This window comes from Pseudoponticoccus marisrubri, from assembly GCF_001482405.1.
GTDB classification, from domain to species: domain Bacteria; phylum Pseudomonadota; class Alphaproteobacteria; order Rhodobacterales; family Rhodobacteraceae; genus Pseudoponticoccus; species Pseudoponticoccus marisrubri.
Map to the genome: position 1 here is coordinate 335,951 of NZ_LPXO01000003.1, position 55,453 is coordinate 391,403.

52 protein-coding genes and 1 tRNA gene (2 of these 53 cut by a window edge) are annotated in these 55,453 nt (G+C 67.8%); 29 read left to right on the top strand and 24 right to left on the bottom strand.

All coding sequences use genetic code 11. From position 1 onward, the window contains the following. From AVJ23_RS07600 to fabI, 8 genes are all read right to left on the bottom strand, one after another. A protein-coding gene (locus AVJ23_RS07600; protein WP_058861640.1) for a putative DNA modification/repair radical SAM protein crosses the window boundary here: on the bottom strand, positions 1-508 show its beginning. The gene continues 725 nt to the left of window position 1, outside the view; 508 of the gene's 1,233 nt are visible here — the first part of the coding sequence; it begins with the start codon at positions 506-508; its stop codon lies off the left edge, out of view. Positions 509-580: 72 nt separating this feature from the next. Then, the gene (gene trpE / locus AVJ23_RS07605; protein WP_058861558.1) at positions 581-2,095 is read right to left on the bottom strand and encodes an anthranilate synthase component I; all 1,515 of its coding nucleotides are present in this window, start codon (positions 2,093-2,095) and stop codon (positions 581-583) included. Between the two features lie 12 nt (positions 2,096-2,107). Continuing rightward, positions 2,108-3,955, bottom strand: a complete 1,848-nt coding sequence (locus AVJ23_RS07610; protein WP_058861559.1) for a peptidyl-prolyl cis-trans isomerase — start codon at positions 3,953-3,955, stop codon at positions 2,108-2,110. Positions 3,956-3,989: 34 nt separating this feature from the next. After that, complete coding sequence (locus AVJ23_RS07615) at positions 3,990-5,186, bottom strand: aminotransferase (RefSeq protein ID WP_058861560.1); 1,197 nt, start codon at positions 5,184-5,186, stop codon at positions 3,990-3,992. 119 nt (positions 5,187-5,305) lie between these two features. Beyond that, positions 5,306-5,809 carry a xanthine phosphoribosyltransferase gene (gpt, locus tag AVJ23_RS07620; protein ID WP_058861561.1) on the bottom strand — a complete coding sequence of 168 codons (504 nt, stop codon included), beginning with the start codon at positions 5,807-5,809 and terminating at the stop codon, positions 5,306-5,308. Positions 5,810-5,836: 27 nt separating this feature from the next. Beyond that, positions 5,837-6,448 (bottom strand): LysE family translocator, encoded by a 612-nt coding sequence (locus tag AVJ23_RS07625; protein ID WP_058861562.1) that lies wholly within the window; start codon positions 6,446-6,448, stop codon positions 5,837-5,839. A gap of 1 nt (position 6,449) precedes the next feature. Next, positions 6,450-7,052, bottom strand: a complete 603-nt coding sequence (locus AVJ23_RS07630) for a LysE family translocator (RefSeq protein ID WP_058861563.1) — start codon at positions 7,050-7,052, stop codon at positions 6,450-6,452. A 6-nt stretch (positions 7,053-7,058) separates the two neighbouring features. Beyond that, positions 7,059-7,865: an enoyl-ACP reductase FabI gene (fabI, locus tag AVJ23_RS07635; protein ID WP_058861564.1), complete on the bottom strand. Its 807-nt coding sequence runs from the start codon at positions 7,863-7,865 to the stop codon at positions 7,059-7,061. Between the two features lie 135 nt (positions 7,866-8,000). Between fabI and pdxH the strand changes: the two genes are divergently transcribed. The 6 genes from pdxH to AVJ23_RS07665 all read left to right on the top strand — a co-directional run bounded on the left by pdxH (position 8,001) and on the right by AVJ23_RS07665 (position 14,858). Beyond that, on the top strand, positions 8,001-8,606 hold the full coding sequence (pdxH, locus tag AVJ23_RS07640) for a pyridoxamine 5'-phosphate oxidase (protein WP_058861565.1): 606 nt from the start codon (positions 8,001-8,003) through the stop codon (positions 8,604-8,606). A gap of 136 nt (positions 8,607-8,742) precedes the next feature. After that, on the top strand, positions 8,743-9,273 hold the full coding sequence (locus AVJ23_RS07645) for a cold-shock protein (protein WP_058861566.1): 531 nt from the start codon (positions 8,743-8,745) through the stop codon (positions 9,271-9,273). After that, entirely contained in the window at positions 9,249-9,956 is a 708-nt protein-coding gene (locus AVJ23_RS23565; RefSeq protein WP_367576924.1) for a DUF192 domain-containing protein, read from the top strand. Before AVJ23_RS07645 ends, AVJ23_RS23565 begins: the two co-directional genes overlap by 25 nt. Positions 9,957-10,015: 59 nt before the next feature. Next, a tRNA-Pro gene (locus AVJ23_RS07655) sits at positions 10,016-10,092 on the top strand. 511 nt (positions 10,093-10,603) lie between these two features. Further along, the gene (locus tag AVJ23_RS07660; protein WP_058861567.1) at positions 10,604-14,275 is read left to right on the top strand and encodes a vitamin B12-dependent ribonucleotide reductase; all 3,672 of its coding nucleotides are present in this window, start codon (positions 10,604-10,606) and stop codon (positions 14,273-14,275) included. 343 nt (positions 14,276-14,618) lie between these two features. Next, positions 14,619-14,858 carry a hypothetical protein gene (locus tag AVJ23_RS07665; RefSeq protein ID WP_058861568.1) on the top strand — a complete coding sequence of 80 codons (240 nt, stop codon included), beginning with the start codon at positions 14,619-14,621 and terminating at the stop codon, positions 14,856-14,858. 68 nt (positions 14,859-14,926) lie between these two features. Here AVJ23_RS07665 and AVJ23_RS07670 read toward each other — a convergent pair whose 3' ends face one another. Beyond that, a complete protein-coding gene (locus tag AVJ23_RS07670; protein ID WP_058861569.1) occupies positions 14,927-16,144 on the bottom strand; it encodes an NADP-dependent isocitrate dehydrogenase in 1,218 nt (405 codons plus the stop codon). 202 nt (positions 16,145-16,346) lie between these two features. On the opposite strand from AVJ23_RS07670, the gene AVJ23_RS07675 reads away from it, so the two are divergent. Both AVJ23_RS07675 and AVJ23_RS07680 read left to right on the top strand, forming a co-directional pair. Continuing rightward, complete coding sequence (locus AVJ23_RS07675; RefSeq protein WP_058861570.1) at positions 16,347-16,682, top strand: hypothetical protein; 336 nt, start codon at positions 16,347-16,349, stop codon at positions 16,680-16,682. After that, on the top strand, positions 16,675-18,231 hold the full coding sequence (locus tag AVJ23_RS07680) for a methyl-accepting chemotaxis protein (protein WP_157772640.1): 1,557 nt from the start codon (positions 16,675-16,677) through the stop codon (positions 18,229-18,231). The genes AVJ23_RS07675 and AVJ23_RS07680 overlap by 8 nt, the downstream gene beginning before the upstream one ends. A gap of 7 nt (positions 18,232-18,238) precedes the next feature. Here the strand turns inward: AVJ23_RS07680 and AVJ23_RS07685 are convergent, their stop codons facing one another. The 4 genes from AVJ23_RS07685 to AVJ23_RS07700 form a co-directional block, all read right to left on the bottom strand. After that, positions 18,239-19,447 (bottom strand): multidrug effflux MFS transporter, encoded by a 1,209-nt coding sequence (locus tag AVJ23_RS07685; protein ID WP_058861572.1) that lies wholly within the window; start codon positions 19,445-19,447, stop codon positions 18,239-18,241. A gap of 75 nt (positions 19,448-19,522) precedes the next feature. Beyond that, a complete protein-coding gene (locus tag AVJ23_RS07690) occupies positions 19,523-19,906 on the bottom strand; it encodes a potassium channel family protein (RefSeq protein ID WP_058861573.1) in 384 nt (127 codons plus the stop codon). After that, complete coding sequence (locus AVJ23_RS07695) at positions 19,903-20,550, bottom strand: DsbA family oxidoreductase (RefSeq protein ID WP_058861574.1); 648 nt, start codon at positions 20,548-20,550, stop codon at positions 19,903-19,905. Before AVJ23_RS07695 ends, AVJ23_RS07690 begins: the two co-directional genes overlap by 4 nt. Positions 20,551-20,597: 47 nt before the next feature. After that, positions 20,598-22,109 (bottom strand): class I adenylate-forming enzyme family protein, encoded by a 1,512-nt coding sequence (locus tag AVJ23_RS07700; protein WP_058861575.1) that lies wholly within the window; start codon positions 22,107-22,109, stop codon positions 20,598-20,600. Positions 22,110-22,175: 66 nt separating this feature from the next. On the opposite strand from AVJ23_RS07700, the gene AVJ23_RS07705 reads away from it, so the two are divergent. Continuing rightward, the gene (locus tag AVJ23_RS07705) at positions 22,176-22,796 is read left to right on the top strand and encodes a helix-turn-helix domain-containing protein (RefSeq protein ID WP_058861576.1); all 621 of its coding nucleotides are present in this window, start codon (positions 22,176-22,178) and stop codon (positions 22,794-22,796) included. Positions 22,797-22,978: 182 nt separating this feature from the next. Here the strand turns inward: AVJ23_RS07705 and AVJ23_RS07710 are convergent, their stop codons facing one another. The 5 genes from AVJ23_RS07710 to AVJ23_RS07730 all read right to left on the bottom strand — a co-directional run bounded on the left by AVJ23_RS07710 (position 22,979) and on the right by AVJ23_RS07730 (position 28,367). Further along, the gene (locus tag AVJ23_RS07710; protein WP_205626841.1) at positions 22,979-24,271 is read right to left on the bottom strand and encodes a branched-chain amino acid ABC transporter permease; all 1,293 of its coding nucleotides are present in this window, start codon (positions 24,269-24,271) and stop codon (positions 22,979-22,981) included. Next, complete coding sequence (locus AVJ23_RS07715) at positions 24,268-25,278, bottom strand: branched-chain amino acid ABC transporter permease (protein WP_058861577.1); 1,011 nt, start codon at positions 25,276-25,278, stop codon at positions 24,268-24,270. Before AVJ23_RS07715 ends, AVJ23_RS07710 begins: the two co-directional genes overlap by 4 nt. A gap of 126 nt (positions 25,279-25,404) precedes the next feature. Beyond that, complete coding sequence (locus tag AVJ23_RS07720; protein ID WP_084794367.1) at positions 25,405-26,238, bottom strand: ABC transporter ATP-binding protein; 834 nt, start codon at positions 26,236-26,238, stop codon at positions 25,405-25,407. A gap of 61 nt (positions 26,239-26,299) precedes the next feature. Then, positions 26,300-27,079: an ABC transporter ATP-binding protein gene (locus AVJ23_RS07725; RefSeq protein WP_058861578.1), complete on the bottom strand. Its 780-nt coding sequence runs from the start codon at positions 27,077-27,079 to the stop codon at positions 26,300-26,302. Positions 27,080-27,173: 94 nt separating this feature from the next. Further along, on the bottom strand, positions 27,174-28,367 hold the full coding sequence (locus AVJ23_RS07730) for an ABC transporter substrate-binding protein (protein ID WP_058861579.1): 1,194 nt from the start codon (positions 28,365-28,367) through the stop codon (positions 27,174-27,176). A gap of 167 nt (positions 28,368-28,534) precedes the next feature. On the opposite strand from AVJ23_RS07730, the gene AVJ23_RS07735 reads away from it, so the two are divergent. Then, the gene (locus AVJ23_RS07735; RefSeq protein WP_084794369.1) at positions 28,535-29,650 is read left to right on the top strand and encodes a PQQ-dependent sugar dehydrogenase; all 1,116 of its coding nucleotides are present in this window, start codon (positions 28,535-28,537) and stop codon (positions 29,648-29,650) included. Positions 29,651-29,752: 102 nt separating this feature from the next. On the opposite strand, the gene AVJ23_RS07740 is transcribed toward AVJ23_RS07735, so the two are convergent. Together AVJ23_RS07740 and AVJ23_RS07745 are read right to left on the bottom strand one after the other, a co-directional pair. Beyond that, on the bottom strand, positions 29,753-30,265 hold the full coding sequence (locus AVJ23_RS07740) for a GNAT family N-acetyltransferase (protein WP_058861580.1): 513 nt from the start codon (positions 30,263-30,265) through the stop codon (positions 29,753-29,755). Beyond that, the gene (locus AVJ23_RS07745; protein WP_058861581.1) at positions 30,262-31,272 is read right to left on the bottom strand and encodes a GlxA family transcriptional regulator; all 1,011 of its coding nucleotides are present in this window, start codon (positions 31,270-31,272) and stop codon (positions 30,262-30,264) included. Before AVJ23_RS07745 ends, AVJ23_RS07740 begins: the two co-directional genes overlap by 4 nt. A 189-nt stretch (positions 31,273-31,461) precedes the next feature. Here AVJ23_RS07745 and AVJ23_RS07750 point away from each other — a divergent pair, with 189 nt between their 5' ends. Further along, positions 31,462-32,832, top strand: coding sequence for a class II 3-deoxy-7-phosphoheptulonate synthase (locus AVJ23_RS07750; RefSeq protein ID WP_058861582.1), 1,371 nt, complete (start codon positions 31,462-31,464; stop codon positions 32,830-32,832). 48 nt (positions 32,833-32,880) lie between these two features. Here AVJ23_RS07750 and AVJ23_RS07755 read toward each other — a convergent pair whose 3' ends face one another. After that, positions 32,881-34,092, bottom strand: a complete 1,212-nt coding sequence (locus tag AVJ23_RS07755; protein ID WP_058861583.1) for a sensor histidine kinase — start codon at positions 34,090-34,092, stop codon at positions 32,881-32,883. 103 nt (positions 34,093-34,195) lie between these two features. Next, complete coding sequence (locus AVJ23_RS07760) at positions 34,196-34,888, bottom strand: PAS domain-containing protein (protein ID WP_058861584.1); 693 nt, start codon at positions 34,886-34,888, stop codon at positions 34,196-34,198. A gap of 210 nt (positions 34,889-35,098) precedes the next feature. Here AVJ23_RS07760 and AVJ23_RS07765 point away from each other — a divergent pair, with 210 nt between their 5' ends. From AVJ23_RS07765 to AVJ23_RS07840, 16 genes are all read left to right on the top strand, one after another. Next, on the top strand, positions 35,099-35,989 hold the full coding sequence (locus tag AVJ23_RS07765) for a YicC/YloC family endoribonuclease (RefSeq protein ID WP_058861585.1): 891 nt from the start codon (positions 35,099-35,101) through the stop codon (positions 35,987-35,989). 39 nt (positions 35,990-36,028) lie between these two features. Next, the gene (gmk, locus tag AVJ23_RS07770) at positions 36,029-36,667 is read left to right on the top strand and encodes a guanylate kinase (protein ID WP_099045484.1); all 639 of its coding nucleotides are present in this window, start codon (positions 36,029-36,031) and stop codon (positions 36,665-36,667) included. Next, entirely contained in the window at positions 36,664-37,185 is a 522-nt protein-coding gene (locus AVJ23_RS07775; RefSeq protein ID WP_058861587.1) for a gamma carbonic anhydrase family protein, read from the top strand. The genes gmk and AVJ23_RS07775 overlap by 4 nt, the downstream gene beginning before the upstream one ends. A gap of 159 nt (positions 37,186-37,344) precedes the next feature. Then, positions 37,345-38,523, top strand: coding sequence for a trans-sulfuration enzyme family protein (locus AVJ23_RS07780; protein ID WP_058861588.1), 1,179 nt, complete (start codon positions 37,345-37,347; stop codon positions 38,521-38,523). Position 38,524: 1 nt separating this feature from the next. Further along, entirely contained in the window at positions 38,525-39,562 is a 1,038-nt protein-coding gene (locus AVJ23_RS07785) for an ATP-binding protein (protein WP_058861589.1), read from the top strand. Positions 39,563-39,868: 306 nt separating this feature from the next. Next, entirely contained in the window at positions 39,869-40,906 is a 1,038-nt protein-coding gene (locus AVJ23_RS07790; RefSeq protein ID WP_058861590.1) for a substrate-binding domain-containing protein, read from the top strand. A 95-nt stretch (positions 40,907-41,001) separates the two neighbouring features. Continuing rightward, on the top strand, positions 41,002-42,474 hold the full coding sequence (gene pstC / locus AVJ23_RS07795; protein WP_058861591.1) for a phosphate ABC transporter permease subunit PstC: 1,473 nt from the start codon (positions 41,002-41,004) through the stop codon (positions 42,472-42,474). Further along, complete coding sequence (gene pstA, locus AVJ23_RS07800) at positions 42,471-43,805, top strand: phosphate ABC transporter permease PstA (protein ID WP_058861592.1); 1,335 nt, start codon at positions 42,471-42,473, stop codon at positions 43,803-43,805. The genes pstC and pstA overlap by 4 nt, the downstream gene beginning before the upstream one ends. A gap of 46 nt (positions 43,806-43,851) precedes the next feature. Then, positions 43,852-44,649 carry a phosphate ABC transporter ATP-binding protein PstB gene (gene pstB, locus AVJ23_RS07805; RefSeq protein ID WP_058861593.1) on the top strand — a complete coding sequence of 266 codons (798 nt, stop codon included), beginning with the start codon at positions 43,852-43,854 and terminating at the stop codon, positions 44,647-44,649. 1 nt (position 44,650) lies between these two features. Then, positions 44,651-45,394, top strand: a complete 744-nt coding sequence (gene phoU, locus AVJ23_RS07810) for a phosphate signaling complex protein PhoU (RefSeq protein WP_058861594.1) — start codon at positions 44,651-44,653, stop codon at positions 45,392-45,394. Positions 45,395-45,398: 4 nt separating this feature from the next. Beyond that, positions 45,399-46,088 carry a phosphate regulon transcriptional regulator PhoB gene (gene phoB / locus AVJ23_RS07815; protein WP_058861595.1) on the top strand — a complete coding sequence of 230 codons (690 nt, stop codon included), beginning with the start codon at positions 45,399-45,401 and terminating at the stop codon, positions 46,086-46,088. A gap of 318 nt (positions 46,089-46,406) precedes the next feature. Then, entirely contained in the window at positions 46,407-46,928 is a 522-nt protein-coding gene (locus tag AVJ23_RS07820; protein WP_058861596.1) for an SRPBCC family protein, read from the top strand. Between the two features lie 75 nt (positions 46,929-47,003). Then, positions 47,004-47,489 (top strand): (2Fe-2S)-binding protein, encoded by a 486-nt coding sequence (locus AVJ23_RS07825; RefSeq protein ID WP_058861645.1) that lies wholly within the window; start codon positions 47,004-47,006, stop codon positions 47,487-47,489. 140 nt (positions 47,490-47,629) lie between these two features. Next, a complete protein-coding gene (locus AVJ23_RS07830; RefSeq protein ID WP_058861597.1) occupies positions 47,630-49,993 on the top strand; it encodes a xanthine dehydrogenase family protein molybdopterin-binding subunit in 2,364 nt (787 codons plus the stop codon). Between the two features lie 92 nt (positions 49,994-50,085). Further along, positions 50,086-50,871 carry an FAD binding domain-containing protein gene (locus tag AVJ23_RS07835; RefSeq protein ID WP_058861598.1) on the top strand — a complete coding sequence of 262 codons (786 nt, stop codon included), beginning with the start codon at positions 50,086-50,088 and terminating at the stop codon, positions 50,869-50,871. Between the two features lie 132 nt (positions 50,872-51,003). After that, on the top strand, positions 51,004-52,290 hold the full coding sequence (locus AVJ23_RS07840) for a HupE/UreJ family protein (RefSeq protein WP_058861599.1): 1,287 nt from the start codon (positions 51,004-51,006) through the stop codon (positions 52,288-52,290). A gap of 4 nt (positions 52,291-52,294) precedes the next feature. Here AVJ23_RS07840 and AVJ23_RS23315 read toward each other — a convergent pair whose 3' ends face one another. Beyond that, on the bottom strand, positions 52,295-52,888 hold the full coding sequence (locus tag AVJ23_RS23315; RefSeq protein ID WP_084794371.1) for a helix-hairpin-helix domain-containing protein: 594 nt from the start codon (positions 52,886-52,888) through the stop codon (positions 52,295-52,297). 155 nt (positions 52,889-53,043) lie between these two features. Between AVJ23_RS23315 and rpsB the strand changes: the two genes are divergently transcribed. Continuing rightward, a complete protein-coding gene (gene rpsB, locus AVJ23_RS07850; RefSeq protein ID WP_058861601.1) occupies positions 53,044-53,817 on the top strand; it encodes a 30S ribosomal protein S2 in 774 nt (257 codons plus the stop codon). A gap of 94 nt (positions 53,818-53,911) precedes the next feature. Further along, a complete protein-coding gene (gene tsf, locus AVJ23_RS07855; RefSeq protein ID WP_058861646.1) occupies positions 53,912-54,787 on the top strand; it encodes a translation elongation factor Ts in 876 nt (291 codons plus the stop codon). Positions 54,788-55,318: 531 nt separating this feature from the next. On the opposite strand, the gene AVJ23_RS07860 is transcribed toward tsf, so the two are convergent. Beyond that, a protein-coding gene (locus AVJ23_RS07860; RefSeq protein WP_058861602.1) for a helix-turn-helix transcriptional regulator crosses the window boundary here: on the bottom strand, positions 55,319-55,453 show its 3' portion. Its footprint extends 627 nt past the window's final position; only the last 135 of its 762 coding nucleotides appear in the window; its start codon lies beyond the right edge, outside the window; it ends in the stop codon at positions 55,319-55,321.

The following is a 55,453-nucleotide window of genomic DNA, read 5'->3' on the forward strand; positions in this document are numbered from 1 at the left end:
TGATCGAGAGCCGGTCGGCGTAAAGCCCGGCCTGCTCGATCAGCTCGGGCGCGGCATCGGGGATGGTCTTGAGATGGATGTAGCCGCGGAAGCGGTGCTCCTCGCGCAGCAGGCGCGCGATGCGCACCATGTCGGCCATCGTGTCATCGGGCGACCGGATGATGCCCGAGGACAGGAACAGCCCCTCGATATAGTTGCGGCGGTAGAATTCCAGCGTCAGGTCGACCACTTCCTCGGGCGTGAACCGCGCGCGCTGCACGTTCGAGCTGACGCGATTCACGCAATAGGCGCAGTCATAGATGCAGAAATTCGTCATCAGGATCTTGAGCAGGCTGATGCAGCGCCCGTCCGGGGCATAGGCATGGCAGATGCCCGACCCGGTGGTGGAGCCGATGCCCGAGCCATCGCGCGAGTCGCGCCGCTGCCCCCCGCTCGAGGCGCAGGAGGCATCGTATTTGGCCGCATCCGACAGGATGGCAAGCTTTTCTGAAACCGAGAGTTTTGCCATGGCGTTCATGGTATGTTCATGACCCCGCCACGGCAACGGGGACACGAAAAAGTGAGGTCCGAAAGGGGTCTGTCAGCCGTTCCCGGTCTCGGTGAAGCGGGCGGCATCGGCGGCGGCGCGCCGGATCGCGTTCGACTTGTGCACCGTCTCCTGGTACTCGGCCTCGGGGTCGCTGTCATAGACCACGCCGCCACCGGCCTGGATGAACAGCTTGCGATCCTTGACGATGGCGGTGCGCAGCGCGATGCACATGTCCATGTCGCCGCCGGCGCTGAAATAGCCCACGCCGCCGCCATAGACGCCGCGCTTTTCCGGCTCCAGCTCGTCGATGATCTCCATCGCGCGCACCTTGGGCGCGCCCGAGACGGTGCCCGCGGGCAGCCCGGCCAGCAGGGCCGAGAGCGCATCCTGGTCCTCGGAGAGCTCGCCCACCACGTTCGAGACGATATGCATCACGTGGCTGTAGCGCTCGATGATGAATTCCTCGGTCGGGCGTACCGTGCCGATCTTCGAGACGCGCCCGGTATCGTTGCGTCCCAGATCCAGCAGCATCAGGTGCTCGGCCAGCTCCTTCTGGTCGGCCAGCAGGTCGGCCTCCAGCGCGCGGTCTTCCTCGGGCGTGGCGCCGCGTGGACGGGTGCCGGCGATGGGGCGGATCGTGACCTCGCGCCCGAAGACCCGCACGAGGATCTCGGGGCTGGCGCCGATCACCTGGAAGCCGCCGAAGTTGAAATAGAACATGAAGGGCGAGGGGTTGGTGCGCCGCAGCGAGCGGTAGAGCGCGAAGGGCGGCAGCGGAAACTCCTGCGTCCAGCGCTGCGACGGCACGACCTGGAAGATGTCACCGGCGCGGATATAGTCCTTGGCCGTCTCGACCGCCTGCTTGTAGCCCTCATGGGTGAAGTTCGACACCGGCTCGCCCAGATCGGCGGCTTCGCCCAGGTCGCGGCTGGACTGGGGCAGGGCGCGTTCGAGGTCGCGCACCGCGTCCATCACGCGCTCGGCCGCGCGGGCATAGGCGGCGCGGGCCGACTGCCCCTCCTGCACCCAGGCGGGCGAGACCACGGTGACCTCGCCCTTGACACCGTCCAGCACCGCAACGACCGAGGGGCGCATCAGCATCGCGTCCGGCAGGCCCAGCGGGTCGGGATTGACGTCCGGCAGGTGCTCGACCAGCCGGATCATGTCATAGCCCAGGTAGCCGAACAGCCCTGCCGCCGCCTGCGGCAGGTCATCGGGCAGGTCGATCCGGCTTTCGGCCAGAAGCGCGCGCAGCGCGGTCAGCGGGTCGGCCTCCTGCGTCTCGAACGCGTCGGCATCGAAGCGGGCCGAGCGATTGAGCCGGCTGGTCTGCCCGTGGCACTGCCAGACCAGGTCGGGCTTCATCCCGATGATCGAGTAGCGCCCCCGCACCTCGCCGCCGGTCACGGATTCCAGCATGAAGGCGTCCTTGGCGGCGCCGGTCAGCTTGAGCATCAGCGACACGGGCGTGTCGAGATCCGCGGCAAGGCGGGCATAGACCACCTGGTTGCGCCCGGCATCATAGGCGCGCGCGAAGGCGTCGAAATCCGGGGTCAGGGTCGACATGGCGGGCAGGTCCTACTGGAAGTTCGCGTGCACGGCGTTGATCGCCGCCTGGTCGATCACCACGCCGGCGCGCGACTGGATGTCCGAGGACAGCGCGCGGAACAGGTCCTGCGACACGTCGCTGGCCGCCTGGTCGCCGAAGATCCGGGTCAGCTGCTGCGAGGTTTCGCTGTCGCGGTCGACCGGCAGGATCTCGTCCAGCCGCAGCACGTAGGCCGTGGCGTCGCCGGGCAAGGCGGCGGTCTGGCCGGGCTCCAGCTCGAAGACGCGCTCCAGCAGCCCCTCGGGCAGGTCGGCGCCGAAAGCGGTGCGGGTCAGCCCGGCCTCGGTATTGGCCTCCAGCCCGACGCCCTCGAACGTGGCGCCCTCGGCAAGCCGCGCGGCCAGCTGTTCGGCCTGCTGCATCAGCGCCTCGGTCTTCTGGTCGTCCTGCCAGCCGGCCAGCACCTGCAGGTTCACCTCGTCCATCGGGATCGGCTGGGGCGGCAGCACCTCTTCGAAGCGCAGCGCGAAGACGCCACCATCGCCCAGCTGTTCGATCTGCGGGAAATCGCCCTCTTCCAGCGCGGCCGCGGCCTCGCGGAAGGCCTCGTAACCGGCGATGCCGCTGTCGTTCTGGCCCGTCCAGCCGATCTGGCCCAGCTGCAGGTCGGTCGTCTCGGCCAGCTCCTCCAGCGTGGCGCCGGCGGCCAGCTCGTCATCATAGCTTTGCGCCTGCGTCTCGATCACGCGGCGGGCCCGGTCGAGCGCCAGCGCGCCGCGCAGGTCGGGGATCGCATCCTCGAACGAGGTCGACTGCGCCGGCAGCACGGCGTTCACGCGGAAGAGCGCGGGGCCAAGCTCGGTCGGCGCCGGGCCGGTCACGGACCCGACCTCGGCCTCGAAGACCGTGTCGGCGGCGCCGCCAAGGTCCTCGCGCGCCACGTCGCCCATGTCGGTATCGGCGATGTCCAGCCCGCGCGCCTCGACCAGGTCCTCGAAGGCGGCCTCGCCTGATTGCACCCGCGCCAGCGCGTCGCGCGCGGCGGCCTCGTCGGCAAAGACCAGCCGCTCCACCAGCCGGCGTTCGGGCAGGTTGAACCGGTCGAACTGCTCGTCATACGCGGCGCGCAGCGTCTCCTCGTCCACCTCGACGCTGTCGACGATCATCTCGGGCGTAAGCCAGGCATAAGTGATCTGCGTGGTGCGCGGCCGGGTGAAGCGGTCGATATTCTCGTCGTACCACGCCTTCAGGTCGCCCTCCTCGGGGACCGGCACGCCGGTGTCGAACGCGTCCTGGCCCAGCTCGGCCCAGGTGAAGGCGCGGCGCTGGTTGGCGTAGTCCAGAAGTGTGTCGATATAGGTGTCGGGCAGGGTGGTCCCGGCCAGAACGGCGCCCTGCAGGAGCGTGCTGGCGCTCTCGGCGCGCAGCTGTTCCTCGAACTCGCGCTCGGAGAGCCCGGCATTCTGCAGCGCCAGGCGATAGGCGTCGCGGTTGAAGCTGCCATCGGGGCCCTGGAAGGCCTGGATGTTGCGCAGGTCCTGCGCCAGCTGTTCGTCACCGACCGACAGGCCCAGCTGCGCCGCCTCGTGTTCCAGCGCGGCGGTCACCACCATGCGGCTGAGCACATCCTGCGTCAGCCCCATGTTCTGCGCCTCCTGGAAGCTCAGCGCGCGGCCGCGCTGCGCCTCGACGGCGCGGATCTCGTTCTGGAGCGCGCGGGCATAGTCGGTCACGTCGATCTCGGCCTCACCCACGCGCCCGATCGAGCGCACCGAGCCGCCGAAATTCGTGGCGCCGAACCCGGCCAGGCCAAGGATCAGCAGGGCCATCAGGATCCAGACCAGGGTCTTGGACATCGAGCCGGATTTTGCAGCCATCAGGGCCCCCTCGCGCTTTGGATTGCGGCCTTGTCTACGCAGGGCTCCCGGGGCTTGCAAGGGGCCTGTCAAACGCGGCCAGACGTTCGCAGAAGACGCGCAGGCTGTCGCGATCGGCATTGGCGAAGGCGACGCGGAAATGCCGCTCGCCCGTGGGATCACCGGGGGGTACGAACATGGTGGCGGGCAGGACCAGCACACCGGCCTCGCGCACCAGCGCCGGCGCCAATGTCGAGGCGCCCTCGGCAAAGGGATGTTCGAGATAGGCGAAATAGGCGCCGAGGCCCCGCAGCCGCCAGCCGCGCGCGGCCAGCGGCGGAAAGAACTCCTGCATGGCGGCGCGGCGGTCGAGGATCTCGGCGCGCTGCTCGGCCTTCCATTGCGTGAGGTGTTCAAGCCCCCAGAGCGCGGCACGCTGGCCAAGCGTGGGGGCGCAGATCGCCACCGTGTCCTGGAACTTCTCGATCTCTAGCAGCAGGTCGGGATTGGCGATGATCGCGCCCACGCGGTGCCCGGTCAGCCGGTAGGCCTTGGAAAAACTGTAGAGCTGGATCAGCGTGCCCTCCCAGCCGGGCGTGCCCAGCAGGTCATGCGGCGCGGCGGGGCGGCTGTCGAAATCGCGATAGGTCTCGTCCACCACCAGCTGGATGCCGGTCTCGCGGGCGAGATCGAAGAAACCGCGCAGGGTCTCGGCCGGGTACTCGACCCCGGCGGGATTGTTCGGCGTGACCAGCGCGATGGCGCGGGTGCGCGGCGTGATCAGCGCGCGCGCCGCGTGCGGGTCGGGGATCAGGTCGGGCCCGGTGGGCAGCGGCACGGCGCGCAGCCCGCTCATGTCCAGCCACATCTTGTGGTTGAAATACCAGGGCAGGGGCAGGATGACCTCGTCGCCCTCGGTGGTCAGCGCGGCCAGCGTCGCGGCAAAGGCCTGGTTGCAGCCGGCGGTGATGCCCACATGGGCGGGGGTTACAGTGCCGCCGTAATGGCGCGCCCAGTCCGCGGCCAGCGCCGCGCGCAGCGCGGCCAGGCCCAGCACGGGGCCGTAGAGATGCGTCTCGGGATCCTCGAGCGCCTCGGCCATGGCGGCGCGCAGCGCGGGCGGCGGCGGGTCCACCGGCGCGGCCTGGCTGAGATTGATCAGCGGGCGGTCGGGCGCGAACTCCACCCCGTCGAGCCAGCGTTTCGCCTCGGGGATCGGCGGCGCGAAGGTCGCCTCGGTCCGGGTGATCATGGCATGTCTTCCTTGCCGGCGCGCCTGTCGGCGCCCATGTCGGTTTGCGCTCGGGCCGCGCGGGGCCCCGGGGGACGCCCCCCGGACCCCCGGCCCGGCGGTCTGTCCCTGGCCCGGGGTCAGTCCTGGCCGCGATAGGGTTTGACGTATTGCAGCGCCATGTCCCAGGGGAAGAAGATCCAGGTGTCCTGGCTGACCTCGGTGATGAAGGTGTCGACCTGCGGCCGGCCCATGGGCTTGGCATAGACCGTGGCGACATGGGCCTTGGGCATGTGGGCGCGCACCACTTCCAGCGTGCGGCCCGTGTCGACGAGGTCGTCGATGATCAGCACGCCGGTGCCGTCGCCCACCACCTCCATGTCCGGCGATTTGATCACGCGCGGCTCGGACTGGGTCTGGTGGTTGTAGCTTTTCACGCTGATCGTATCGACCATGCGGATGTCCAGCTCGCGCGCCACGATCATCGCCGGCGCCATGCCGCCGCGGGTGATGGCGACCACGGCGCGCCACGCGCCGGCATCCGGGCCCTGGCCCTGCAGGCGCCAGGCCAGCGCGCGCGCATCGCGGTGCAGCTGGTCCCAGCTGACATGGAAGCCTTTTTCATGCGGCAGAAGGTCACTCATGGGGCGGGTCTCCTTGGGGTCGGGCGATCAGGCGAGGGCGATCTTCAGGCCGAAACCGGCGATCAGCGTGCCGAAGGCGCGGTCGGTCCAGGCCTTGGCGCGGGCATAAAGCGCGCGCGCCCGCGGCAGCGAGAAGACGCGCGAGACGACGAGGTACCACAGCGCCTCGTTCACGCCGATGACCAGCACCAGCGCGGCGCGGGCCCAGAGCGGCGCGTCCACCGGCACCAGCCCGACGAAGACCGCGCCGAAGAAGATCGCGGGTTTGGGATTGGTGGCATAGGTGAGGAAGCCCAGCCGCATGGCGCGGCCCGGGCTTTTCGGCGGGCCGGCGCTGGCCTCGGGCAGCGGGTCGGGCGCGTGGCGCCACATGGCCACGGCGATGAAGATCAGGAAGGCGGCGCCCCCGATCTTGAGCACCAGGAACAGCGCCGGGACCAGCTGGAAGACCAGCGCCAGCCCCGCCATCGCGCCCGCCGCCCAGAGCGCCGCGCCCAGCCCGAAGCCCAGGCTCAGCGCCGCGGCGGTGCGGAACCCGTCGCTGGCGGCGGTCTTCAGGCAGACCACGAAGGAGGGGCCGGGGCTCATCGCCGCCAGAAGGTGGATCAGCACCACGGAAAGGAAGAGCGCGGGCGTCATCCTAGCGCCCCACCAGCAGGCGCAGGCCCAGCGCGGCCAGGATCAGGGCGGCGGCGCGGTCGATCACCGGCTTCAGCCGCAGATACCCCGCCCGGGCGCGTGCGGTGGAGAGCGCGGCGGCAAACAGCGCGTAGACGCAGAGCTCCACCAGCAGGTGATTGGCCACGATCAGCGCCTTGTCGGACAGCGCAAGGTCCGGCGGGAAGATCACGACCAGCACGGAAGCAGCGAAGAGCACGGATTTCGGATTGGCAAGGTTGACCAGCATACCGCCCAGAAAGGCGCGCGCCCCGGGATTGGCGGCCTGCGCCACGGGGGCGCGCGCGTCGCGCCAGAGCCCCCAGGCCACCCAGAGCAGGTAGAGCGCCCCGGCCAGTTTCAGCGCGAGATAGGCCCAAGGCACCAGCGCAAAGACCGCGTCCAGCCCCAGCAGCGCCGCGCCGGTCCAGCCCGCGGCCACGAGGCCCAGACCCGCACCGGTCGCCACGCCCGTGGCAAAGCCGCCCGCGATCGACTGGCGTAGCGCGAAGAGCAGGGCCGGACCCGGGGCCGCCATGGCCGCCAGCAGCGTCAGGTTGAACGCCAGCAGGTGGGTCCAGTTCATCGCGCGTCACCCCTTGGTGATGTCGGGTGCGTCCACCGCCTTCATGCCGACTACGTGATAGCCCGCATCGACGTGATGCGTCTCGCCGGTGACGCCGGAGCCGAGATCGGAGAGCAGGTACAGCGCGGATTTGCCCACATCTTCGGTGGTGACATTGCGCCGCAGCGGCGAGTTGTACTCGTTCCACTTCATGATGTAGCGGAAATCGCCGATGCCGCTGGCCGCCAGCGTCTTGATCGGGCCGGCGCTGATCGCGTTGACGCGGATGCCGTCCTTGCCCAGATCCTCAGCCAGGTAGCGCACCGAGGCCTCGAGCGCGGCCTTGGCCACGCCCATGACGTTGTAATGCGGCATGACGCGCTCGGCGCCGTAATAGGTCAGGGTCAGCGCGCTGCCGCCCGCGCTCATCATCTTCTCGGCGCGCTGCATGACGGCGGTGAAGGAATAGACCGAGATGTCCATCGACATGGTGAAATTGGCCCGTGTCGTGTCGACATAGCGGCCGCGCAGCTCGTTCTTGTCGGAAAAGCCGATGGCGTGCACGATGAAGTCGAGCCCGTCCCATTCCTCGGCCAGTGCGGTGAAGAGCATGTCGATCGAGCCCTCGTCGCCCACGTCGCAGGGCAGAACGATGTTCGATCCCAGCTGCTCGGCCAGCGGGCCGACCCGCTTCTTCAGCGCCTCGCCCTGGTAGGAAAAGGCCAGGTCGGCGCCGGCATCGGCACAGGCCTTCGCGATGCCCCAGGCGATCGACTTGTCATTGGCCAGCCCCATGATCAGGCCGCGTTTTCCTGCCATCAACCCGTTTGACATGCTTGCCTCTTCGCCCAGATCGTCATTAGAGCGTCGTTTAGGCGATCCCCCCCGGGCCATCAAGTGTGCAATCATCGCCCATGCAGCGCGGCCACACCCCCGCGCCGGGAGGGGATCGAAGAAGGAGAGACCGACATGACCGACCGAAGCGGCATCTTTGCCGGAGACGATCCCTTTGCCATCGCGCAGGCCTGGCTGACCGAGGCCGAGGCGTCCGAGCCCAACGACCCCAATGCCATCGCGTTGTCGACGGTGGATGCGGACGGGCTGCCCAATGCGCGCATGGTGCTGCTCAAGGAGATCGAGCCCGCCGCCTTCGTCTTCTACACCAATTACGGCTCGGCCAAGGCGGCCGAGATCGACAGCGCCGGCAAGGCGGCCTTCGTGATGCACTGGAAATCGCTGCGCCGGCAGATCCGGGTGCGCGGGCTGGTCGAGCGCGAAGAGGGGCCGCAGGCGGACGAGTATTTCAACACGCGCTCGCTCAAGAGCCGGCTGGGCGCCTGGGCCTCGCAGCAGAGCCAGCCGCTCTCGTCGCGCTCGGCGCTGATGGCCGAAGTCGCCAAGGTCACCGCGCAGCAGGGCACGGCGCCCAAGCGGCCGCCCTTCTGGGGCGGCTACCGGATCTCGCCGCTCGAGATCGAGTTCTGGGCCGACGGGGCGTTCCGCCTGCATGACCGGTTTCGCTGGCGTCGCAGGACATTGCAGGAAGCCTGGGAGGTGACGCGCCTCAACCCCTGATTTTCAGGGGATCGCGCGGTTCGTGCTGCACAAATCGGGGCCCGTTGACACAAAATAGGACATATTCAACGTCTTGATCCAAACCCGTTGACTGTTCCACAAAGATATCAAGCAATGTCAGTGGACGTCGGGTGAAATGTTGAGACAAGACGACAGCGACACGCAGGCCGTCTCGGGCAAGGTCAAGTGGTTCGACCCGGTCAAGGGGTTCGGCTTCGTGATCGCGGATGCCGGCGGGCCCGACATCCTGCTGCATGCCAATGTGCTGCGCAATTTCGGCCAGAGCTCGGTCGCCGACGGGGCCCGGGTCGAGATCGCGGTGCAGCAGACCGAGCGCGGCGTGCAGGCCACCGAGGTGCTGCGCATCGACCCGCCCGAGGGGACCGAGGGCGCGCCGCTGGCCGATTTCGAACAGATCGACCCCGAGCAGCTGAGCGCCGCCGCGCTCGAGCCCGCCCGGGTGAAATGGTTCGACAAGTCCAAGGGTTTCGGGTTTGCAAATGTGTTTGGAAAATCCGAAGATGTGTTCATTCATATCGAGGTCCTGCGCCGGTCGGGACTCTCGGATCTCCAGCCCGGCGAGGCGCTGGCGATCCGGGTGATCGACGGGCGCCGCGGACGAATGGCGATGGAAGTGAACGCATGGGAATCCGCATTGCTGCGCTAGGGATGTGTCTCGGGCTGGCCGCGATCGGCCCCGCCTGTGCGGAGGATCCCGCAACCGGGCAGGGCACTGCCCCGGTGACCCGCGCCGATGCGGCCACGGCCCCGCGGGCTGCGCCCGAGGATCCCGTCGGCGGCGCACCGCTCGAGGGTGATGGTGGCGCCGAGCGACCCGACAGCACCGGGGCAGAGAGTACCAGCACACCCATCGGAGAGGATGAGACGGTGCTCGCGCCGATCGGCGACGAGGCCGAAACGTCCCGGACCGCCAGTTCGGACGGCCCCGCGTGCCGCGCCGACACGGTCTGGCTGCGCGGCCCGTTCGGCACGGCACGGTTCAAGGTTGCGGTGGCCGATGATGCACAGGCGCGGGCGCAGGGGCTGATGAATGTCGAGTCGATGCCAAGTTCCACCGGCATGCTCTTCGTCTACGAATATCCGCGCCCCGTTTCCTTCTGGATGAAGAACACGCTGATCCCGCTCGACATGGTCTTTGCCGATGCCGAAGGCGTCGTCACCAGCGTGCACGAGAATGCCGTGCCGCTGGACGAGACCTCGATCCCCGGCGAGGGGATGGTGCAATACGTGCTGGAGATCAACGGCGGGCTGGCGCGCCAGATTGGCATCGGACCGGGCAGCGTGCTGCGTCATCCCGCGATCACCGACGGCGCCTGGCCCTGTCAGTAGGCCCGAGGCCCGATTTCGGTCTTTCCTTCGACGCGGCGCGGCGATAAACACCGCGCTGTCGGGGCGTAGCGCAGCCTGGTAGCGCGTCTGTTTTGGGTACAGAAGGTCGTGAGTTCGAATCTCGCCGCCCCGACCACCTCTCCATTCCTTCCGAACTTTCCGTTACGTCGCTACCGGCGGCACGTGTTTCACGGACTTGTGCGTGCCTCGATGGACACAACTGCGGGCCGCCTATTCGTATCGCCCGAGTTGTCCCGCCACAGGTAGGCCCAACTCTCAACAGTTGTGGATAACTTTGCAGTGTTCCTAGCTTTTTCAGGGCCTCGCATGGGATCGGAGGTGTTAACGTTTTGTGGGGGAATCGTGGACCGATACTTCCCCTAGTGGCCTCCTGTATCGTCAACACTAAATATATGGCGAACTCCCCGAAAAAGCCGTTGACGACTCTCGCGTGATCCGTTCATTTTGTGCGGGCCGGTCACAAGCCACACAAGATGTGGTGTCACCGCCGGGCAGGGACAGACATCCGCACCGCATATCGGACGACGCCGTATCGCCACGCCCCTCCGCGTGTCGGGGGCGCCGCTGTCACTGCCGCCGGGATCGGCATCGAGTTTGGGACACGCGGAAAGTGACAGGGCGCAGGCATGAAGATCGAGAGAAAGTACACCACCGCAGGCAAGGACGCGTATGAGGGCATCCCCTTCGTCACGACCGCATCGGAGATCCGCAATCCCGACGGCACGATCGTGTTCCGCCTCGACAACCTGGAAGTGCCCGCCAAGTGGAGCCAGGTTGCCAGCGACGTGATCGCGCAGAAATATTTCCGCAAGGCCGGCGTCCCGGTCGAGCTCAAGCGCATCCCCGAAGAGGGCGTGCCCGAGTTCCTGTGGCGCTCCGAGGCGGCCTCGAAGACGACCGAGCGCACCGGCGAGACCTCGGCGCGCCAGGTCTTCGACCGGCTGGCCGGCGCCTGGGCCTACTGGGGCTGGAAGGGCGGCTATTTCTCGACCGAGGAGGACGCCCGCGCCTATTACGACGAGATGCGCCACATGCTGGCGACCCAGACCGCTGCGCCCAACAGCCCGCAATGGTTCAACACCGGCCTGCACTGGGCCTATGGCATCGACGGGCCGGGGCAGGGCCACTACTACGTCGATTACAAGACCGGCAAGCTGGTCAAGTCGCGCTCGGCCTACGAGCATCCGCAGCCGCATGCCTGCTTCATCCAGTCCGTGCAGGACGACCTGGTGAACGAGGGCGGCATCATGGATCTCTGGGTGCGCGAGGCGCGCCTGTTCAAATACGGCTCGGGCACCGGCACCAACTTCTCGTCGCTGCGCGCCGAGGGCGAGTCGCTGTCGGGCGGCGGGCGCTCCTCGGGCCTGATGGGCTTCCTCAAGATCGGTGACCGGGCGGCCGGCGCCATCAAGTCGGGCGGCACCACGCGCCGCGCCGCCAAGATGGTGATCTGCGACGCCGATCACCCCGATATCGAGGAGTTCATCAACTGGAAGGTGCGCGAAGAGCAGAAGGTGGCCTCGATCGTCGCCGGCTCCAAGATGCACGAGAAGATGCTCAACGGCATCTTCGAGGCGATCCGCGTCTGGGACGGCGACGCCGCCGACGCCTATGACCCCAAGAAGAACGACACGCTCAAGGGCGCGGTCCGCGCGGCCAAGAACGCCCTGATCCCCGAGACCTACATCAAGCGCGTGCTGGACTACGCGCGCCAGGGCTATGGCTCCATCGAGTTCCCGACCTATGACACGGACTGGGATTCCGAGGCCTATGCCTCGGTCTCGGGCCAGAACTCGAACAACTCGATCCGCGTCACCGATGCCTTCCTGAAGGCCGTGCGCGAGGATGCCGACTGGGAGCTGATCCGCCGCACCGACGGGCAGGTCGCCAAGACCATCAAGGCCCGCGACCTGTGGGACCAGGTGGGCCACGCGGCCTGGGCCTGTGCCGATCCCGGCATCCAGTTCCACGACACGGTCAACGCCTGGCACACCTGCCCGGAAGATGGCGAGATCCGCGGCTCGAACCCGTGCTCGGAATACATGTTCCTCGACGACACGGCCTGCAACCTGGCTTCGATGAACCTGCTGACCTTCCTCAAGGACGGCAAGTTCGACGCCGAGACCTACATGCATGCCACGCGGCTGTGGACGCTGACGCTGGAGATCTCGGTCACCATGGCGCAGTTCCCGTCCAAGGAGATCGCGCAGCTGTCCTATGATTTCCGGACGCTTGGCCTGGGCTATGCCAATATCGGCGGCCTGCTGATGAACATGGGCTATGGCTATGACAGCGACGAGGGCCGCGCGCTCTGCGGCGCGCTGACCGCGATCATGACCGGCGTGGCCTATGCCACCTCGGCCGAGATCGCCGGCGAGCTGGGCGCCTTTGCCGGCTACGAGCGCAACCGCGCGCATATGCTGCGTGTTATCCGCAACCACCGCAACGCCGCGCATGGCGCCACCTCGGGCTACGAGAAGCTGGCCGTCAAGCCGGTCGCGCTGGACCATGACGGCTGCCCCGATCCGGTGCTGGTCGAGCTGGCCATGTCCTCCTGGGACGAGGCGCTGCGGCTGGGCGAAAAGCACGGCTATCGCAACGCCCAGACCACCGTCATCGCGCCGACCGGCACGATCGGCCTGGTCATGGATTGCGACACGACCGGGATCGAGCCCGATTTCGCGCTGGTGAAGTTCAAGAAGCTGGCCGGCGGCGGCTACTTCAAGATCATCAACAACTCGGTGCCGGCCGCGCTGGAAAAGCTGGGCTATGGCAGCGCGCAGATCGAGGAGATCGTCTCCTACGCGGTGGGTCACCAGACGCTGGGCAACGCGCCGGGCATCAACCACACCGCGCTGATCGGTCACGGCTTCGGCCCGGCGCAGATCGAGAAGATCGAGGCCGCGCTGGCCACCGCCTTCGACATCCGCTTCGTGTTCAACCAGTGGACGCTGGGCGAGGAGTTCTGCCGCGACGTGCTGGGCATCCCGGCCGCCAAGCTGGTCGACCCGACCTTCGACATGCTGCGCCATCTGGGCTTCTCGAAGGCCGATATCGACGCGGCCAACGACCATGTCTGCGGGACCATGACGCTGGAAGGCGCGCCGCACCTGCGCCCCGAGCATTACCACGTGTTCGACTGCGCCAATCCCTGCGGCAAGACCGGCACGCGCTACCTGTCGGTGGAAAGCCACATCACCATGATGGCGGCGGCCCAGAGCTTCATCTCGGGCGCCATCTCCAAGACCATCAACATGGCCAACACCGCGACGATCACCGACTGCCAGAAGGCCTACGAGCTGTCCTGGTCGCTGGGGGTCAAGGCCAACGCGCTCTACCGCGACGGCTCCAAGCTGAGCCAGCCGCTGGCCGCCGCGCTGGTCGAGGATGACGACGACGCCGCCGAGGTGCTCGAGACCGGCAGCACGCAGGAAAAGGCCGCCGTGCTGGCCGAGAAGATCGTCGAGAAGGTCGTGGTCAAGGAGGTCGTCCGCTCGCATCGCGAGAAGATGCCCGAGCGTCGCAAGGGCTATACCCAGAAGGCCATCGTGGGCGGCCACAAGGTCTACCTGCGCACCGGCGAATATGCCGACGGCAACCTGGGCGAGATCTTCATCGACATGCACAAGGAAGGGGCCGGCTTCCGCGCGATGATGAACAACTTCGCCATCGCCGTCTCGGTGGGTCTGCAATACGGTGTGCCGCTGGAGGAGTTCGTCGACGCCTTCACCTTCACCAAGTTCGAACCCGCGGGCATGGTGCAGGGCAATGACAGCATCAAGAACGCGACCTCGATCCTCGACTACATCTTCCGGGAACTGGCCGTGTCCTACCTGGACCGCACCGACCTGGCCCATGTGAAGCCCGAAGGCGCGACCTTCGACGACCTGGGCCGCGGCGAGGAAGAGGGCGTGTCCAACGTCAAGGAGCTGTCGGACAGCGCCGCCTCCAAGTCGCTGGAGGTGCTCAAGCAGATCAGCTCGACCGGCTACCTGCGCAAGCGCCTTCCGCAGGAACTGGTGGTGCTGCAGGGCGGGGCCTCGGCCTCGGTCGCCTTCGAAAGCGGCACCGATCCCGAGCAGGTGCTGACCTCGCTCGTCCCCGCCTCGGCCGCCGGGGCGCGGTCGGAAAGCCCGGTGCGGTCGGAAAGCTCGGCCCTGTCGATGAGCGCGGTCAACCGTGCGCGGATGCAGGGCTACGAGGGCGAGGCCTGCGGCGAATGCGGCAACTACACGCTGGTGCGCAACGGCACCTGCATGAAGTGCAACACCTGCGGCGCGACCTCGGGCTGCAGCTGACGACCTCGCGCCGCCCCGGCGGCGCAGGCGGGGCCCGGCCCGGGCCCCGACACGGACAGCCGACCGGGGTGCGGGGTGCGCCCCGGGCGGCGCCGGGCCTCAGCGCGGGGCCCGCGGCGGATGGGGCCGCAGGCAGAAAACACGGGCGGTGAACGACGAGCCCCATCGGTGAAACTGGACAGGGCCCTTGCGAGGGCCCTTTTTCTTTCCGCAGGGTCAACCGGACCCGAGAAAGTTCCTGAAAAACCAATGACATCCGCACAAGTTATGGTGATCGGAAAACTTGCAACTTCCGGCCGGGGGGTGGGGTTCTTCCACCAGCAACACAGCAAGGAGGTTTGTTATGAAAAAGCTGATGATCACCGCCACCGCCCTCACCGGTTTCGCGATGCCCGCCATCGCACAGGATGACGAAGCCGGCATCTCCTATGACCAGATGGTCATGATGGTGCCCGACTATGTCGAAACCGATTTCGATGCGCTGGACACCGACAATTCCGGCTTCCTCGATTCCGGCGAGATCGAGCAGGCACGCACCAACGGCCTGTTCCCGCTGAGCGACAATCGCGGCGCCGCCGACTGATTGGCGTCACCTTCGCCAAAGCGCCCCGCCATTCGGCGGGGCGTTTTTTTGTGCGCAGGTCCCGCCCGTCAGGCCGCGCCGAGCGCGCGGTTCAGGTTCTCGTCGATCTTCTCGAGGAAGCCCATCGTGGTCAGCCAGCCCTGCTGCGGGCCGACCAGCAGCGCGAGGTCCTTGGTCATGGATCCCGATTCCACCGTCTCGATGATCACCCGCTCCAGCGTTTCGGCAAAAGCGCGCAATGCCACGTTGCCGTCCAGCTTGGCGCGATGCTTGAGCCCGCCGGTCCAGGCGTAGATCGACGCGATCGAGTTGGTCGAGGTCGCCTCGCCCTTCTGGTGCTGGCGGTAATGCCGCGTCACCGTGCCATGCGCGGCCTCGGCCTCGACGATGCGGCCATCCGGCGTCATCAGCTGCGAGGTCATCAGCCCCAGCGAGCCAAAGCCCTGCGCCACGGTGTCGGACTGCACGTCGCCATCGTAGTTCTTGCAGGCCCAGACGAATTTCCCGTTCCATTTCAACGCACAGGCCACCATGTCGTCGATCAGCCGGTGTTCGTACCAGATGCCGGCCGCCTTGAACTTCTCGGCGAACTCTGCCTCGTAGACCTCCTGGAAGAGATCCTTGAAGCGCCCGTCATAGGCCTTGAGGATCGTGTTCTTGGTCGACAGGTAGACCGGCCAGCCAAGGTTCAGGCCGTAATTCAGCGAGGCCCGGGCAAAGTCGCGGATCGACTCGTCCTGGTTGTACATGCCCATGTAGACGCCGGCATCGGGCGCGTCATAGACCTCGCGCTCGATCACCTCGCCATCGGCGCCTTCCCATTTCATCGTCAGCTTGCCGGCGCCGGGAAAGTGGAAATCGGTCGCCTTGTACTGGTCGCCGAAAGCGTGACGCCCGACCACGATGGGCGAGGTCCAGCCCGGCACCAGCCGCGGCACGTTGCGGCAGATGATTGGCTGGCGAAAGACCACGCCGCCCAGGATGTTGCGGATCGTGCCATTGGGGCTGCGCCACATCTTCTTCAGGCCGAACTCCTCGACCCGCGCCTCGTCGGGCGTGATCGTGGCGCATTTCACCGCGACGCCGATCTCTTTCGTCTTCTCGGCAGCCGCGATGGTGACCTGGTCCTCGGTCCGGTCGCGTTCCTCGATCCCGAGGTCATAATACAGCAGGTCGATGTCGAGATAGGGCAGGATCAGCTTCTGCTTGATGAAATCCCAGATGATGCGGGTCATCTCGTCCCCGTCCATCTCGACGATGGGGTTGTCTACCTTGATCTTGGACATGCAATCGCCCTTTCGCTCGGCGGTTTCGGCTCTGCTGTCGGTCTAGCGGAAAGCGGCGCGCACGAGAAGGCGGCATGCCGGGGTATGCAGAACTGTCATCTCGGGCCGCGCGCCTCTGTCGGCCGGGATTTATAAAGCATTTTAGGAAGATAGCCCGTGGCGGTTAAGGGCCGGATCAGGCGGCACTGCTAGAGGTGCTGCCATGTCATTGTGCGTCAAGCATAGCGCGGCGGCAGCTCTGCTGCTGGTGGCGACCGGGCTGCCGATTATGGCGGCGGTCGTGCTGCCCTTGGCGGCCGCGCCCGTGCCGGGGCCGGGGGCGCCCGTGCTGGTGATCGCGCCGCCCTGGTCGATCGGCGCCGCGCAGATCGCGCGGAGCGCCGGGGGCCGCCCGATCGGGCCGACATGGGCGCCCATGGGGGCGCTGGCGGTCTTCGACGGCCCGGTGCCGACGCGCAGGATCCGGGACCTGGGGGGCTGGGGCGTGACCGATGGCGCGCGCCTCGCCCGGCTTTGCGGAGTGTGGGACGATGCCTGAGACGACGAACCCGAGACGCGACCACCGGGGCGATGCGCTGATCGCGCTTGTCTGCCTGTGCCTGCTGCCCGTGCCGCCGCTCAGCGCGTTCCTGGCCGGCACGCCGGTCTGGCCGGTGGCGCTGGGGGCGGCGCTGCTCTCGGGGCTGGCGCAGCTTGCGCGCCGGCTCGGCGGCCCGCTGCCGCGCTACGCGCTGGTCTCCTGCCTGATGGGGCAGGCCATGCTGCTGACCGCCGCCTTTTCCGGGCACCCTTGGCAGATCGACACGCATATGCTGTTCTTTGCCCTGCTCGCCATCGCCTCGGCCAGCGGTCACGTGGGGCTGGTGGCCTGGGCCTGTGCGCTGACCGCGCTGCACCACCTGGGCCTGACGCTGGCCCTGCCGGCGCTGGTCTACCCCTCGGCCGAGCTGATGCAGAATCTCGAACGGACCGCGCTGCACGGCATCATCGTGGTGATCGAGGGCGGGGTGCTGGCCGTGGCCATCGCGCAGCGCAACGCCATGACGGACGAGATCGCGCGCGCCCGCGACCGGATGGAGACCGAGCGCCAGATGGCCGCGGATGCGCAGTCCGAGGCCGAATCCTCGCGCGAACAGGCCCGCCGTGTCATCGCCGATTTCCGCAGCGCGCTGGCCCGGCTGGCGGCGCGCGACCTGACCTGCGCCATGCAGGACCCGCTGCCCGCGCAATACGAGATCCTGCGCACCGATTTCAACGAGGCCGTCGCCACCCTTCGCGCCGCCTTTGCAAAGGCTGATGACGTGGCCGACAGTTTCTCGGACGATGCGCAGGCGCTGGCCGGCTCAATGTCCGCGCTCTCGACCGAGGCCGGCGAACAGGTCGGCCGCCTGTCCAACATCAACGACACGACCGGCGCGCTGCTCGAGATGGTGCAGGACACCGCGCGCCAGGCCACCAGCGCGGCGCAAAGCGCGGGCGAGGCGCGCGACAGCGCGCTGGAGGGCGGCGAGGTCACCCAGCAGGCCATCCGCGCCATGCAGGCGATCGAGCATTCCTCGCGCGAGATATCCAAGATCGTCGACCTGATCGATGATGTCTCGTTCCAGACCAACCTGCTGGCGCTCAATGCCGGGGTCGAGGCGGCACGCGCCGGCTCCTCCGGCAAGGGCTTCGCCGTCGTCGCCTCCGAGGTGCGGGGCCTCGCGCAAAGCACCTCCGAGGCGGCGAACGGCATCAAGAAGCTGATCGCCGACAGCTCGGACCAGGTGGCCGCCGGGGCGGATCTGGTCAACGCGGTGGGCGGGCGGCTGGACAGCATCGTGGCCCAGATCTCGCGCACCAATGACATGAACGACCTGATCGCCGGGAAGAACCGCCAGCTTTCGGGCGATCTCGACCAGTTGCAGGGGCTCGTGACCGAGGCCGACCGGCACACCCGCAAGGTGGCCGGGCTGGCCGACACGCTGGCCGGCACCAGCCGCCGGATGACCATGGCCTCGACACAGCTGTCTTCGGAGATGGCGGCCTTCACCCTGGCTGACACGAATGCCGCCCCGGTACAGGCGGACCGTGCTGCTGATGGCTGAGCGGCGCTCAGGCGGGCAGGGCAGCCTCGATCCGGGTCATCAGTCGCATCAGCGCCACGCCGATCACGGTGAAGACGAAGACCGCAATGGCCAGCGGCACCGGCGTGCCGTCAAAGGCCAGCCCCACCGGCGCGGCCAGAAGCACCGCGATGATCGTCGCCACGCTGCCCGTGATCGAGGCCGCCATGCCGGCGATATGGCCCATCGGCTCCATCGCGATGGCGTTGAGATTGCCCAGGATCATGCCGGCCTGGAAGAACAGCGTCGTCTGCCAGGCCACGAAGACGAGGAACAGCGCCGTGCCCTCCAGCGGGGTCTGCAACACGACCAGCATCGCGCCACTCAGCACGACCTGCGCGCTCAGCATGGCCGAGACCAGCCGCCGCATGCCCAGCTGCATGACCAGCCGCGCGTTCAGGTAGCTGGCCGACATGGCCACGATGGCGATCGCCCCGAACCACAGCGGAAAGCTGTCCGCCCGCCCGAAGGTCACGTCATAGATCGGCTGGATGGTCGAGATCGTGGCAAAGAGCATGCCGAAGGCCAGCCCCTGCACCAGGATCGCGAGCCGCACGGTCGGGTGTCCGGCCATCTCGCGGATCGCCTCCCACAGCGTGCGCAGCTGCAGCGGGCGGCGATGGGCCGGGTCCAGCGTTTCGGGCACGCGCAGCATCAGCCAGAGCGCCGAGAGGGCGGAGAAGAGTGCGAAGGCCCAGAACACCGCCTGCCAGCCCGAGACATGGATCAGCACCGCGCCCAGCGACGGCGCGATGGCCGGGATCAGCGTGAAGACCATCATGACAAAGGACATGATCCGCGCCATCCCGCGCCCGGCATGGCGGTCGCGCACGATGGCCAGCGCCACGACCCGCGGCCCGGCGGCGCCCAGCCCCTGCAGGAAGCGCGCGCCCAGCAGCATGTCGAGATCGGCGGCCTGCGTCGCCGCCAGCGCCGCGGCGATATAGACGCCGGCCGCGACCAGCACCACGGGCTTGCGCCCGAACGCGTCGGACAGCGGCCCGGTGAAGAGCGTCCCGATCCCCATGCCCAGCACGAAACTGGTCACCACCAGCTGCGCGTCATTGGGCGCGTCGGGGCTCAGCTCGGCGGCCAGTTGCGGCAGCGCGGGCAGCATCGCGTCGATCGAGAAGGCGATCGTGGCAACAAGCATCGCGATCACGGCGATGAATTCGGGGGTCGACGGGTTACGGGACATGCACACTCCACGGCTCAGGCCTGCGACCTAGCACCGCGTTTCCGTGTTGGCCAGCAGGTTTCCGAACCGAACCGTTCAGTTCCTGCTGTCGCCGCGCGGGCCCGGCCGGGCCGGCGTGTCGGGCGCGTCATCCGCGTTGGCGGGCGGCGCCTCCTTGTGGCCCAGCCGCGCGATCAGCCACTCGGTATGCTCCTCGCGCTTGCGCATGGCAAACAGGCCGAACTGCTGCACGGCAACGGCGAAGATGCCCAGCCCGATCAGGATGAAGACGGTCGTGCCAATACGCCCCGCCGGGGTCATCGGCACCAGCTCGCCATAACCCACGGTGGACAGGGTCACCACCGTGAAGAAATAGGCGTCCAGCCAGGACCAGCCCTCGACATAGCGGAAGAACACGGTGCCCGAGGCGATCAGCACCGCCAGCGTGCCCAGCAGGGTCGCCAGTCGCAGCCGGTTCATGACCCGGCCGGATCGGCCCCGGCGCGCAGCTCCGCGATGACCTTCGCCCAGAGCTCGGGCGGCTGCGCGCCCGGCACCGCGTGCTGCCCGGCGACGATGAAGGTCGGCACCGAGGTGATGCCCATGCCGCGCGCCGCCGCGTCGCGCTCGACGATCTCGCGGCGGTCCTCCTCGGTGGCCAGAAGGCGCAGCACCATGCTGGCATCCATGCCGGCCGTATCGGCCACGTCGGCCAGAACCTCATGACTGCCGATATCGCGGCCATCGACGAAATAGGCGCGGAACAGGCCGGAGACGATCGCCGTCTGGCGCCCCTCAATCTCGCCCCAGTGGATCAGCCGATGCGCATCCACGGTGGAGGGCGTGCGCCGGATGCGGTCGAGGTTCAGCTCCAGCCCGGCCGCCTCGCCATGGTCGACCACGGGGCGATAGGCCTCGAGAGCGCCGGAAGTACCGCCGAACTTGTCCTCGAGATAGCGGCGCCGGTCCATGCCCTCGGCCGGCATGGCAGGGTTGAGCATGAAGGGCAGCCAGCGCACCCGGAACGGGTGGTCGGGATGGGCCTCGAGCGCCCGGTCAAGGTAGGACTTGCCGATATAGCACCAGGGGCAGATCGGGTCGGAAAAGATGTCAAGCTGGATCATGGCGGTCTCCTATCATCCGCGCGGGCGATTGCGACCGTGACGCAGGGTCACGCCGGAACGTGGTCGCGCAGCCCGGCACGCAGCAGCTTGCCGTTGGGATTGCGGGGCAGGGTGTCGACGCGGATATAGACGCGCGGGCACTTGTAGCGCGCGAGCCGTTGCGCGGCCTCGGCGCTCAGCGCCACGGTGTCCAGCTCCGCCGCGGCGGTGTAGAAGGCGGCGATGACACGCACGCCCTCCTTGATGGCGATGTCCGTGACGGCCAGCTCGGTCACGCCGGGCAGGTCGGCCAGCGCGGCCTCGACCTCGAGCGGCGAGACCCGGTAGCCGCCGGCATTCATCATGTCGTCATCGCGGCCCAGATAGGTGACCTGGCCATCGGGCTCCATCCGCGCGCGGTCGCCGGTCAGGAACCAGTCGCCGCGGTACTTCTGGGCCGTGGCCTCGGGCGCGCCGCGATAGCCCAGCATCAGGCCCGGATCGTCCCGGTGCACGGCAATCACGCCCTCGTCCCCGCGCGCCACCGGCCGGCCGCCGGTGTCGACCAGCGCAATCCGCCGCCCCGGCTGCGGCCGGCCCAACGTCTCGGGCCGGGCCGGCGCGTCGGGCGCGGCCGAGATGAAGGTCGAGCATTCCGACAGGCCATAGGCCTCGTGTACCGGCGTTCCGGTGGCGGCCTCCCATGCGGCGCGGATCGAAGGCGACAGTTTTTCGCCCGCGGCCAGACCGTGGCGCAGCCGCGGCATGGGCGGGACCGGGAATTTCAGCACCTGCCGGTAGACACCGGGCGCCGCGGCAAAGAGCGTGGCGTCATTGCGCTTCATCAGCAGCGGCAGCTGCGCCGGATCGGTCCCGGCCTCCGGTATCAGCGCCGTGGCGCCCCGCGTCCAGGGATCCATCAGCCCGGTGCCCAGCGTGAAGGTCCAGTTGAAGGCGCCGGCATGCAGCAGCCGGTCGTCCTCTGTCAGCCCGTACCAACCCTGCATCATCATCTGACGTGCCCAGATGGCGCGATGCGCATGCATCACCGCCCGTGGCGTGCCGGAGGTGCCCGAGGTGTAGACGATATAGGCCAGCCGGTCGGGATCCCCCATGGCAAACTCGGCCGGCGGCAGGTCGCGCCAGGAAGTGTAAGTATCGGGTCCGAAGACCGGCAGATCGGTCTCGGGACAGGCCACGCCGGGCGCCTGCAGGATGGCGCGCGGGGCCAGATCGTCGATCATCGCCGCCACTTCGCGCGCGGTCAGCTGCGAGGAGGTCGGCACCGGCACGATACCGGCCGCGATGGCACCCAGGTAGGCGATCGGGAAATCGACCGAGTTGCCCAGCCGCATCAGCAGGATATCCCCCGGCCCAAGCCCGGCCTGCAACAGCCCCGTCGCCGTGCCCCGGACCGCCGCGATCAACCGACCATAGGACCAGCGCTGCGCGCCGGTCGGCCGCAAGACGGCCAGCGCGATCTTGTCCGGCATCTGCGCCCCCGCCGCCAGCACATGGGCGGCCAGGTTGAACGGGGCGGGGCAGGGCGCGAAGGCGCCATCGTCATGGACCGAAAGCATGCCCCCGGATTAGGATGGCCGGGCGAAGCTTGCAAGCGGCGGGGGCCGGGCCTATAGCAGAACCCCATGACGCGCGACCCGAAATCCCTGATCCGCATTGCTCGCGAAAGCGGCGAAGACAGCGTGGCCGAGCCGCTCGATCTGGGCCAGCGGGTGCGCGAGCTGCGCAAGGAGCGCAACTGGACGCTGGAACAGGCCGCACGGCAGGCCGGGCTCGCACGCTCCACCCTGTCCAAGATCGAGAACGGCCAGATGTCGCCCACCTACGAGGCGCTGAAGAAGCTGGCCGTGGGGCTCGAGATCTCGGTGCCGCAGCTCTTCACGCCGCCCCGGGCGGAAAAGGTCAACGGCCGCATGGTGGTCACCCTCTCGGGCGAGGGGCAGAGCCACGCCACCGCCACCTACGAGCATGCGCTTCTGGCCGAGACGCTGACCCGCAAGAAGATGCTGCCCTACCGCGCCCGTGTCCGCGCCCGCGACATGGCGGAGTTCGACGGCTGGGTGCGCCATGACGGCGAGGAATTCCTCTATGTGCTGACCGGGGTGATCCGCCTCTACACCGAGTTCTATGAACCGGTCGAGATGAAGCGCGGCGACAGCGCCTATTACGATGCCACGATGGGGCATAACGTGGTCTCGGTCTCCCCCGAGGATGCCACCATCCTCTGGGTCACCTCGCTGGCCTGAACATCCCGTCCGTTCCTGCGTTCTAGGGGCTTCGCCCCCGGCGCTGCGCGCCTCCCCCGAGTATTTGTCGGAAAGATGAAAGACAACCGGCTTCCGCGTCTTTCATCTTTCCCGAAATACTCGGGGGTGAGCCGCGGATGCGGCGAGGGGGCAACGCCCCCTTCATCCTTTCCCCTTGGCCCTTAGCGTTCCGGCAGCAATCCGCGCGGGCTGAAGCGCAGCACGCAGAGCAGCACCACCCCCATGGTCAGCAGCCGCATGTGCTGCACGCTGTCCAGCAGGTGCGCCTTGACGGCCGAGCCCTCGGGCAGGGCGCTGGTCGCCCAGATCATGAATTGCGGCCCCACGGTTTCCACCTGCACCCAGAGGAACCAGATCAGGAAGCCGCCCAGCACCGCGCCCAGGTTGTTGCCCGAGCCGCCCACGATCACCATCACCCAGATCAGGAAGGTGTAGCGCAGCGGCTGGTAGCTGGTCGGCGTGATCAGCCCGTCCAGCGTGGTCATCATGGCCCCGGCTATCCCGCAGATGGCCGAGCCCAGCACGAAGACCTGCAGATGGCGATAGGTGACGTTCTTGCCCATGGCCCGGGCCGAGGTCTCGTTGTCGCGGATGGCGCGCATCATGCGGCCCCAGGGCGAGTTCAGCGCCAGCTGCGCCAGCACCAGCAGGATGACCAGCACCGCCGCGAAGAGCAGCGAGTAGCCCAGCTTGACATAAAGCGTCGAGGCGGTGGTGGGATCCAGCCCCCAGCTGGCCGCCCGCTCGATGAAGCCGGGATCCTGCTGCAGGTCGATCTCGTAAGGCACCGGGCGGGGCAGGCCGGTCACGTTCTTCACCCCGCGCGACATCCACTCCTCGTTCTTCAGGATGGCGATGATGATCTCGGAAATGCCCAGCGTCGCGATGGCGAGGTAGTCCGAGCGCAGACCCAGCGCCGTCTTGCCGATGATCCAGGCCGCGCCCGCGGCCAGCAGCCCGCCCACCGGCCAGGACAGGATCACCGGCAGGCCCAGCCCGCCGAGAAAGCCGGTGCCGGCCGGATTGACCGCCTCGATCGCATCCACGGCCGGGTCACGCACGAGGCGGTAGATCACAAAGCCCGCCACGAACCAGGCCGCGATGAGCCAGCGATTGACCCCGCGCGACCAGAGCTTGACCGTGGCCACGATCACCCCGGCGCCGATCACCAGCGCGCCGATGGCGCGGAAGCCGCCCGCGGCCCAGGCCTCGCCCACCGGCGCGACCGAGGTCAGCACCACGGCAAGGCCACCCAGCGCCACGAACCCCATGACACCGACATTGAACAGCCCCGCGATCCCCCATTGCAGGTTCACGCCCAGCGACATCACCGCGCTGACGAGCCCCATGTTCAGGATAACCAGCGCAAGGTCCCAGCTCTGCAGGAAGCCGGTCATCAGGATGAGCAACGCCACGAGGGCGAAGAGCGAAATCGTGCGCACAGGCTGGTTCATACCGATTTCCCCCGGAACAGGCCCGTCGGGCGGAACAGAAGCACCGCGACGAGGATGATGAAGCTGACCGCGAACTTGTACTCGGTCGCCAGCAGCTGGACGAGCCCCGAGGGCTCGAGGCTTTCGGGCAGCAGGTAGCCCAGCACCTTCTTCCAGGCATAGGTGATGCCCACCTCGGAGAAGGCGATGACGAAGCCGCCCGCGATCGCCCCCAGCGGCGAGCCGAGCCCGCCCACGATGGCCGAGGCGAAGATCGGCAGCAGCAGCTGGAAATAGGTGAAGGGCTTGTAGCTCTTGTCGAGGCCATACAGCGTGCCGGCCACGGTGATCAGCGCCGCCACGATCAGCCAGGTCACCATGACCACACGCTCGGGGTTGATGCCCGAGAGCAGCGCCAGGTCCTCGTTGTCGGAATAAGCGCGCATGGACTTGCCCGTGCGCGTGCTGTTGAGGAACCAGAACAGCACCGCCACCACGATCACCGCAGTGATCACCGTGATGCCCTGCGTGGTCTTGATGCCCAGCCCCTCGGACAGGCCCGTCAGCTCGCGGAACTCGCGCACGTTGATGATGAAGCGCTCGCCATCGGCAAAGCGCTGGTCATCCGCCCCCAGCACGAAGCGCGTCAGCCCGTTATAGATGAACATCACCCCGATCGAGACGATCACGAAGACCACCGGCTTGGCCTTCTGCGCCCGGTAGAACCGGTAGACCACGCGGTCGGTGGCCAGCACCAGCACCGCCGTGGCCGCGATGCCGAAGGGAATGGCCAGGAGCGCCGTGGGCAGCGGGCCCAGGCTGATGCCCCAGGACTGGAACAGCCAGGTGAACAGGATCACCGTCATCGTGCCGAAGGCCATCGTGTCGCCATGGGCGAAGTTGGAAAACCGCAGGATGCCGTAGATCAGCGTCACCCCCAGCGCGCCCAAGGCCAGCTGCGAGCCATAGGCCACCGCCGGGATCAGGACGAAATTGCTGAGCGCGACCAGCGCGTTGAGAAAGTCCATGCGAGTGTCACCTCACTGATGTCTGCGGACCGTTTGCCGGCCCTTGTCGGTGGTGCGGGCGCGTCCCTCCGCGGCCCGGCCCGGGTGGGGAAACGCGACGGGGCGGCCCGGGGGCCGCCCGCCCGCTCACCCGCCCAGAAAGCTCTTGCGCACTTCCGGATCGGCCAGAAGCTCCTTGCCCGTGCCGGTATAGGCGTTGCGCCCCTGGACCAGCACATAGCCCTTGTCGGCAATGGCCAGCGCCTGCCGCGCGTTCTGCTCGACCATCAGGATCGAGATGCCGGTGCGCGCCACCTCGATGATCCGGTCGAACAGCTCGTCCATGACGATGGGGCTCACGCCCGCGGTCGGCTCGTCCAGCATCAGCACCTTGGGCTGGGTCATCAGCGCGCGGCCCACGGCGACCTGCTGGCGTTGCCCGCCGGACAGCTCGCCCGCCGGCTGGCGCCGCTTCTCGCGCAGGATCGGGAACAGCTCGTAGACCTGCTCCATGGTGGACGAGAAATCGTCCGTCCGGATGAAGGCCCCCATCTCGAGGTTCTCCTCGACCGTCATCGAGGTGAAGATGTTCGAGGTCTGCGGCACGAAACCCATGCCCTGGGCCACCCGGTCCTGCGGGGTCAGCTCGGTGATGTCCTGCCCGTCCAGCTTCACGTGACCCTGGCGCAGCGTCAGCATGCCGAACACCGCCTTCATGCCGGTGGACTTGCCGGCGCCGTTGGGCCCGACAATGACCGCGATCTCGCCGCGGTCGACGGCAATGGTGCAGTCATGCAGGATGTCGGGCCCGTTGCGCCCGTAGCCGCCGGTCATGTTCTCGCCGATCAGGAAGGGCCCGCCCGGGTCGGGATGGATCGGCCCGCTGCGCCGGGTCGTGTCCACCGTGCCCTCGCCGCCGCGCCGCGTGATCGAGGCATCCTTGTTGCCGCGGTCGTCCCGGTAGGGGTTGCTGCCGCTCATGCCGCCCCCCGTCTTTCATCTTTCCGAAAATACTCCCGCCGGAGGCGTCCGGTCCTCGCCGTCATGCCAGCGCCTCCTTGTTCTTGAGCCCGGTGCCGAGATAGGCCTCGATCACCGCCTCGTTGGCCTTGATCTCGTCCAGCGTGCCCTCGGCCAGCTTCTTGCCCTCGGCCATGACGATGACCGGGTCGCAGATGCGGCCGATGAAATCCATGTCATGCTCGATCACGCAGAAGGTATAGCCGCGCTCGGCATTCAGCCGCACGATCGTGTCGGCGATGGTGTTCAGCAGCGTGCGGTTCACGCCGGCGCCAACCTCGTCGAGGAACACGATCTTGGCATCCACCATCATGGTGCGGCCAAGCTCCAGCAGCTTCTTCTGACCGCCCGAGATCGCGCCGGCCGGGTGATCGGCCAGGTGCGAGATGGTCAGGAACTCAAGCACCTCGTCGGCCTTGGCGGCCAGCGCGCGCTCTTCCTCGGCGATGCGCTTGCGCCCCACCCAGGTGTTCCAGAGCCGCTCGCCCGACTGCCCGCCTGGCACCATCATCAGGTTCTCGCGGCAGGTCATCGAACTGAATTCATGCGCGATCTGGAAGGTGCGCAGCAGCCCCTTGTGGAACAGCTCGTGCGGGGGCAGGCCGGTGATGTCCTCGCCATCCATGATGACCGTGCCGCTGGTCGGTTCCAGCGCGCCCGCGATCACGTTGAACAGCGTCGTCTTGCCCGCGCCGTTCGGTCCCACCAGGCCGGTGATCGAGCCCTTGGCGATCTCCAGACTGGCGCCGTCGACGGCCCGGAAGGCACCGAAATGCCGGTGCAGATTTTCCACCCTGATCAAGGATACGCTCCCTGTGGCGGCGGTCGAACTCCGCCGTCCAAGTTATTGAAACAGCCCGGAAACCGGGTTCCGGGCTGTTCGGTTTGACGGGGAATTACTTGAATTCCACGGTTTCCGCGGCGCCGTCCTTGATCATGTAGTGACGGTAGCTGCCGGCCGCTTCGCCCGGGCCGATCAGCTCGACACCCGAGGCGCCGACATAATCGATCTCGCCGCCATCGGCCAGAATCTCCAGCGCCTTGCCCAGCTCGCCCGGCAGGATCGGCTCGCCCGGTGCGTTGGCCACGCTCATCAGGTTGGCGGCCACGGCATCCGAGCTCGCCTCGCCACCGGCCATCATCGCCAGCGCGATCAGCGCCGCGGCGTCGTAGGATTCGCGCGTGTAGGAGCTCGACGCGTCGACGCCGGCCTCGGTGGCCACGGTGTCGAATGCCTCGGCGCCGTCGCCCTGCGCCCAGGGCGAGGTCCCGATGGAGCCTTCCAGCGCCTCGGCCTGTTCCTGGAACAGCGTGTCGCCATACATGCCGTCGCCCATGACATACATGTCGAAGGCGCCGGTGTCGTAGGAGGCCTGGATCATGCCCTTGCCGCCCTGGTCGGTATAGCCGAACACCATCAGCGCCTCGCCGCCGGCCGAGGCCAGCGCGCCGACTTCGGCCGAGTAATCCGCCTTGCCGTCGTCATGCGGCGCCGAGAGGGTGACGGTGCCGCCCATTTCCTCGAAGCTCTGCGCGAAGGCATCGGCCAGGCCCTTGCCGTAGTCGTTGTTGGTGTAGGTCACCGCGACCTCGGAGACGCCCTTCTCGTTCAGGATCTCGGCGATCACGGCGCCTTGGCGGGCATCCGACGGGGCGGTGCGGAAGAACAGGCCGTTGTCCTCGGCGGTCGAAAGCGCCGGCGAGGTGGCCGAGGGCGACACCATCGGGATACCGTTCGGCACGGCCACGTTGGACAGGACCGCGCCGGTCACGCCCGAGCAGTCGGCGCCCATGATGGCGACCACGCCTTCCGAAACCAGGCGTTCGGCGGCGGCGGTCGCGGCCGAGGCGTCGATGCAGGTGCTGTCGGCGCGTGCCGGGGCCAGCATCACGCCGTCCAGGAAGTTGCCGGACTCGTTGATCTCGCTGATCGCCAGCTCGGCACTGTCGGCCATGGCCGGGGTGATGGATTCGATCGGCCCGGTGAAGCCCAGGATGATGCCGATCTTGGCTTCGCTTGCGTGGCCGGCGGCAAAGGCGGCGCCCGCGGTCAGGGCGGTGGCGGCGCTGGCCAGTAGCAGTTTTTTCATTATCAATCTCCCTTGTTGGATCTTGCGTCCGGAGCGGAGGGTAGGCGGCAGATGCGGAAAAGAAAAGACCCATTCACCCGAGCGGGCAGAGGTGGCCGCCTTGCCTTACGCTACGTTGCCCCCACATGCACAGCAGGTGAGCAGGCTGTGTTGGACAGGAGAAGGCGATGACGAACCACCGTTTGGGGCTTTGCGCCGGGCTGGCGCTTCTGGCGATGCCGTTGCAGGTCGCAGCGCTCGAGACAGCGGCCGGCGAGATGCGCGCGACCGAGGTGGTGCGCGGGCTGGACACGCCCTGGGCGTTCGATTTCCTGCCCGACGGCACGATCCTCGTGACCGAGCGGGGCGGGCGGCTGCTGGCGCTCGGCGCGGGCGCCGCGCCGGTCGAGCTGTCGGGCCTGCCGCGGATCCGCGTGGACGGGCAGGGCGGTCTGCTGGACATCATGGTGCCGCGCGATTTCGACCAGTCGCGCGAGCTGTTCTTCACCTATGCCAAGCGGCAGGGCCTGCGCGGCTCCGGCACCGCGGTCTACCGGGCCGAGCTGTCCGAGGATGGCACACGGCTGCAGAACGGCAGGACGATCTTCGAGATCGCCCGCGGCACCGGGGGCGGTTTCCATTTCGGCGCCCGGCTGGTCGAGGCGCGGGACGGCACGCTGTTCGTGACGATCGGTGACCGGGGCGACGCGCCCAAGGCACAGGACCTGTCGATGCATAACGGCTCCGTCCTGCGGATCACGCGCGATGGCGACGCGCTGTCGGACAACCCCTTTGTCGGGCAGGACGGCGCCCGGCCCGAGATCTGGTCCTACGGGCATCGTAACGCGCAAGGCGCCGCACTGGACCCGCAAGGCAGGCTCTGGGTGGCCGAACATGGCGCGCGCGGCGGCGACGAGGTCAACCTGGTGGAGCGCGGCGTGAATTACGGCTGGCCGGTGATCTCCTACGGGGTGAATTACGACGGCTCCAAGATCGGCGAAGGCACCGCGCGGGACGGCATGGCCCAGCCGGTGCATTACTGGGATCCCTCCATCGCGCCCTCGGGCATGGCCTTCTATACCGGCGCGGTTGTGCCGGACTGGCAGGGGGATGCTTTCGTGGGGTCGTTGAAATTCGACTACATTTCACGGCTTTCGGGCGATCCCCTGCGCGAGGTCGAACGGATCGAGGGCCCCGAGACGCAGCGCGTGCGCGACGTGATGCAGGGTCCGGACGGGGCGCTGTGGTTCCTCAGCGTCGGGCAGGGGGCGCTCTACCGGCTGGCCCCCGCGACAGACGGCTGATCGGCGCGCAAGCCGTTTCGAAACGGCTTGTTTCAAGCGGCTTGCAAGCCGCTTCTCACGCGATTTGCAAATCGCGTCCGGAAAGGCCCTTCGAAGGGCCTTTCACCCCGCTGCACCCCCGGGCCGTGGCAGCGCGTAATAGGCCGTGTCGCAGATCTCGATCCCGCCATAGTCGAAATTCTGTTCGACCAGGGCGCGGCGGGTGAAGCCGAGCGACTCCAGCAGCCGCGCCGAGCCGATATTGCGCGGGTCGATCTCGGCGGTCAGTTCCGGCGCCTCGGGAAAGCGGGCAAAGGCGGCCTCGACCAGCGCCGCCACCGCCTCGCGGCCAAACCCCCGGCCCCAGAAATCGGGGCGCAGGATGTATCCGATCTCGTAGCGCTTCCACATCCCCGCCCGGCCGATCAGCACCCCCTCGTGCTCCACCGCGAATTCCAGGTGCGCCTCCGGAGCGTCGCAGCGATAGGCCGCCAGCAGCCGGCGCGTGGTGTCGAGATCGTCCCAGGCCGGGCGGTCCCAGTGCCGCATGGCCCTCGGGTCGGAAAAGATCGCGTGCAGCGCCTCGAGATCGCTGTCCCGGAACGGGCGCAGCCGCAGGCGGGCGGTCTCGATCATACCGACAGGCGCGTCGCGTGGGCGCCGCGCTCGCGATAGGGGGTCGTCTCGTAATGTGCGCGGTAGCACTTGGAGAAATGCGACGGGCTGGCAAAGCCGCAAGCCAGCGCGACGTTGATCACGCTCATGTCGGTCTGCATCAGCAGGTTGCGCGCCTTTTGCAGGCGCAGCTCCATGTAGTAGCGCTTGGGCGAGCGGTTGAGGTAGCGCCGGAACAGCCGCTCCAGCTGCCGCGTCGACATGCCCACCTCTGAGGCCAGGACCGAGGGGCTGATCGGCTCCTCGATATTGGCCTCCATCATCTGGATCACCTGGCTCAGCTTGGGGTGGCGCACGCCGATGCGGGTCGGCACCGACAGGCGCTGGGTATCCTGGTCGGTGCGGATGGACGAATAGATCTGCTGGTCGGCCACCGAGCTGGCCAGCTCCTCGCCGAAGGCATCGGCGATGACCTGCAGGAACAGGTCGATCGACGAGGTCCCGCCCGCCGTGGTCATCCGGTTGCCGTCCAGCGTGAAGACCGACTTGGTCAGCACCACGTCGGGGAATTCCTCGGAAAAGCTGTCCTGGTTCTCCCAGTGGATCGTGGCGCGCTTGCCGTCCAGCAGCCCGGCCTTGGCCATGGTATAGGCCGCCGTGCACAGCCCCGCGATGGTCACGCCCTTGCGAGCCTCGCGCCGCAGCCAGCTGAGCAGCCGCTTGTTCGAGGCCGCCTGCACCTCGGCCCCGCCGCACAGCACGACCGTGTCGTCGCGGTGCAGCTCATCCAGATCGCCATCCAGCACGAAGGTCGTGCCCGTGGAACAGGAGGTCTGCCCGCCACCCTCGCCGATCAGACGCCACTCGAACAGCGCCTTGCCCGACATGCGGTTGGCCAGCCGCAGGCAATCCACCGCCGCGGCAAAGGAGAGCAGCGTGAACTGGTCCAGCAGGACGAAGACGAAGCGGCGCGGCTTGGCCGGCGCGTTGTCGATCTCGACGGGTTGGCGTTTGGCGGCTGGGAGCATCTGGCGGCGTCCTTCTGGCGAGCAGGCGGGCCGGGCGGGTGCGGGTCTCGCGGCGGCCTGGTCGGAAACAGGGCAGATCCGCGCGAAAGCGTCAAGACATGCCGCGAAAAACGTGTCTGGTCTGCGGGCGCCCGCTTGGCTATACCGCGCAGGTGTTAACGCTCACCGATGCAAGACCGGAGTAGACAGATGACCGACTGGCAGAAATCGAACTGGCGCAACAAGCCGCGGGTTCAGATGCCGGATTATACGGACGCGGCGGCGCTGAACGCGGTCGAGGCGCAGCTGGCCAAGTATCCGCCGCTGGTCTTCGCCGGCGAGGCGCGGACGCTGAAATCCGAGCTGGGCGCCGCGGGCCGCGGCGAGGCCTTCCTGCTGCAGGGCGGCGACTGCGCCGAAAGCTTCGAGCAGTTCTCGGCCGACGGGATCCGCGACACCTTCAAGGTGATGCTGCAGATGGCCATGGTGCTGACCTATGGCGCCAAGGTCCCGGTGGTGAAGGTGGGTCGCATGGCCGGCCAGTTCGCCAAGCCGCGCAGCGCGCCGACCGAGGTCAAGGATGGCGTCGAGCTGCCCAGCTATCGCGGCGACATCATCAACGAGCTCGATTTCTCGCCCGAGGCGCGCATCCCCGACCCGCGCAAGATGCTGCAGGCCTACACGCAGGCGGCGGCCACGCTGAACCTGCTGCGCGCCTTCTCGACCGGGGGTTATGCCGACGTGCACCAGGTCCACGCCTGGACGCTGGGCTTCACCGAGGCTGACGAGGCCGCCAAGTATCGCGAGATGGCGGGCCGGATTTCGGACACGCTGGACTTCATCCGCGCCGCGGGCGTCTCAAACGACCAGGCCCATACGCTGCAGACGGTCGAGTTCTACACCAGCCACGAGGCGCTGCTGCTGGAATACGAAGAGGCGCTCTGCCGCCGCGATTCGACCTCGGGCAAGTGGCTGGCCGGCTCGGGCCACATGATCTGGATCGGCGACCGCACGCGGCAGCCTGACGGCGCGCATGTGGAGTTCGCCCGCGGCGTGCTGAACCCGGTCGGGCTGAAATGCGGCCCCACCACCACGGCCGAGGATCTCAAGGTCCTGATGTCCAAGCTGAACCCCGAGAACGAGGCCGGCAAGCTGACCCTGATCGCGCGCTTCGGGGCCGGCAAGGTGGCCGAGCATCTGCCGCGCCTGATCAAGGCAGTGCAGGAAGAGGGCGCCACCGTGACCTGGGTCTGCGACCCGATGCATGGCAACACGATCAAGTCGGCCTCGGGCTACAAGACCCGGCCCTTCGACAGCGTGCTGCGCGAGGTGCGCGAGTTCTTCGCCGTGCACGAGGCCGAGGGCACGATCCCCGGCGGCGTGCATTTCGAGATGACCGGGCTGGACGTGACCGAATGCACCGGCGGCGTGCGCGATGTCACCGACGAGAACCTGTCGGACCGCTACCACACCGCCTGCGACCCGCGCCTGAACGCGTCGCAATCGCTGGAGCTGGCCTTCCTCGTCGCCGAGGAGCTGACGGCGCGCCGCCAGAAGGCGGCCGAGGTCGCGACTGCGTGAACTTTTGCGCCCCGGCGGCCTGACGCTGCCGGGGCGTGCTTTCATGGCTCAGCCTTGGGCGTGGGCCGTGCTGCTCGGCCTGTCCGCCTTGGCCTGTCGCATGTTTGCGGGTTTCGGCCAGGTGACATGCACCGCCGTGCCGCGCCCCTCCGAATGCAGCCAGACCTGCCCGCCGGTCAGCCGCACCTGCCGCTCCACCATCGTCAGACCCAGCCCCGAGCCCGGCACCGCGTCCTGGCTGAACAACCGCGCAAACGGGTCGAAGACGCGTGTCTGATGGCGTGGGGCGATGCCCGGCCCGTCATCGCGCACGGTGATCTGCCAGGCCTCGCCCCTGTCGTCCAGCGCCAGCCCAACGGTTCCGACATCGCGGTCGTGAAAGGTCAGCGCGTTGTCCACTAGCCGGCGCAGCACCTCCGTCAAGGGCCCTGACGGCAGCGCGGCCGCCTTGAAGGCGGCATCGGCGTGCAGCGACAGGCCGGGTCGCGGGCCTGTCTGCGCACGCAGCGCGGCCAGCATTTCCTGCCCGGTGATCCGCCCTGGCGCCTCGGCCCCGGTATCGAGGCAGCAACAGGCCAGCAGGTCGTCGACAAGGCGGTGCAGGCGCGCCGTGCGGCTCAGCATCTGGTCGATATGCGCGCGGGTCTCGTCGCAGAGCACGGGCTCCAGATCCTCGGACAGCCAGACCGCCGCATTAGCGATGGCGCGCAGCGGGCTGCGCAGGTCATGTGCGGCGGCATGGGCAAAGCGGTGCAGCTCTGCCCGGGACCGCGCCTGCGCGGCGCGCAAATCGGCGCTGTCCTGCTCGGCCAGCATGCGGCGCAGGATCTCCGAGGCGCAGCGGGCCAGCGCCCTGATCAGGTCGCGCTCCGTCTCGGTCCACCGGCGCGGCGCATCATGCCAGACGCAGAAGCTGCCGATGGGCGTGCCATCGGGCAGCTCCACGGCCCCGCCGAGGCAGGTGACGGCGCCGAGAGCGGCCAGCCCATCGGCCGGCGAAACCTCCTCGACGATCGCCACCAGCCCGTCTTGTCGCGCCAGACGCGGCCAGAGCCGCGCATCTGTGTAGCTGGCAAGAGCCCCGGCGGCAGACCGTTCAGGCGCATACAGGCTCTTGATCACGTGCCGGGCGGTCGCGGCGTCGTGGAACGAGACCAGCGCGCCGGGCGCCGCGCATTGCGTCGCGGCCAGCCGTGTCAGGCTGTCGAAGGCCGCATCCGGGCGGCCATCCAGCAGCCCGAGGGCGTGCAAATCGTGCATCGGGGGATCCTCCGGTCGTCTCTGCCGGAGAAGGGTAGACGGATCAACGACCCGATGTGTTAACGCCGGGCCGGTTCCTCACCGCAAGATCCGTCGCATTGTCTCAATCGTCGTTCGACACGACCAGCCGCAGGTGCCGCCGGGTCGGCGTGTCGGGACGTGCGCGACGTCGGAACGGCGCCTGCCCCTCGGCAAAGCCCGTGGCGCGCGGCGCGGGGGCCGACACGGGCGGCGCGGCCAGCACGCCGGGGCGCAGCGCGGGCGTGATCTCGACATCGTGGATCACGAAGCGGCGCGGCGCGCGCCCGATGCGGCCATGGCTGACCAGCGCGCCGAGGCCCCGGGACAGGTCGCCGAAATCCGAGGCCAGCGGCATCAGCAGCATCGTCGCCTCCAGCCCCGGTTTGCCGAAGCCGCCCTCGGCGCGCAGCTCCAGCCGCAGGATCGCCGGGTCGGCAAAGAGATGCGTGACCGCCTGCCCGAAGCGCGTGCGCTCGGCCGGGACGATCAGGCTGGCCAGCGGCATGCCCGCCACGTTCATCCCCATCAGGTCCGACAGGTGGCTGCCCGCGACACGGATCTTGGCCATCGAGGGCGCGATCCGTTCCAGCAGGAAGGCGTTCTCCAGCGCATCCTCGATGCCGCGCGGGTCGACCGCGCTGCGGGCCGGCACCTGTCCCTCGGCGCAAAGCCCGTGCCAATAGGCCTCGACCTGTCTCAGCGGCGCCTCGCGCCGTGCCCGTTCGCGATCCATCATCGACACCACGTGGTCATCCCTGTCACCCTTGCCCGACATGTCCGTTCCTTCCGGTTGGCAGCTGATCGGGCCCCTTCCGAGACAGGCTGCTTAAACTTTATTGCTAAATTGTTACTAACAGAAATCATCCCGGTTATCGCCACAAATGTAACCGAAGGGTTAACGCCGGCGCGGCCCGGGCGCCGCCGGCATCGGCTTGCCATGGCCCCGGCAAGCCGGTACCTCCGGCCGGGAAACGGGAGTGTGTGCATGCGGCAATCTATGACGGGCTTCGCCAGCGGGCAGGGCGAGGGGGCAGGTCACGCCTGGACCTGGGAGCTGCGCGGCGTGAACGGCAAGGGGCTCGACCTGCGCCTGCGCCTGCCCGACTGGATCGAGGGGCTGGACCCGGCCGTGCGCGCCGCCGCGCAGAAGGTGCTGGGGCGCGGCAATATCCAGATCGCGCTGCGCATCGCGCCCGCGGGCGAGACGGGCGGGCTGCATCTCGACCGGGCGCAGATGGGCGCGATCCTGGCTGCCATGACCGAGATCGAGGCCGAGGCCATGGCGCTCGGCCTGTCGCTGGCGCCCTCGACCGCGGCCGAGATCGTCGGCCAGCGGGGCGTGCTGAGCGCCGAGCCGGCCGAGACCGACATGGCGGCGCTGCGCGCCGCGCTGCTGGCCGATTTCGACAGCGTGCTGGCCGCCTTCACCGAGATGCGCCGCAGCGAGGGCGCCGCTCTGACGGCCGTGCTGGCGCGCCAGCTGGACGAGATCGCGGCGATGGTCGACGCGGCCGAGGCCGCCGCGCGGGCCCGCGCCCCGCAGCAGGCCGAGCGGCTGCGCGCGCAGCTGGCCCGGGTGATGGAGGGCGCCGAGGGGGCCGATCCGACCCGCGTCGCGCAGGAACTGGCGCTGATCGCGGTCAAATCCGACGTCACCGAAGAGATCGACCGCCTGCGCGCCCATGTGGAGGCCGCGCGGACCCTGCTGCAAAGCGACGGGCCGGTGGGGCGCAAGCTCGATTTCCTGATGCAGGAATTCAACCGGGAGGCGAACACCCTCTGCTCGAAATCCGGCGATGCCGGGCTGACCCAGACCGGGCTGACGCTGAAGACGGTGATCGACCAGATGCGCGAGCAGGTCCAGAATGTGGAGTGAGCCCGGCATGCGCCGCAGAACGGAGACAGACCCATGGCAATGATCCGGCGCGGCCTGCTGATCATCCTCTCCTCGCCCTCGGGGGCCGGCAAGTCGACCCTGTCGCGGCGGCTGCTGGACTGGGACCCGACGCTCAGCTTCTCGGTCTCGGCCACGACGCGCGCGCCGCGCCCGGGCGAGGTGGACGGCACGCATTACCACTTTCTCAGCACCGAAACCTTCCGCCGCGAGGTGTCGCAGAGCGGCATGCTGGAGCACGCGCATGTCTTCGGCAATTTCTACGGCTCGCCGCGCGCGCCGGTCGAGGCGGCGATCTCGGAGGGGCGCGACGTGCTGTTCGACATCGACTGGCAGGGCGCGCAGCAGATCGTGAACTCGGCGCTGGGGCCGCACACGCTGTCGATCTTCATCCTGCCCCCCTCGATCGCCGAGCTGCGCCGCCGGCTGATCAGCCGCGGGCAGGACGCGCCCGAGGTGATCGCCAAGCGGATGCAGAAAAGCTGGGACGAGATCAGCCACTGGGGCAGCTACGATTACGTGCTGGTCAATGACGATCTGGACAAGACCTTCGCGGAGCTTCAGACAATCGTCTCGGCCACCCGGCTGCGCCGGCTGCAACAACCCGGGCTGGTCGACCATGTGCGCCGGCTGCAAACCGAATTCGAGGAGCTCTCATGACCCTGTATGCCCTGGACGGCGTCGCGCCGCGGATCGCCGAAAGCGCCTGGGTGGCACCGGATGCCAACCTGATCGGCAAGGTGGTGCTGGAGGATTCCTCCAGCGTCTGGTTCGGCTGCACCATGCGCGGCGACAACGAGGAGATCCGCGTCGGCGGCGGCGCCAACGTGCAGGAGAACGTGGTCTGCCATACCGACATGGGCTATCCGCTGGTGATCGGGCCGGGCTGCACGATCGGTCACAAGGCGATGCTGCATGGCTGCACCATCGGGGCGAACTCGCTGGTGGGCATGGGTGCCACGATCCTGAACGGTGCGAAGATCGGCGAGAACTGCCTGATCGGCGCCGGTGCGCTGGTGGCCGAGGGCAAGGAGATCCCCGACGGCTCGCTGGTGATGGGCATGCCGGGCAAGATCATCCGCCAGCTGGATGCCGAGGCCATCGAAGGGCTGCGCCAGTCCGCGCTGCACTACCAGGAAAAGGCGGCGCTGTTCGCCCGTACGCTGGAGGCGCTCTAGATAGGTCTCAACCGGGCGCGGCGCCGATCGGCTGATGACGGGCCGCCAAGCCCGGCACCGATCCCCCCCATGACGGGCCCTGCGCCCGACACTTCCCGACCATAGACGGGCCCCGGGCCCGACGCGATTTCGACCAACAAGAAGCGAGGAGCAGTCGCCATGAAGAAAAGCCTGCAACGACCCTTTCCCATCCGCACCGGGGTATCGGCCCCGGTCGTGTCGCCGATCATGCCCTCGGTGGTCTATGCCTCCGAGAGCCCCTCGGCGCTGGACGCCCAGTACGAGGGCCGGACGCAGGGCTTCACCTATGCCCGCGAGGGCCATCCCAATGCCGACATGCTGGCCGAGCGGATCGACGCGATGGAGGGGATGCAGGGCGGCATCGTGACCGGCTCGGGCATGGCGGCGGTGGCCGCGGTGCTTTTGGGCCTGTGCCGCGCGGGTGACCACGTGGTGGGCGCCGATCAGCTCTACGGGCGCAGCCTGCGCATGATGGCCGAGGACCTGCCGCGGCTGGGCATCGAGACGACGCTGGCCGATGTCACCGACGTCGACGCGGTCGCCGCTGCGCTGCGCCCCGAGACCCGGCTGGTGCTGATCGAGGTCGTGTCGAACCCGACCCTGCGCATCGCCGATCTGGACGGGATCGCGGCGCTCTGTGCCGCGCGCGGCGTGCTGCTGGTGGTGGACAACACCTTTACCACGCCGGCCGCGATCCGCCCGGCCGAGCATGGCGCCGACATCGTGCTGCACTCGGTGACCAAGCTGCTGTCGGGGCATTCCGACACCACGCTGGGCTGGGTGGCCGCCAAGGACCCCGAGCTGGCCCAGCAAATGCGCGTCTTTGCCGTGACCACCGGCATGACGGCCAGCCCCTTCGACTGCTGGCTGGCCGAGCGTGGGCTGGCCACCTTCGATCTGCGCTATGCGCGCGCGCAGGACAATGCCCAGCGCCTGGCATCCTGGCTGTCGGAGCAGGCAGGCGTGACCCGCGTGCTCTATCCCACGCGCCCCGACCACCCCGAGGCCGCCCGCGCGCAGTCGCTGCTGCACGGGCAGGGCTGCAACATGGTCAGCTTCGAGATCGAGGGCGGGCGCGACGCGGCCGACGCCTTTGCCAAGGCGGCCGAAGGCATCGCCTTTGCGCCCACGCTGGGTGACGTGGGCACCACGCTGTCGCACCCGGCCTCCTCCTCGCACCGGGCGCTGACGCCCGCCGCGCGCGAGAAGATCGGCATCACCGAGGGGTTCTTCCGCGTCTCCGTCGGGCTCGAGGATCCCGATGCGCTGATCGGCACCTTCGAGGACGGGCTGGACGCGGCCCGCAGCGAGCGCTGAGATGACGGCCGTCACCGCGGAGATGGTCGAGGCGATCCCGATGCCCGCGGTGGTGATCCGGCATGACGAGCGCATCGAGGCGGCCAACGCGGCCGCCCGGACGCTGCTGGGCCCCAATATCGGCGGGCGCCACTTCATCACGGCGCTGCGCCAGCCTTCGTTGCTGGACACGATCGAAAGCTGCCTGCGCGACCGCGCCAGCCGCAGCACCACCTACCTGACCAATGACGGGCGGCAGGATACCACCTTCCGCGTCACCGCAGGGCCGGTCACGCTGGACAGCGGCCCCGCGGCGCTGGTCTGTTTCGAGGACACCACCCACGTGGCGCGCTCGGGCCAGATCCGGCGCGATTTCGTCGCCAATGTCAGCCACGAGCTGCGCACGCCGCTGACCGCGCTGATCGGCTTCATCGAGACGCTCAAGGGCCCGGCGCGCAACGATCCCGTCGGGCAGGCGCGCTTTCTCGACGTGATGGAGCAGGAGGCGCACCGGATGAACCGGCTGGTCGCGGACCTTCTGTCGCTGTCGCGGGTCGAGGCCGAGGAGCGGGTGCGCCCGACCGACCGGCTGGATCTGGCCGCGCTGCTGCGCGACACCGTGCACGGGGTGGCTCCGCTGGCCGCCGAGGCGGGCTCGGAGATCGTGACCGAGCTGCCCGAGGGCCGGGTCAGCGTGCCGGGCGATGCCGACCAGCTGCGGCAGGTCTTCACCAACCTTGTCGAGAACGCGATCAAGTATTCCGGGGCGGGCGCGCGGATCACCGTGTCGCTGAGCGCGCCCGAGTTCCAGCCGCGGCTGCGCGCATCGGGCGTGGTGGCCAGCGTGCGCGACACCGGGCCGGGAATCGACCCGATCCACATCCCGCGCCTGACCGAGCGCTTCTACCGCGTCGACGACCACCGCTCGCGCGAGATGGGCGGCACCGGTCTGGGGCTGGCCATCGTCAAGCATATCGTGAACCGCCATCGCGGCCGCATGCGGATCGAAAGCGAGATCGGCCACGGCATGTGTGTCACCCTGCTGCTGCCAAGCAGCTGAGTCGCGCGCCGCGCGCCGGCGGGGCACGCGAATCCGGTCGCGACTCGGGCCCCCGTGGTCAGATCGACCGCTGCGCCGATTTCCCGATACATTCCAGCACCTTACCCAGCGTCATGCACGCGATGCGCGAGCGTCCTCGCACGTATGTGGCGAGCCGGTCCCGTCAATGGTGGCGCAAACGGCAATGATCCGCGCAGCTTCATAAAACCGTTACATACCTGTCACAAAACCATTGTCGCAGGCCTGCTAGTGGGCGCTCGAGATCATCACGGGGATGATCCTATCCTCTGAATCAGGGAGCAACCTATGACCGTGAAACTGACCGCCTCCGCTCTGGCGATCGCAGCCGTTTCGGCCACCGCCGCCGCCGCACGTGACAACGTGCAGGTCGCCGGGTCCTCGACCGTTCTGCCCTACGCCTCGATCGTGGCGGAAGCTTTCGGCGAGAACACCGACTTCCCGACGCCCGTCGTCGAGTCGGGCGGCTCCTCGGCCGGCCTCAAGCGCTTCTGCGAAGGCGTGGGCGAGAACACCATCGACGTAGCCAACGCCTCGCGCGCCATCCGCTCCTCCGAGGTCGAAGCCTGTGCCGAGAACGGCGTGACCGACATCATCGAGGTCCGCATCGGCTATGACGGCATCGTCTTCGCCAGCCAGCAGGACGGCCCGGCCTTCACCGCCTTCGAGCCGGCCGACATCTACAACGCCATCGGCAACCAGGTTCTGGTCGACGGTGAACTGCAGGACAACGCCTACAACAGCTGGGCCGAGTTCAACAGCGACCTGCCGGACGTGGAAATCGCCATGTTCATCCCCGGCACCAAGCACGGCACGCGTGAAGTCTTCGAGGACAAGGTCCTGCTGGAAGGCTGCGAATCGACCGGCGCCATGGAAGCCATGATGGAAGCCGGCATGTCCGAGGACGACGCCGAGGATGCCTGCCTCGACGTGCGCACCGACGGCAAGTCGGTCGACATCGACGGCGACTACACCGAGACCCTGGCGCGCATCGACGCCAACACGAACGGCATCGGCGTGTTCGGCCTGGCGTTCTACGAGAACAACACCGACAAGCTGAAGGTCGCCACCATGTCCGGCGTGACGCCGAACACCGAGACCATCTCGACCGGCGAATACCCGGTGTCGCGCCCGCTGTTCTTCTACGTCAAGAAGGCGCATATCGGCGTGATCCCCGGCCTGAAGGAATACGCCCAGTTCTTCGTCGCCGACGAGATCGCCGGCCCGAACGGCCCGCTGTCCAACTACGGCCTCGTCGCCGACCCCGAGCTGGCCGAGACTCAGGCCGCCGTGGCCAACGAAGAGACCATGGGCGAAGGCATGTAAGTCAGGCCCCTGGCCCGAATGCCACGGGGGCGGCATATTCCGCCGCCCCCTTTTCCTTTTAGGACCTTTCCACAACCAAGACTGACGGGGGGCACATGCCTTTACTCTGGCTATTCCTGATCGTGCTGGCGATCGCGGCGGTCGGCTACGTGCTGGGCCGGTCGCGTGCCCTTCAGAGCGCCGGTGGCGACAGCCGCGACCTGCATTCGCTGCCATCCTATTACGGCACCAATGTCGCGATGAAGGCGGCCGTGCCCGCCTTTCTGCTGATGCTGGTCTGGCTGCTGGTCCAGCCGCTCTACATCAACACCGTGATCTCGGGCGCGATCCCCGACAGCGCCATCAGTGACGGGGCGAACCTGGGCCTGGTGATGTCCGAGGTGCGCCGCACCGCAGAAGGGCTCGACGCGCTGGTGGCCGCGGGCGAGATGACCGAGGCGTTCGCGCGCAGCGCCCGGGCCGATCTGGGCGACATCACCCAGCGCCTGCAGGATGCCGGGCAGATCGTGACCTCCGAGGTCACGCAACCGATCCTGCGCGCCGCGCAGGATTACCGCGTAATGAACGCCACGGGCAGCCTGCTGATGAGCGGCGCGGTGATCGTGCTGTCGCTGGCAGGCCTGCTCTGGGGCCTGCGTGAAAGCCAGGCCGCCTTCCGCGCCCGCAACGTGGTCGAGGCCGGGGTGCGCGCGCTGCTGATCGCGGCCGCCTCGATCGCGATCCTGACCACGATCGGCATCGTGCTGTCGCTGGTCTTCAACACGATCGAGTTCTTCCGCCTCTACCCGGCCTCGGATTTCTTCTTCGGGCTGGAATGGGCGCCGTCCTTCTCGGGGCGCGGCGGCTCGTCCGAGCTGGGCGTGATCCCGCTGCTCTGGGGGACGTTCTACATCTCGATCGTGGCGCTGCTGGTGGCGGTGCCGATCGGGCTTTTTGCGGCGATCTACCTGTCGGAATACGCCTCGCGCCGGGTGCGCGGCATCGCCAAGCCGATGCTCGAGGTGCTGGCCGGCATCCCCACCATCGTCTACGGCCTTTTCGCGCTGCTGACGGTCGGCCCGCTGCTGCTCTCGGTCTTCGGCCGCGAGGGGCTTGGCTGGATGCAGGCGGGCACCGCGGTGATGACCGCGGGCATCGTGATGGGCATCATGCTGATCCCCTTCGTCAGCTCGCTGTCCGACGACATCATCAACGCCGTGCCGCAGGCCATGCGTGACGGCTCCTACGGGCTGGGCGCCACCAAGTCCGAGACCATCAAGCAGGTCGTGCTGCCCGCCGCGCTGCCGGGGATCGTGGGCGCGATCCTGCTGGCCGCCAGCCGCGCCATCGGCGAGACCATGATCGTGGTGCTGGGGGCAGGGGCCGCGGCACGGCTCAGCCTCAACCCGTTCGAGGCGATGACCACCGTCACCGCCAAGATCGTCAGCCAGCTGACCGGCGATGCCGATTTCGCCTCGCCCGAGGCGCTGGTCGCCTTTGCCCTGGGCATGACCCTCTTCGTCATCACGCTGGGGCTGAACGTCTTCGCCCTCTACATCGTGCGCAAATACCGGGAGCAGTACGAATGACCGACGCAAGCATGCAGGGCGGCGCGGCCGCTCCGTCGCGGAAAAGCTCGATCCACACGATCGACGCACGCACGAAAAAGCGCAACGCCGCCGAGGCCCGGTTCAAGGCCTATGGCCTGGCGGCCATCCTGGTCGGCCTGTTCTTCCTGGTGGTGCTGGCCGTCTCTATCGTGCGCAACGGCCTGCCGGCCTTCACCGAGACCACGGTCGACCTGGAATTCGTGCTGACCGAAGAACAGTACCAGGAGGCCGAGGGCACGCTGTTCAAGACCGCCGCCTATACCGATTTCTTCATCGCCGGGCTGCGCGAGCAGCTGGTGGAGGACGGTGTCGAGGTGGCCTTCGACGAGGACGCGATCGAACGCATCCTCGGCAAGGTGGGCGGCAACCTGCGCGAATTCTACCGCGCGAACGAGGACAAGCTGGGCGAGCCGGTAAGCTTCACCATGTCCGCCTCGTCGCGGGTCGATGGCTACATGAACGGCCGCGTGACGCGTGACGGGCTGGAGGACAGCCGCTTCCTGATGGCAACGGATCTCGATCTCGTCGACGTGCTGCGCGATGCCGGCATCATCACCCAGAGCTTCAACTGGAACTTCATCACCGGCGCCGATTCCGGCGTGGACAACCCCGGCGGCGCGGGCATCGGCGCCTCGGTCGTGGGCTCGTTCTTCATGATGATCGTGGTGCTGGTCCTGTCGCTGCCCATCGGCGTGGCCGCCTCGATCTATCTCGAGGAATTCGCGCCGCAGAACCGCTTCACCGACCTGATCGAGGTGAACATCTCGAACCTGGCCGCGGTGCCCTCGATCGTCTTCGGCATCCTGGGCCTGGCCGTGTTCATCCAGTTCATGCACCTGCCGCAATCGGCGCCGCTGGTCGGCGGTCTGGTGCTGACGCTGATGACGCTGCCCACGATCATCATCTCGACCCGCGCCTCGCTGAAATCCGTGCCGCCCTCGATCCGCGACGCGGCGCTGGGGGTGGGCGCGTCCAAGATGCAGGCCGTGTTCCACCACGTGCTGCCGCTGGCCATGCCGGGCATCCTGACCGGCACGATCATCGGCCTGGCCCAGGCACTGGGCGAGACCGCGCCGCTCCTGCTGATCGGCATGGTGGGCTTCGTCGCCCGCGGCTATCCCGACGGGTTCGTCGGCGGCTTCACCGAGGCCAACTCGGCCATGCCGGCGCAGATCTACACCTGGGCCGCGCGCGCCGATGTCAGCTTCTACGAGAAGGCCTGGGGCGGGATCATCATCCTGCTGCTCTTCCTGCTGACCATGAACATCATCGCCATCATCCTGCGTCGCCGGTTCGAGCGTCGCTGGTAAGCCGACCCCCATCCGGCCTATACCCGCGCCTGAGAGGAACTCACCCATGTACGACGCACCGAATACGGAATTGCACGTGACACAGAACGACATCAAGATCGCCGCACGCAAGGTGCAGGTCTATTACGGCGACACCCATGCCATCAAGGACGTGGATGTCGACATCGAGGACAAGACCGTGACCGCCTTCATCGGCCCGTCGGGCTGCGGCAAGTCCACCTTCCTGCGCTGCATCAACCGGATGAACGACACGATCGACATCTGCCGCGTCGAGGGCGACATCCAGATCGACGGCGAGGACATCTACGACAAGCGCGTCGACCCGGTCCAGCTGCGCGCCAAGGTGGGCATGGTCTTCCAGAAGCCCAACCCGTTCCCCAAGTCGATCTACGACAACATCGCCTACGGGCCCAAGATCCACGGGCTGGCCAAGAACAAGGCCGATCTCGACGAGATCGTCGAGAAGGCGCTGCGCCGCGGCGCCATCTGGGACGAGGTCAAGGACCGGCTGCACGCGCCCGGCACCGGCCTGTCCGGCGGCCAGCAGCAGCGCCTGTGCATCGCCCGCGCCGTGGCCACCGAACCCGAGGTGTTGCTGATGGACGAGCCCTGCTCGGCGCTCGACCCGATCGCCACCGCGCAGGTCGAAGAGCTGATCGACGAGCTCAAGCAGAACTACTCGGTCGTGATCGTCACGCACTCCATGCAGCAGGCCGCCCGGGTCAGCCAGAAGACCGCCTTCTTCCACCTCGGCCATCTGGTGGAATACGGCGAGACCGGCAAGATCTTCACCAATCCCGAGGACACCCGCACCGAAAGCTACATCACCGGACGGATCGGCTGACATGAGCGACGAACTCACCAACCACATCGCAAGTGCCTTCGACCGCGACCTCGAAGGCATCCAGGCCCAGATCATGAAGATGGGCGGGCTGGCCGAGGTCGCCATCATGCAGGCCGCCACCTCGCTCGAGACCCGCGACGAGGAACTGGCCCAGAAGGTGCGCCGCGGGGACGCGGCCATCGACGCGCTGGAGGAGGCGCTGAACGAGGAGGCCGCCCGCGTCATCGCGCTGCGCGCGCCGACCGCGACCGACCTGCGCGTGGTGCTGTCGGTCATGCGCATGTCATCGAACCTCGAACGCATCGGCGATCTCAGCAAGAACATCGCCAAGCGCACCGGCGTGCTGATCCAGATGCAGCCCATCGGCAGCACGGCCGCCTCGCTGCGCCGCATGGCGCGCGAGGTCGAGCTGATGCTCTCGGACGCGCTCGACGCCTATATCCAGCGCGACGAGGCGCTGGCCCTCGACGTGATCGAGCGCGACCGCGACGTGGACCAGATGTACAACACGCTGTTCCGCGAGTTCCTGACCTTCATGCTCGAGGATCCGCGCAACATCACCGCCTGCATGCACCTGCATTTCATCGCCAAGAACATCGAGCGCATGGGCGACCACGTCACCGCGATCTCCGAGCAGGTGGTCTTCCTGACCTCCGGGCGCAAGCCGGAGGAGGCCCGCGTCAAGGAGGATCGCACCTCCTCGGATGCACGGCTGAGCCCCGAGCTCGACCAGGACGGAGAGTGACACGATGCCCGCAGACCAGCCCACGGTGCTCGTGGTCGAGGACGAGGCCGCGCAACGCGAGGTCCTGAGCTACAATCTCGAGGCCGAGGGATTCCGCGTCGCCCGCGCCGAGAACGGCGAGGAGGCGTTGGTTCTCATCGACGAGGAAAACCCCGACATCATCGTGCTGGACTGGATGCTGCCCAATGTCTCGGGGATCGAGGTCTGCCGGCAGATCAAGACCCGGCCCGAGACACGCAACGTGCCCATCATCATGCTCTCGGCCCGCTCGGAAGAGGTGGACCGCGTGCGCGGGCTGGAGACCGGCGCCGATGACTACGTGGTCAAGCCCTACTCGGTGGTCGAGCTGATGGCCCGGGTGCGCGCGCAGCTGCGCCGCGCGCGCCCGGCCGCGGCAGGGCTGCGACTGGAATACGAGGACATCGTGCTGGACAGCGAGACCCACCGCGTGACCCGCGCGGGCAGCGCGCTGAAACTGGGCCCGACCGAGTTCCGCCTGCTGACCACCTTCATGGAAAAGCCCGGCCGCGTCTGGTCGCGCGAACAGCTGCTCGACCGGGTCTGGGGGCGCGACATCTATGTCGACACGCGCACCGTGGATGTCCATATCGGCCGGCTGCGCAAGGCGCTCTGCCAGCATGGCGGCACCGATCCGCTGCGCACCGTGCGCGGCGCCGGCTACGCGCTGGGCTGACCGGCACCAAAAGCGCCCAAGCCGCTTCGAAGCGGCTTGGACCGTCGCGCCGGCCCGGTCGTGCCGCCCCGTGACAAGGCCTTGACGCGCCGCGTTTTCTCGGCAGACTGAGGGTCGAGTGGAGGAGCGCGGTCGTGACCTGGCGGACAAATTTCTTCGAAGAAATTTGCAAGAATTTTCGAAAATTCTTGCGCGCCCCCGGCCCGGACCGCGGGGCAGGGGTGTCGGCTGTCAGCCCCTGGCATGTCGCGGGGCTCCACCGGTTTGCCCTGCGCGGGCCCTGCGCCTAGTCTGGCGCCGAAAGTGAGGACATGACCCATGCAGATGAGCGATTCCCGTACCATCCAGGCCCCGCGCGACATGGTCTGGCAGGCCATCCTCGATCCCGAGGTGCTCAAGGCCTGCGTGCCGGGCTGCACCGAGTTGACCGGCACGCCCGAGGACGGGTTCGATGCCGTGGTGGTGCAGAAGGTCGGCCCGGTGAAGGCCACCTTCAAGGGCCATGTCACGCTTTCCGAGATGGACAAGCCCGAAAAGCTGCGACTGTCGGGTGAGGGCAAGGGCGGGGCTGCCGGCTTCGCCAAGGGCGGCGCCGACGTGACCCTGACCGAGGTCGAGGAGGGCACGCTCTTGTCCTACGAGGTCGAGGCCAAGGTGGGTGGCAAGCTGGCGCAGCTGGGCAGCCGCATCATCGACGGCTTCGCCAAGAAGATGGCCGACCAGTTCTTCCAGAACTTCCAGGACGCGATCGAGGGGCCCTCGGACCCAGAGGAGGCTCCGGAGGTCGAGAGCGGCGACGGCCACAAGAAGGGCTGGTTCAAGCGCATGGTCTCGGGCTGAGCCCGGCCGAACAGGACACCCGGCCGGCCCGCCACCATGCGGGCCCGGCCTGACAGGATTTCAAGGAGGGAAATGATGACAGACGTGACGATGACGGTGAACGGCAAGCCCGTCACCCGGTCGGTCAGGGGCAACACGCTGATGACCGAGTTCCTGCGCGAGGAGCTGCGCCTGACCGGCACCCATGTGGGCTGCGACACCAGCCAGTGCGGCGCCTGCGTGATCCATGTGAACGGGGCGGACGTGAAGGCCTGCACCATGTTCGCCGCCGAGGCCGAGGGGGCCGAGGTCACCACGATCGAGGGCATGGCCAATGCCGACGGCTCGCTGAACGTGATCCAGCAGGCCTTCCAGGACCATCACGGGCTGCAATGCGGCTTCTGCACGCCGGGCATGGTGATGACCGCCGCGGCGCTCCTGCGCGACAACCCCAGGCCGACCGAGCACGAGATCCGCGACTATCTCGAGGGCAATATCTGCCGCTGCACCGGCTATCACAACATCGTCAAGGCGATCATGGCGGCCAGCGGCCAGGACGTCTCGGCCATCGCGGCAGAGTAGCGCCGCCCCACTGACCGGCCGGCCCGCCGCGGGAGAGGGCGGCAGGCCGGGCCGGATGTCTCGAAGACGGGGCCGGTATGGTCCGGCCCTGCAATGACGAGGGCAGGCGGCGCAGCCCGACCTGCAGGGAGGAGAAAGACATGCCGAAGGATCATGGCATCGGCGCAAGCCCGAAGCGGCGCGAGGACGTGCGCTTCCTGACCGGGGCCGGTCAGTACACGGATGACATCAACGTCTACGGGCAGACCTACGTGCATTTCCTGCGCTCCGACGTGGCGCATGGCAGGATCAACAGCGTGAACACCGAGGTGGCCAGCGCCATGCCGGGCGTGGTGCGCATCTTCACCGGGGCCGATTTCGACGGCATCGGCGGGCTGCCCTGCGGCTGGCAGGTGACCGACAAGCATGGCGAGCCGATGAAGGAGCCCGCTCACCCGGTGCTGGCGCAGGGCAAGGTGCGCCATGTGGGCGACCCGATCGCCGCCGTCGTGGCCGAGAGCCTCGAGGAGGCGCGCAATGCCGCCGAGGCCATCGAGGTGGATATCGAGGAACTGCCCGCGGCGGTGAACATGAAGGCCGCCTTGGCCGAGGGCGCCCCCAAGGTGCATGACGATTTGTCCGACAATCTCTGCTACGACTGGCAGTTCGGCTCGGACCAGGCCGATGTGGACGCGGCCTTCGAGAAGGCGGCGCATGTCACCACGTTGGAGCTGGTGAACAACCGGCTCGTGGCCAACCCGATGGAGCCGCGCGTCGCCCTGGGCGATTACAGCCGCGCCAATGACGAGAGCACGCTCTACACCACCAGCCAGAACCCGCATGTGATCCGGCTGCTGATGGGGGCCTTCGTGCTGGGCATCCCCGAGCACAAGCTGCGCGTGGTGGCGCCCGATGTGGGGGGCGGTTTCGGCACCAAGATCTTTCACTATGCCGAGGAGGCGTTCTGCACCTTCGCGGCGCGCCAGATCAACCGGCCAGTCAAGTGGACCTCGACCCGCTCCGAGGCCTTCATGTCCGACGCCCATGGCCGCGATCACGTGACGAAGATCGAGCTGGCGCTCGATGCCGAGAACAATTTCATCGGGCTGCGCACCGACACGCTGGCCAATATGGGCGCCTACCTGTCGACCTTCTCCTCGTCGGTGCCGACCTGGCTGCACGGCACGCTGATGGCGGGCAATTACAAGACCCCGGCCATCCAGGTGAACGTCAAGGCGGTCTTCACCAACACCGTGCCGGTGGATGCCTATCGCGGGGCCGGGCGCCCCGAGGCGACCTTCCAGCTGGAACGCCTGGTCGACAAGGCCGCGCGTGAGCTGGGTGTCGATCCGATCGCGCTGCGCCGGCAGAACTTCATCACCAGCTTCCCCTACGAGACCCCGGTCGCCGTGGCCTATGACACGGGCGATTACGTGGCGACCATGGACAAGCTGGAAGAGATGATCGACCGCGCGGGCTTCGACGCGCGCCGCAAGGAGAGCGAGGCCAAGGGCAAGCTGCGGGGCCTCGGCATCAACTGCTATATCGAGGCCTGCGGCATCGCGCCGTCGAACCTCGTCGGGCAGCTGGGGGCGCGCGCGGGCCTCTATGACGCGGCCACCGTGCGGGTGAATGCCACCGGCTCGATCAGCGTCATGGTCGGCGCGCATTCCCACGGGCAGGGGCACGAGACCGCCTTCCCGCAGGTCGTGGCCGAGATGCTGGGCATCGACGAATCGATGATCGACATCGTGCATGGCGACAGCTCCAAGATCCCCTTCGGCATGGGCACCTACGGCTCGCGCAGCCTTGCGGTCTGCGGCTCGGCCATGGTGCGCGCGACCGAGAAGATCATCAACAAGGCCAAGAAGATCGCGGGCCACCTGCTCGAGGCCTCCGAGGCCGATATCGAGCTGAAGGACGGCCAGTTCACCGTGGCCGGCACCGACAAGTCGGTGGCCTGGGGTGACGTGACGCTGGCCGCCTACGTGCCGCACAACTACCCGCTCGAGGATATCGAGCCGGGGCTGGAAGAGACCGCCTTCTACGATCCGTCCAACTTCACCTATCCCGCCGGCGCCTATGCCTGCGAGGTCGAGCTGGACCCCGAGACCGGAAAGGTCACGATCGAACGCTTTGCCGCGGCGGATGATTTCGGCAACGTGGTCAACCCGATGATCGTCGAGGGGCAGGTGCATGGCGGGCTGGCCCAGGGCATCGGGCAGGCGCTGCTCGAGACCTGTTCCTATGACGAGGACGGCCAGCTTCTGTCGGCCTCCTACATGGATTACGCCATGCCGCGCGCCGATGATGTGCCGTTCTACGCGGTCGACCATTCCTGTGCCACGCCCTGTACGCACAACCCGCTGGGGGTGAAGGGCTGCGGCGAGGCCGGGGCGATCGGCTCGCCGCCGGCGGTGGTCAACGCGGTGATCGACGCGCTGCATTCCGGCGGCCACACGCAGGTGACCCATATCGACATGCCCGTCTCGCCCGGACGCGTCTGGGCGGCGATGCACGGCTGAACACAGCCCGGCCCTCTTCCCGTCATGGGGAGGGGGCATCCGTGCGCGGGGCAGGGCCTCGCGCCATGAACGGGAACAACAGGAGAGACGAGATGTATTCATTCGACATGGTACGGCCGACCAGCGTGGCCGATGCCGTCGCGGCGCTGGGGCAGGAGGACGCGCAGGCGCTGTCCGGCGGCCAGACGCTGATCCCGACGCTCAAGCAGCGCCTCGCCATGCCCTCGGTCCTGGTCAGCCTCAGCGGCATCGACGAGCTCAAGGGCCTGTCGGTCAGCGACGGCGTGATGGAGATCAAGGGCGCCACCACCCATGCCACCGTGGCGCGCGAGGGCGGCGACTACCCGGGCCTCGCCGCGCTGGCGGCCAATATCGGCGACCCGGCCGTGCGCAACCGCGGCACGATCGGCGGCAGCATCGCCAACAATGACCCCTCGGCCTGCTACCCGGCCGCGGCGCTGGGATCGGGCGCGACCATCGTGACCAACACGCGCGAGATCGCGGCCGACGAGTTCTTCCAGGGCATGTTCACCACCGCGCTGGAAGAGGGCGAGATCGTCACCGCGGTCCGCTTCCCGATCCCCGAAAAGGCCGCCTACATGAAGTTCGAACAGCCCGCCTCGCGCTTTGCGCTGGTCGGCGTCTTCGTGGCGAAATACGCCGACGGCGTGCGCGTCGCGGTGACCGGTGCCTCGAATGACGGGGTGCACCGTTGGAGCGCCGCCGAAGAGGCGCTCTCGGCCAATTTCGCGCCCGACGCGGTCGAGGGGCTGTCGGTGCCCGCCGACAACATGATCGCCGACCTGCATGGCTCGGCCGCCTACCGCGCGCATCTGGTGGGCGTGATGACCAAGCGCGCCGTGGCCGCCGCCGACTGAGCCCGCCCCGACACGCGCCCATGCGCCCCCGGCCCGCCTTGGGTTCGGGGGCGTTTGCGTGTGATTGCCGTGGTTTGCGCTTGAATCCGCGCGTTCTTGCGTCACCTTGCCGCGCAGGAAGGAAGGTCCCCCATGATCCGCTCTCTCGTCTCGGCTCTTCTGTTCGCGCTCTCCGCCGCGGCGGCGCAGGCGCATGAGGTGCAGTCCGCGGTCGCCGATTTCATCACCGAGGGCGGCCGGCTGCAGATGGAGATGCGGCTGAGCGCCGAGCCCATCGTGGCGGGCATCGACCTGGAAGGTGTGCAGGACACCAACAGCACCGAGGGGGCCGAGCGCGTGGATGCGCTGCGTGCCTTGCCGCCCGAGACGCTTGCGGCGCAGCTGCGTGACGAGATGCCCCGCATCCTGGCGGGCATGAACATCCGCGCCGACGGTGCGCCGCTGGACATGGCGGTGAGCGAGATCACCGTGCCGCCCGTCGGCAATGTCGAGCTGCCGCGCGAGACCGCCGTGCTGCTGGCCGGCGCACTGCCGCCCCGGGCCGAGACGCTGCAGATCAGCTGGCCGGCCGAATTCGGTACGTTGATCCTGCGCCAGATGGACATGGAGCAGGGCTATACCGGCTACCTGACCGGCGGCACCTCGGACCCGATCGAGATCCCCTCGGACAGCCTCTTGGGAATCGCGGGCACCTACCTGCTTGCGGGCATGGTGTTCTTCGCGCCGCTGGGGCCCGCGCATGTGCTGTTCGTGCTGGCGCTGTTCTTCCTGTCGAGCCGGCCGGTGCCGCTGGCCACGCAGCAGGCCGCTTTCACGCTGGGGCTTCTGCCCGCGCTGATTGCCGGCACCTTGGGCATCTTGACGCCGCCCGCCAGCTTTCTGGCCCCGCTGATCGCCGCCTCGGTCGTCTATGTCGCTTTGGAGGGCATCCTCGTGCCCGGGGGGCATCGCGGACGGCCGGCACTGGTGGCCGGGTTCGGTCTGCTGCACGGGCTGGGGCTTGCCGCTGCCTTGCGAGCCTTTGGCCTGCCGGGCTCCGGGACCAGCCTTGCGCTGGCGGGTTTTGCCCTGGGCGTGATCCTTGCGCAGCTGCTGGTTCTCGGCCTCGCCTTTGCCATGGTGGCGCTGGCGCAGCGCGTGGATGCGGGGCGCGTGCCGGTGCGCCGAGGGCAGGGGGTCTATGCCGCGCTGGCGGTCGCCTTCGCAGCGGCGGGCTGGTGGCTCTACGGCGTGGGCCTGCCGCAGACCCAGCTCGGGCTGGCGCTCTGGCTCTGGCCGCTGGCGGGGCTTTCGGTGCTGTGCCTGCTCTCGGCCAGCTTCGTCGACCGGCTGCACGCCTATCGCCGCTTCGTCGTGGTGCCGGGTCTGCTGGCCATCGCCGCCGCGGGCGCCGGACTTGCGATCAGCAGCGCCCTCTGAGCGGCTAGGATTTCTTCTTTTTCTTGCCCTTCTTCTTGGCGGCCTTCTTTTCGGAGGCAGGTTTGGCAGCCTTGTCGCCCTTGGCTGCCTTCTTCTCTTTCTTCGATTTTTTCGAGGTCTTGGAGGTCTCGGCCTTGGCCGCTTTCTCCTTCTTCTTCTTCGACGGTTTGGCCTTCTTGGATTTCGCCGTCTTTTTCTTTTTCGTCTTGCCCGCCGTCGTCTTCACAGGCGCCTCCGCCGGGGCCGCGACCTCTTCCCCGGCCGCTTCGACAGGCTCCGGTTGAACAGGTTCGGGCAGGGTTTCTGCGGGTGGCGGTGCGGGAAGCTCGGACAGGGCGGCCTCGGCGGCGGCGATCTGCTCCTGCGCCGCGGCGATCAGCATGCGCGCGCGCGACAGCTGCACCCGCGGCACGGATAGCAGGTCCTCGGGTGGGCGCGTGGCCAGATCGGCCGCGTTGGTGATGCCCAGCTCGCGCAGGGACCGGGCCATCGCGGGGCCCACGCCGCGCACATCCAGCAGATCCGTCATGAACAGGTGTCCTCTTTCATCTGTATATACAAGTGATGTAACCCAAGCCGCGCAGCACCGCAACGCCATTGGGTCTTGCGCACCTCGGCGATCCGCGTTAATGGCGCCCCCACGTATCCCGCAGGCGGGGGCGGGCCCTCTGGACAGACAGCCCCAGGGGTCCACCGGTTGAGCAGACAGGCTTGATTCCCCGCCAAGGCATGAAACCGGAAAGGAAAGAAAGCATGGCTCTTCCCGAGTTCACCATGCGCCAGCTGCTTGAAGCCGGCGTTCACTTCGGCCACCAGACGCAGCGCTGGAACCCCCGCATGGGCGAGTTCATCTACGGTGCGCGCAACGGCATCCACATCGTCGACCTGACCCAGACCGTCCCGATGCTGGACGCGGCGCTGAACGCGATTCGCGAATGCGTTGCCAAGAACGGCCGCGTGCTCTTTGTCGGCACCAAGCGCCAGGCCGCGCAGCCGATCGCCGAGGCGGCCGAGAAATGCGCCCAGTACTACATGAACCACCGCTGGCTGGGCGGCACGCTGACCAACTGGCAGACCGTCTCGAAATCGATCAACCGCCTGCGCTCGATCGACGAGCAGATGGAAGCCGGCGCCGAGGGCCTGACCAAGAAAGAGCGCCTCAACATGGAGCGCGACCAGGGCAAGCTGCAGGCGTCGCTGGGCGGCATCCGCGAAATGGGCGGCGTGCCGGACATGCTCTTCGTGATCGACGTCAAGAAAGAGGCGCTGGCCGTGGCCGAGGCGAACAAGCTGGGCATCCCGGTCGTCGCCGTGGTCGACACCAACTGCTCGCCCGAGGGGATCGACTACATCATCCCCGGCAATGACGACGCCGCCCGCGCCATCGCGCTCTACTGCGACCTCGTCAGCCGCGCCGCGCTGGACGGCATGACCGGCCAGATGGAAGCCGCCGGTGTCGACCTTGGCGCGCTCGAGGACGCCCCGACCGAGGAACTGCTGGCCGGCGCACAGGACGGCGCAAGCTGATCCGGGCTGTCGCACCAGCGACATATCTGCGTGACATGAGCGGGTGGCCGAGGGCCGCCCGGACCTCGCAACCGATGATGAGGAGAGCCGAGAGATGGCGATCACTGCAAAACAGGTGAAAGAGCTGCGCGAGATGACCGGCGCAGGCATGATGGACGCCAAGAAGGCGCTGGTCGAGACCGAGGGCGACATGGATGCCGCCGTCGACTGGCTGCGCACCAAGGGCCTGGCCAAGGCCGCCAAGAAGTCGGGCCGCACCGCGGCCGAGGGGCTCGTGGCGGTCAAGGTCGAAGGCGGCAAGGGTGTCGCGGTCGAGATCAACTCGGAAACCGACTTCGTTGCCAAGAACGCCGATTTCCAGGACATGGTCGGCAAGATCGCGACCGCCGCGCTGAACGTCTCGGATGTCGAGGCGCTGAAATCCGCCGAGGTCGACGGCAAGCCGGTCACCGATGTGATCACCGACAAGATCGCCACGATCGGCGAGAATATGTCGCTGCGCCGCATGGCGTCGGCCGAGGGCGATGTCGTGTCCTCCTACGTGCACAATGCCGCCGCGCCCAACATGGGCCAGATCGGCGTGCTGGTCGCGCTCAAGGGTGGCTCGGAAGAGTTCGGCCGCCAGGTCGCGATGCACATCGCCGCCGCCAACCCGGCCGCGCTGAACGAGGCCGAGCTTGACCCGGCCGTGGTCGAGAAGGAGCGTCAGGTCCAGATCGACATCGCCAAGGAATCCGGCAAGCCCGACAATGTCATCGAGAAGATGATCGTCGGCCGCATGAAGAAGTTCCTCGCCGAGGTGACCCTGCTGGGCCAGCAATTCGCGCTGGACACCGACAAGACCGTCGAGCAGGCCGCCAAGGATGCCGGCGCCGAGATCGTCGGCTTCGTCCGCCTGCAGGTCGGCGAAGGCATCGAGAAGGAAGCCGAGGATTTCGCCGCCGAGGTGGCCAAGGCCGTTCAGGGCTGACACGGCCACCTTCGCGAAACGAACAGGCGGCGAGGGGCAGGGGCCTCGCGCCGTTTTTCATGTCCGGCACATGGGCCCCGGCAGGTCGGACAGTGTGGCGCCGGGTGGTGGGTTCGGGGCCCCCGAAAAGACATTGGGGATGAGACCGAGGGCCCCGATGGGGTGCTGGCCGGCAGGACGGAAATTGCCCCACCGGTCCAGCTCCGGCGATGCCGGGAGAGAACCAGGGCCCGGAAATCGGCACGGGTTGGCCCCCTCATGTTCCATGGCCAAAGCCACCACTCACGGAACAAAAGTACAATGGCAATTTACCTGTGGGAACAAAAGTACGGATTTCCGGACCGGTTCATTTTTTCCGGGTTTTCACGTGGGGTTCACGCTGCTCCGGGCCTGTCGCAGCGATGAAAGCCCTTGCAAGTCAGTATCTTGCGCCGGCACGCCCGGTTTTGTCCAAAAGGTCAGGAATGCAGCCGCCGGGCCGCCCGCGGATTCACGAGTCCCGAAACTGAAATTCCCGAAATCCGAAACTGTTCACGACGGGATGATGTACATCTGGTTGTGAAAGGCCGCCTTGGCGACGGCCTGCGCCGTCGTCTCGACATTCAGCGTGTCGCGGGCGAGGCGGAGGTGCTTCTCGATCGTCGCCTGGGTCAGCCCCATGATCTG

What these genes read in the sequence shown, in the direction of transcription:
- AVJ23_RS07830 (WP_058861597.1), top strand. Translation starts at nt 47,630, where the DNA reads ATGCCGAAGGATCATGGCATCGGCGCAAGCCCGAAGCGGCGCGAGGAC.
- AVJ23_RS07660 (WP_058861567.1), top strand. Translation starts at nt 10,604, where the DNA reads ATGAAGATCGAGAGAAAGTACACCACCGCAGGCAAGGACGCGTATGAG.
- pdxH (WP_058861565.1), top strand. Translation starts at nt 8,001, where the DNA reads ATGACCGACCGAAGCGGCATCTTTGCCGGAGACGATCCCTTTGCCATC.
- AVJ23_RS07785 (WP_058861589.1), top strand. Translation starts at nt 38,525, where the DNA reads ATGACGGCCGTCACCGCGGAGATGGTCGAGGCGATCCCGATGCCCGCG.
- AVJ23_RS07720 (WP_084794367.1), bottom strand. Translation starts at nt 26,238, where the DNA reads ATGAGCGGCAGCAACCCCTACCGGGACGACCGCGGCAACAAGGATGCC.
- AVJ23_RS07690 (WP_058861573.1), bottom strand. Translation starts at nt 19,906, where the DNA reads ATGAACCGGCTGCGACTGGCGACCCTGCTGGGCACGCTGGCGGTGCTG.
- pstC (WP_058861591.1), top strand. Translation starts at nt 41,002, where the DNA reads ATGCCTTTACTCTGGCTATTCCTGATCGTGCTGGCGATCGCGGCGGTC.
- AVJ23_RS07630 (WP_058861563.1), bottom strand. Translation starts at nt 7,052, where the DNA reads ATGAACTGGACCCACCTGCTGGCGTTCAACCTGACGCTGCTGGCGGCC.
- AVJ23_RS07615 (WP_058861560.1), bottom strand. Translation starts at nt 5,186, where the DNA reads ATGATCACCCGGACCGAGGCGACCTTCGCGCCGCCGATCCCCGAGGCG.
- AVJ23_RS07825 (WP_058861645.1), top strand. Translation starts at nt 47,004, where the DNA reads ATGACAGACGTGACGATGACGGTGAACGGCAAGCCCGTCACCCGGTCG.
- trpE (WP_058861558.1), bottom strand. Translation starts at nt 2,095, where the DNA reads ATGTCGACCCTGACCCCGGATTTCGACGCCTTCGCGCGCGCCTATGAT.
- AVJ23_RS07675 (WP_058861570.1), top strand. Translation starts at nt 16,347, where the DNA reads ATGTCATTGTGCGTCAAGCATAGCGCGGCGGCAGCTCTGCTGCTGGTG.
- AVJ23_RS07765 (WP_058861585.1), top strand. Translation starts at nt 35,099, where the DNA reads ATGCGGCAATCTATGACGGGCTTCGCCAGCGGGCAGGGCGAGGGGGCA.
- AVJ23_RS07835 (WP_058861598.1), top strand. Translation starts at nt 50,086, where the DNA reads ATGTATTCATTCGACATGGTACGGCCGACCAGCGTGGCCGATGCCGTC.
- AVJ23_RS07670 (WP_058861569.1), bottom strand. Translation starts at nt 16,144, where the DNA reads ATGTCCAAGATCAAGGTAGACAACCCCATCGTCGAGATGGACGGGGAC.
- pstB (WP_058861593.1), top strand. Translation starts at nt 43,852, where the DNA reads ATGTACGACGCACCGAATACGGAATTGCACGTGACACAGAACGACATC.
- AVJ23_RS07820 (WP_058861596.1), top strand. Translation starts at nt 46,407, where the DNA reads ATGCAGATGAGCGATTCCCGTACCATCCAGGCCCCGCGCGACATGGTC.
- AVJ23_RS07715 (WP_058861577.1), bottom strand. Translation starts at nt 25,278, where the DNA reads ATGGACTTTCTCAACGCGCTGGTCGCGCTCAGCAATTTCGTCCTGATC.
- phoB (WP_058861595.1), top strand. Translation starts at nt 45,399, where the DNA reads ATGCCCGCAGACCAGCCCACGGTGCTCGTGGTCGAGGACGAGGCCGCG.
- AVJ23_RS07685 (WP_058861572.1), bottom strand. Translation starts at nt 19,447, where the DNA reads ATGTCCCGTAACCCGTCGACCCCCGAATTCATCGCCGTGATCGCGATG.
- AVJ23_RS23565 (WP_367576924.1), top strand. Translation starts at nt 9,249, where the DNA reads ATGGGAATCCGCATTGCTGCGCTAGGGATGTGTCTCGGGCTGGCCGCG.
- AVJ23_RS07625 (WP_058861562.1), bottom strand. Translation starts at nt 6,448, where the DNA reads ATGACGCCCGCGCTCTTCCTTTCCGTGGTGCTGATCCACCTTCTGGCG.
- AVJ23_RS07750 (WP_058861582.1), top strand. Translation starts at nt 31,462, where the DNA reads ATGACCGACTGGCAGAAATCGAACTGGCGCAACAAGCCGCGGGTTCAG.
- tsf (WP_058861646.1), top strand. Translation starts at nt 53,912, where the DNA reads ATGGCGATCACTGCAAAACAGGTGAAAGAGCTGCGCGAGATGACCGGC.
- AVJ23_RS07780 (WP_058861588.1), top strand. Translation starts at nt 37,345, where the DNA reads ATGAAGAAAAGCCTGCAACGACCCTTTCCCATCCGCACCGGGGTATCG.
- AVJ23_RS07735 (WP_084794369.1), top strand. Translation starts at nt 28,535, where the DNA reads ATGACGAACCACCGTTTGGGGCTTTGCGCCGGGCTGGCGCTTCTGGCG.
- gpt (WP_058861561.1), bottom strand. Translation starts at nt 5,809, where the DNA reads ATGAGTGACCTTCTGCCGCATGAAAAAGGCTTCCATGTCAGCTGGGAC.
- AVJ23_RS07705 (WP_058861576.1), top strand. Translation starts at nt 22,176, where the DNA reads ATGACGCGCGACCCGAAATCCCTGATCCGCATTGCTCGCGAAAGCGGC.
- rpsB (WP_058861601.1), top strand. Translation starts at nt 53,044, where the DNA reads ATGGCTCTTCCCGAGTTCACCATGCGCCAGCTGCTTGAAGCCGGCGTT.
- AVJ23_RS07840 (WP_058861599.1), top strand. Translation starts at nt 51,004, where the DNA reads ATGATCCGCTCTCTCGTCTCGGCTCTTCTGTTCGCGCTCTCCGCCGCG.
- AVJ23_RS07610 (WP_058861559.1), bottom strand. Translation starts at nt 3,955, where the DNA reads ATGGCTGCAAAATCCGGCTCGATGTCCAAGACCCTGGTCTGGATCCTG.
- AVJ23_RS07775 (WP_058861587.1), top strand. Translation starts at nt 36,664, where the DNA reads ATGACCCTGTATGCCCTGGACGGCGTCGCGCCGCGGATCGCCGAAAGC.
- AVJ23_RS07745 (WP_058861581.1), bottom strand. Translation starts at nt 31,272, where the DNA reads ATGCTCCCAGCCGCCAAACGCCAACCCGTCGAGATCGACAACGCGCCG.
- AVJ23_RS07645 (WP_058861566.1), top strand. Translation starts at nt 8,743, where the DNA reads ATGTTGAGACAAGACGACAGCGACACGCAGGCCGTCTCGGGCAAGGTC.
- pstA (WP_058861592.1), top strand. Translation starts at nt 42,471, where the DNA reads ATGACCGACGCAAGCATGCAGGGCGGCGCGGCCGCTCCGTCGCGGAAA.
- AVJ23_RS07700 (WP_058861575.1), bottom strand. Translation starts at nt 22,109, where the DNA reads ATGCTTTCGGTCCATGACGATGGCGCCTTCGCGCCCTGCCCCGCCCCG.
- AVJ23_RS07730 (WP_058861579.1), bottom strand. Translation starts at nt 28,367, where the DNA reads ATGAAAAAACTGCTACTGGCCAGCGCCGCCACCGCCCTGACCGCGGGC.
- AVJ23_RS07680 (WP_157772640.1), top strand. Translation starts at nt 16,675, where the DNA reads ATGCCTGAGACGACGAACCCGAGACGCGACCACCGGGGCGATGCGCTG.
- AVJ23_RS07760 (WP_058861584.1), bottom strand. Translation starts at nt 34,888, where the DNA reads ATGTCGGGCAAGGGTGACAGGGATGACCACGTGGTGTCGATGATGGAT.
- AVJ23_RS07695 (WP_058861574.1), bottom strand. Translation starts at nt 20,550, where the DNA reads ATGATCCAGCTTGACATCTTTTCCGACCCGATCTGCCCCTGGTGCTAT.
- fabI (WP_058861564.1), bottom strand. Translation starts at nt 7,865, where the DNA reads ATGTCAAACGGGTTGATGGCAGGAAAACGCGGCCTGATCATGGGGCTG.
- AVJ23_RS07790 (WP_058861590.1), top strand. Translation starts at nt 39,869, where the DNA reads ATGACCGTGAAACTGACCGCCTCCGCTCTGGCGATCGCAGCCGTTTCG.
- gmk (WP_099045484.1), top strand. Translation starts at nt 36,029, where the DNA reads ATGATCCGGCGCGGCCTGCTGATCATCCTCTCCTCGCCCTCGGGGGCC.
- phoU (WP_058861594.1), top strand. Translation starts at nt 44,651, where the DNA reads ATGAGCGACGAACTCACCAACCACATCGCAAGTGCCTTCGACCGCGAC.
- AVJ23_RS07755 (WP_058861583.1), bottom strand. Translation starts at nt 34,092, where the DNA reads ATGCACGATTTGCACGCCCTCGGGCTGCTGGATGGCCGCCCGGATGCG.
- AVJ23_RS23315 (WP_084794371.1), bottom strand. Translation starts at nt 52,888, where the DNA reads ATGGCGTTGCGGTGCTGCGCGGCTTGGGTTACATCACTTGTATATACA.
- AVJ23_RS07740 (WP_058861580.1), bottom strand. Translation starts at nt 30,265, where the DNA reads ATGATCGAGACCGCCCGCCTGCGGCTGCGCCCGTTCCGGGACAGCGAT.
- AVJ23_RS07710 (WP_205626841.1), bottom strand. Translation starts at nt 24,271, where the DNA reads ATGAACCAGCCTGTGCGCACGATTTCGCTCTTCGCCCTCGTGGCGTTG.
- AVJ23_RS07665 (WP_058861568.1), top strand. Translation starts at nt 14,619, where the DNA reads ATGAAAAAGCTGATGATCACCGCCACCGCCCTCACCGGTTTCGCGATG.